The 57,377-nt window shown below is 62.8% G+C and carries 52 protein-coding genes and 2 pseudogenes (1 of these 54 running past the window's edge); 24 read left to right on the top strand and 30 right to left on the bottom strand.

Annotated features, from left to right (window positions below; genetic code table 11):
- The 7 genes and pseudogenes from FFS21_RS09750 to FFS21_RS09720 all read left to right on the top strand — a co-directional run.
- On the top strand, positions 1-199 hold the end of the coding sequence (locus FFS21_RS09750; protein WP_249359250.1) for a DNA polymerase family A protein. The gene continues 2,015 nt to the left of window position 1, outside the view; the window shows 199 of its 2,214 coding nt (coding positions 2,016-2,214); its start codon lies off the left edge, out of view; its stop codon occupies positions 197-199.
- A gap of 323 nt (positions 200-522) precedes the next feature.
- A complete protein-coding gene (locus tag FFS21_RS09745; RefSeq protein WP_137924626.1) occupies positions 523-777 on the top strand; it encodes a hypothetical protein in 255 nt (84 codons plus the stop codon).
- A gap of 10 nt (positions 778-787) precedes the next feature.
- The gene (locus FFS21_RS09740) at positions 788-1,066 is read left to right on the top strand and encodes a PDDEXK family nuclease (protein ID WP_137924625.1); all 279 of its coding nucleotides are present in this window, start codon (positions 788-790) and stop codon (positions 1,064-1,066) included.
- 201 nt (positions 1,067-1,267) lie between these two features.
- Positions 1,268-1,585: a hypothetical protein gene (locus FFS21_RS09735; RefSeq protein ID WP_137924624.1), complete on the top strand. Its 318-nt coding sequence runs from the start codon at positions 1,268-1,270 to the stop codon at positions 1,583-1,585.
- Positions 1,582-3,021, top strand: a complete 1,440-nt coding sequence (locus FFS21_RS09730) for an SNF2-related protein (protein WP_137924623.1) — start codon at positions 1,582-1,584, stop codon at positions 3,019-3,021. Before FFS21_RS09735 ends, FFS21_RS09730 begins: the two co-directional genes overlap by 4 nt.
- A 170-nt stretch (positions 3,022-3,191) precedes the next feature.
- Positions 3,192-3,485 (top strand): DUF3310 domain-containing protein, encoded by a 294-nt coding sequence (locus FFS21_RS09725; RefSeq protein ID WP_249359247.1) that lies wholly within the window; start codon positions 3,192-3,194, stop codon positions 3,483-3,485.
- Between the two features lie 4 nt (positions 3,486-3,489).
- Positions 3,490-3,735, top strand: a pseudogene (locus FFS21_RS09720) (helix-turn-helix transcriptional regulator); the annotation flags it as partial.
- Here FFS21_RS09720 and FFS21_RS09715 read toward each other — a convergent pair.
- From FFS21_RS09715 to guaB, 4 genes are all read right to left on the bottom strand, one after another.
- Positions 3,714-4,913: a tyrosine-type recombinase/integrase gene (locus tag FFS21_RS09715; RefSeq protein ID WP_137924621.1), complete on the bottom strand. Its 1,200-nt coding sequence runs from the start codon at positions 4,911-4,913 to the stop codon at positions 3,714-3,716. The pseudogene FFS21_RS09720 and the gene FFS21_RS09715 overlap by 22 nt on opposite strands.
- Positions 4,914-5,211: 298 nt before the next feature.
- Positions 5,212-6,831: a glutamine-hydrolyzing GMP synthase gene (gene guaA / locus FFS21_RS09710; protein WP_137924620.1), complete on the bottom strand. Its 1,620-nt coding sequence runs from the start codon at positions 6,829-6,831 to the stop codon at positions 5,212-5,214.
- On the bottom strand, positions 6,806-7,507 hold the full coding sequence (locus FFS21_RS09705; RefSeq protein WP_137924619.1) for a hypothetical protein: 702 nt from the start codon (positions 7,505-7,507) through the stop codon (positions 6,806-6,808). Before FFS21_RS09705 ends, guaA begins: the two co-directional genes overlap by 26 nt.
- 112 nt (positions 7,508-7,619) lie before the next feature.
- A complete protein-coding gene (gene guaB, locus FFS21_RS09700; RefSeq protein ID WP_137924618.1) occupies positions 7,620-9,083 on the bottom strand; it encodes an IMP dehydrogenase in 1,464 nt (487 codons plus the stop codon).
- A gap of 113 nt (positions 9,084-9,196) precedes the next feature.
- Here guaB and FFS21_RS09695 point away from each other — a divergent pair, with 113 nt between their 5' ends.
- Together FFS21_RS09695 and FFS21_RS09690 are read left to right on the top strand one after the other, a co-directional pair.
- Positions 9,197-10,156 (top strand): DMT family transporter, encoded by a 960-nt coding sequence (locus tag FFS21_RS09695; protein ID WP_137924617.1) that lies wholly within the window; start codon positions 9,197-9,199, stop codon positions 10,154-10,156.
- A gap of 109 nt (positions 10,157-10,265) precedes the next feature.
- The gene (locus FFS21_RS09690; protein WP_249359244.1) at positions 10,266-10,823 is read left to right on the top strand and encodes a DUF4124 domain-containing protein; all 558 of its coding nucleotides are present in this window, start codon (positions 10,266-10,268) and stop codon (positions 10,821-10,823) included.
- A gap of 13 nt (positions 10,824-10,836) precedes the next feature.
- On the opposite strand, the gene FFS21_RS09685 is transcribed toward FFS21_RS09690, so the two are convergent.
- On the bottom strand, positions 10,837-11,196 hold the full coding sequence (locus FFS21_RS09685; RefSeq protein ID WP_137924615.1) for an RnfH family protein: 360 nt from the start codon (positions 11,194-11,196) through the stop codon (positions 10,837-10,839).
- The gene (locus FFS21_RS09680; protein WP_137924614.1) at positions 11,180-11,620 is read right to left on the bottom strand and encodes a type II toxin-antitoxin system RatA family toxin; all 441 of its coding nucleotides are present in this window, start codon (positions 11,618-11,620) and stop codon (positions 11,180-11,182) included. The genes FFS21_RS09685 and FFS21_RS09680 overlap by 17 nt, the downstream gene beginning before the upstream one ends.
- Before the next feature lie 189 nt (positions 11,621-11,809).
- Between FFS21_RS09680 and smpB the strand changes: the two are divergent.
- A pseudogene (smpB, locus tag FFS21_RS09675) lies at positions 11,810-12,268 on the top strand (SsrA-binding protein SmpB); the annotation flags it as partial.
- A 62-nt stretch (positions 12,269-12,330) separates the two neighbouring features.
- Here smpB and FFS21_RS09670 read toward each other — a convergent pair.
- From FFS21_RS09670 to ppsA, 3 genes are all read right to left on the bottom strand, one after another.
- Entirely contained in the window at positions 12,331-13,266 is a 936-nt protein-coding gene (locus tag FFS21_RS09670; RefSeq protein ID WP_137924612.1) for an SPFH domain-containing protein, read from the bottom strand.
- Positions 13,267-13,315: 49 nt separating this feature from the next.
- Positions 13,316-13,741, bottom strand: a complete 426-nt coding sequence (locus FFS21_RS09665) for an NfeD family protein (protein WP_137924611.1) — start codon at positions 13,739-13,741, stop codon at positions 13,316-13,318.
- A 172-nt stretch (positions 13,742-13,913) separates the two neighbouring features.
- Positions 13,914-16,298, bottom strand: a complete 2,385-nt coding sequence (gene ppsA, locus FFS21_RS09660) for a phosphoenolpyruvate synthase (protein ID WP_137924610.1) — start codon at positions 16,296-16,298, stop codon at positions 13,914-13,916.
- A 259-nt stretch (positions 16,299-16,557) separates the two neighbouring features.
- Here ppsA and ppsR point away from each other — a divergent pair, with 259 nt between their 5' ends.
- Positions 16,558-17,487: a posphoenolpyruvate synthetase regulatory kinase/phosphorylase PpsR gene (ppsR, locus tag FFS21_RS09655; protein ID WP_137924675.1), complete on the top strand. Its 930-nt coding sequence runs from the start codon at positions 16,558-16,560 to the stop codon at positions 17,485-17,487.
- 89 nt (positions 17,488-17,576) lie between these two features.
- Here the strand turns inward: ppsR and FFS21_RS09650 are convergent, their stop codons facing one another.
- From FFS21_RS09650 to rpsB, 16 genes are all read right to left on the bottom strand, one after another.
- Positions 17,577-18,353 carry a TrmH family RNA methyltransferase gene (locus FFS21_RS09650; RefSeq protein WP_137924609.1) on the bottom strand — a complete coding sequence of 259 codons (777 nt, stop codon included), beginning with the start codon at positions 18,351-18,353 and terminating at the stop codon, positions 17,577-17,579.
- Between the two features lie 8 nt (positions 18,354-18,361).
- Positions 18,362-19,054, bottom strand: coding sequence for a ribonuclease HII (gene rnhB, locus FFS21_RS09645; protein WP_137924608.1), 693 nt, complete (start codon positions 19,052-19,054; stop codon positions 18,362-18,364).
- Complete coding sequence (lpxB, locus tag FFS21_RS09640) at positions 19,054-20,187, bottom strand: lipid-A-disaccharide synthase (protein ID WP_370459303.1); 1,134 nt, start codon at positions 20,185-20,187, stop codon at positions 19,054-19,056. Before lpxB ends, rnhB begins: the two co-directional genes overlap by 1 nt.
- An 87-nt stretch (positions 20,188-20,274) precedes the next feature.
- Complete coding sequence (gene lpxA / locus FFS21_RS09635) at positions 20,275-21,078, bottom strand: acyl-ACP--UDP-N-acetylglucosamine O-acyltransferase (protein WP_137924606.1); 804 nt, start codon at positions 21,076-21,078, stop codon at positions 20,275-20,277.
- A 43-nt stretch (positions 21,079-21,121) separates the two neighbouring features.
- Positions 21,122-21,574, bottom strand: coding sequence for a 3-hydroxyacyl-ACP dehydratase FabZ (gene fabZ / locus FFS21_RS09630; protein ID WP_137924605.1), 453 nt, complete (start codon positions 21,572-21,574; stop codon positions 21,122-21,124).
- A complete protein-coding gene (lpxD, locus tag FFS21_RS09625; protein ID WP_137924604.1) occupies positions 21,571-22,680 on the bottom strand; it encodes a UDP-3-O-(3-hydroxymyristoyl)glucosamine N-acyltransferase in 1,110 nt (369 codons plus the stop codon). Before lpxD ends, fabZ begins: the two co-directional genes overlap by 4 nt.
- Before the next feature lie 51 nt (positions 22,681-22,731).
- Entirely contained in the window at positions 22,732-23,259 is a 528-nt protein-coding gene (locus FFS21_RS09620; protein WP_137924603.1) for an OmpH/Skp family outer membrane protein, read from the bottom strand.
- 20 nt (positions 23,260-23,279) lie between these two features.
- Complete coding sequence (gene bamA / locus FFS21_RS09615) at positions 23,280-25,589, bottom strand: outer membrane protein assembly factor BamA (RefSeq protein WP_137924602.1); 2,310 nt, start codon at positions 25,587-25,589, stop codon at positions 23,280-23,282.
- A 173-nt stretch (positions 25,590-25,762) separates the two neighbouring features.
- Positions 25,763-27,160, bottom strand: a complete 1,398-nt coding sequence (gene rseP, locus FFS21_RS09610) for an RIP metalloprotease RseP (protein WP_137924601.1) — start codon at positions 27,158-27,160, stop codon at positions 25,763-25,765.
- A gap of 41 nt (positions 27,161-27,201) precedes the next feature.
- Positions 27,202-28,380, bottom strand: coding sequence for a 1-deoxy-D-xylulose-5-phosphate reductoisomerase (gene ispC, locus FFS21_RS09605; RefSeq protein WP_137924600.1), 1,179 nt, complete (start codon positions 28,378-28,380; stop codon positions 27,202-27,204).
- Positions 28,381-28,405: 25 nt separating this feature from the next.
- The gene (locus FFS21_RS09600; protein ID WP_137924599.1) at positions 28,406-29,227 is read right to left on the bottom strand and encodes a phosphatidate cytidylyltransferase; all 822 of its coding nucleotides are present in this window, start codon (positions 29,225-29,227) and stop codon (positions 28,406-28,408) included.
- A 45-nt stretch (positions 29,228-29,272) separates the two neighbouring features.
- The gene (gene uppS, locus FFS21_RS09595) at positions 29,273-30,043 is read right to left on the bottom strand and encodes an undecaprenyl pyrophosphate synthase (RefSeq protein ID WP_137924598.1); all 771 of its coding nucleotides are present in this window, start codon (positions 30,041-30,043) and stop codon (positions 29,273-29,275) included.
- Between the two features lie 51 nt (positions 30,044-30,094).
- Positions 30,095-30,655 (bottom strand): ribosome recycling factor, encoded by a 561-nt coding sequence (frr, locus tag FFS21_RS09590; protein WP_137924597.1) that lies wholly within the window; start codon positions 30,653-30,655, stop codon positions 30,095-30,097.
- A gap of 109 nt (positions 30,656-30,764) precedes the next feature.
- Entirely contained in the window at positions 30,765-31,475 is a 711-nt protein-coding gene (gene pyrH, locus FFS21_RS09585; protein WP_137924596.1) for a UMP kinase, read from the bottom strand.
- A gap of 305 nt (positions 31,476-31,780) precedes the next feature.
- Positions 31,781-32,659, bottom strand: coding sequence for a translation elongation factor Ts (gene tsf, locus FFS21_RS09580; RefSeq protein WP_137924595.1), 879 nt, complete (start codon positions 32,657-32,659; stop codon positions 31,781-31,783).
- A gap of 165 nt (positions 32,660-32,824) precedes the next feature.
- A complete protein-coding gene (gene rpsB / locus FFS21_RS09575) occupies positions 32,825-33,568 on the bottom strand; it encodes a 30S ribosomal protein S2 (RefSeq protein WP_137924594.1) in 744 nt (247 codons plus the stop codon).
- A 345-nt stretch (positions 33,569-33,913) separates the two neighbouring features.
- Between rpsB and map the strand changes: the two genes are divergently transcribed.
- The 3 genes from map to FFS21_RS09560 all read left to right on the top strand — a co-directional run bounded on the left by map (position 33,914) and on the right by FFS21_RS09560 (position 39,052).
- Positions 33,914-34,732: a type I methionyl aminopeptidase gene (gene map / locus FFS21_RS09570; RefSeq protein WP_137924593.1), complete on the top strand. Its 819-nt coding sequence runs from the start codon at positions 33,914-33,916 to the stop codon at positions 34,730-34,732.
- A gap of 78 nt (positions 34,733-34,810) precedes the next feature.
- Positions 34,811-37,384 carry a [protein-PII] uridylyltransferase gene (locus FFS21_RS09565; protein WP_137924592.1) on the top strand — a complete coding sequence of 858 codons (2,574 nt, stop codon included), beginning with the start codon at positions 34,811-34,813 and terminating at the stop codon, positions 37,382-37,384.
- Positions 37,385-37,420: 36 nt separating this feature from the next.
- A complete protein-coding gene (locus FFS21_RS09560; protein ID WP_137924591.1) occupies positions 37,421-39,052 on the top strand; it encodes a pseudouridine synthase in 1,632 nt (543 codons plus the stop codon).
- 177 nt (positions 39,053-39,229) lie between these two features.
- Here FFS21_RS09560 and def read toward each other — a convergent pair whose 3' ends face one another.
- Genes def through smc form a run of 4 tightly spaced genes read right to left on the bottom strand, consistent with a single transcriptional unit; the run spans position 39,230 to position 46,804 of the window.
- Positions 39,230-39,763, bottom strand: a complete 534-nt coding sequence (def, locus tag FFS21_RS09555) for a peptide deformylase (protein WP_137924590.1) — start codon at positions 39,761-39,763, stop codon at positions 39,230-39,232.
- Entirely contained in the window at positions 39,760-41,928 is a 2,169-nt protein-coding gene (gene ligA, locus FFS21_RS09550; protein WP_137924589.1) for an NAD-dependent DNA ligase LigA, read from the bottom strand. The genes def and ligA overlap by 4 nt, the downstream gene beginning before the upstream one ends.
- A gap of 12 nt (positions 41,929-41,940) precedes the next feature.
- Positions 41,941-43,287, bottom strand: coding sequence for a cell division protein ZipA C-terminal FtsZ-binding domain-containing protein (locus tag FFS21_RS09545; protein ID WP_137924588.1), 1,347 nt, complete (start codon positions 43,285-43,287; stop codon positions 41,941-41,943).
- A gap of 1 nt (position 43,288) precedes the next feature.
- Entirely contained in the window at positions 43,289-46,804 is a 3,516-nt protein-coding gene (gene smc / locus FFS21_RS09540) for a chromosome segregation protein SMC (protein ID WP_137924587.1), read from the bottom strand.
- Positions 46,805-47,243: 439 nt separating this feature from the next.
- Between smc and FFS21_RS09535 the strand changes: the two genes are divergently transcribed.
- The 7 genes from FFS21_RS09535 (at position 47,244) to prmB (ending at position 53,267) form a co-directional block, all read left to right on the top strand.
- Positions 47,244-48,083: a ferritin family protein gene (locus FFS21_RS09535; RefSeq protein WP_137924586.1), complete on the top strand. Its 840-nt coding sequence runs from the start codon at positions 47,244-47,246 to the stop codon at positions 48,081-48,083.
- Positions 48,084-48,205: 122 nt separating this feature from the next.
- Positions 48,206-49,405: a succinyldiaminopimelate transaminase gene (gene dapC / locus FFS21_RS09530; protein WP_137924585.1), complete on the top strand. Its 1,200-nt coding sequence runs from the start codon at positions 48,206-48,208 to the stop codon at positions 49,403-49,405.
- Between the two features lie 105 nt (positions 49,406-49,510).
- Positions 49,511-50,338: a 2,3,4,5-tetrahydropyridine-2,6-dicarboxylate N-succinyltransferase gene (dapD, locus tag FFS21_RS09525; protein WP_137924584.1), complete on the top strand. Its 828-nt coding sequence runs from the start codon at positions 49,511-49,513 to the stop codon at positions 50,336-50,338.
- Positions 50,339-50,441: 103 nt separating this feature from the next.
- Complete coding sequence (locus tag FFS21_RS09520; protein WP_237380107.1) at positions 50,442-50,810, top strand: hypothetical protein; 369 nt, start codon at positions 50,442-50,444, stop codon at positions 50,808-50,810.
- Positions 50,811-50,829: 19 nt separating this feature from the next.
- Positions 50,830-51,177, top strand: a complete 348-nt coding sequence (locus tag FFS21_RS09515; RefSeq protein WP_137924582.1) for an arsenate reductase — start codon at positions 50,830-50,832, stop codon at positions 51,175-51,177.
- Positions 51,178-51,194: 17 nt separating this feature from the next.
- Positions 51,195-52,346 (top strand): succinyl-diaminopimelate desuccinylase, encoded by a 1,152-nt coding sequence (gene dapE, locus FFS21_RS09510; RefSeq protein WP_137924581.1) that lies wholly within the window; start codon positions 51,195-51,197, stop codon positions 52,344-52,346.
- A 27-nt stretch (positions 52,347-52,373) separates the two neighbouring features.
- The gene (gene prmB, locus FFS21_RS09505) at positions 52,374-53,267 is read left to right on the top strand and encodes a 50S ribosomal protein L3 N(5)-glutamine methyltransferase (protein WP_137924580.1); all 894 of its coding nucleotides are present in this window, start codon (positions 52,374-52,376) and stop codon (positions 53,265-53,267) included.
- 111 nt (positions 53,268-53,378) lie between these two features.
- Here the strand turns inward: prmB and FFS21_RS32895 are convergent, their stop codons facing one another.
- Positions 53,379-53,879 (bottom strand): RcnB family protein, encoded by a 501-nt coding sequence (locus FFS21_RS32895; protein ID WP_237380109.1) that lies wholly within the window; start codon positions 53,877-53,879, stop codon positions 53,379-53,381.
- Between the two features lie 432 nt (positions 53,880-54,311).
- Here FFS21_RS32895 and FFS21_RS09495 point away from each other — a divergent pair, with 432 nt between their 5' ends.
- From FFS21_RS09495 to FFS21_RS09485, 3 genes are all read left to right on the top strand, one after another.
- Positions 54,312-55,616: an MFS transporter gene (locus FFS21_RS09495; RefSeq protein WP_137924579.1), complete on the top strand. Its 1,305-nt coding sequence runs from the start codon at positions 54,312-54,314 to the stop codon at positions 55,614-55,616.
- 4 nt (positions 55,617-55,620) lie between these two features.
- Complete coding sequence (locus FFS21_RS09490) at positions 55,621-56,847, top strand: metal-dependent hydrolase family protein (RefSeq protein WP_137924578.1); 1,227 nt, start codon at positions 55,621-55,623, stop codon at positions 56,845-56,847.
- Between the two features lie 162 nt (positions 56,848-57,009).
- Positions 57,010-57,377 (top strand): transposase (locus FFS21_RS09485; protein WP_171020361.1); only part of this gene is annotated, 368 nt, incomplete at its 3' end.

Raw genomic sequence — 57,377 nt, 5'->3', positions numbered from 1 at the left:
CTCGAGCATGCCCACCATCGAGCGGTCGGGGTACGAAATCGTGCTGACCGTCCACGACGAAGACATTACCGAGGCGCCGGACTCGCCGGAATACAACGCCGAGCACCTGGCGCAGCTCATGAGCACCAACCCCGTGTGGGCGCAGGGCCTGCCGCTGGCGGCGGCCGGCTTTGAATCGTACCGATATCGGAAGGAATAGCCCGATATCGGATTGACTGGGTCCGATATCGGAACAGTGGTTGCTAAACACATCGAAGATATCGTTGCTAACCACTCATTGAGTGCACTCAAAATGGATGGCTGGCGCTGGTTCGTGTTGTAGCAATCGCTTTATAGCGGCTTTGTGCGCTTTGATTTCCGTAATACGTAATCAAAGCGTCGCATACGATGTGATGTGAGGTCATATAGTGTGCAATGCGTCATTTGTCGAGGGACGGCAAAAAGATAGAAATGCTAATACCTGTTGACGCCACATTTGCGCTTTTGCTAAAGTCACTCGCACACCAAAGGAGGTACAGGGAAATGAATATCGAGGGGTTGTCAGCTGACGTACTCAGCACGCTGGGAAAGGCAGTGGATCAGGTCGAAGACTTGCATTGCGTTGTGGCCGCCGCGGCGGACATCCAGAAGTTGCCCGAGGCAGCGCGGGCAGAACAGGCGGTCAAGCTGGTCTGCGCCCTCGCGGCGCGCGCCACCGAAGCCGAAGGCACCACCGGCGCGCGCAAGGCGTTTGACGCCGTGCGCCGCCAGCAGCGCGCCCTGCGCCGTCACCGCTAAGGAGCCGGCCATGCTCGAGTCGAAGATCGAGGCCCATCTGGTCAAGCGCGTGAAGGAAATTGGCGGCACGGCCTACAAGTTCACCAGCCCGCAGCGCCGGTCGGTGCCCGATCGACTCGTGCTGCTGCCCGGTGGTCGCACCACGTTTATCGAGTGCAAGGCCACCGGCCAGACCCCCACGGAAGCCCAGGCGCGGGAGCACGCCCGCCTGTGGGCGCTGGGCTTCCCCGTTCTCGTCCTCGACAGCATCGAGGGTGTCGAGACTTTCATCGCAGGAGCACAACCGTGACCCAAGCCCTGTTCGCCGTGGCGTTCCTGCTCGGCCTGGCCGCCATCGTGGTCGGGGCGGTCGCCGCACAGAAACGATTCGAACGGATCATCGACGAGGAGGACCAGCGATGAACCATCCCCTCTACTGCACCATCTGTGGCGGCGCGAACCATCGCGCCTCGCATTGCCCGTGGGGCGTTCGTCTGGCGGGGCGCGGGTGATGCACGAATACCCGCCTGTCTTCGTCGCCAAGCCGGGGTCGTTCGTGTTTGCGGATGCGGATCACGTCACGATCACGGGCTGGGCATTCGACCTGCGCGGCCGCCCGCTCGCCCCGGGCGAGGACGCGTTCCAGAAATACCACACCGACATCACTATCGCCGCGTGGCATTACCTGAACGAACACCTCGAGCGCTCCCTCGGCGTCACGGTCTTCCGCACAGCTGCGCCCGACGATATCGATCTGGTGGATGCCTCCATCGAGATCGAGGCGCAACGGGAAACCGAGGCGCTGCTGGACAGGATCGCGCACCAATGACCCGCCAGCACTTCACCGCCCGCCCCTACGGTAAGCTGATCGAGAATCACATTCTCGATACGCAGCGTTGCGGCGTCTGGGCGGGCATGGGCATGGGCAAGACGGTGTCCACGCTCAACGCCCTGGATATCCTCGAGCTCGTCGAGCCCGGCCCGACGTTGGTCTGCGCGCCGCTGCGCGTGGCCCAGTCCACTTGGCCGGACGAGGCGAGGAAGTGGGCGCACCTGCGCAACGTCGACGTGGTGCCCATCATCGGCGACGCCAAGGCACGCGCCCGGGCGCTGGCCCGCGCCTACCTGCAGTCGGCCAGCATCTTCACGATCAACTACGAGAACCTGCCCTGGCTCGAGGAAACGCTCAAGCGCGAACGCATGCCGTGGCCGTTCCGCCGGATCGTGAGCGACGAGTCCACCAAGCTCAAGGGCTGGCGCGGTAGCCAGCAGACCAGCAAGACGGGCACGGAGTTCGTGCGCGGGGCTGGCGCCCAGCGGTCCCGCGTGCTGGCCCGCGTGGCGTTCACCCACGCCCATCGCTTTATCGAACTGACGGGCACCCCCTCGCCCAACGGGCTGCAGGACCTGTGGGGCCAGGCGTGGTTTCTCGACCAGGGCGCGCGGCTTGGCCGGACGTTCAAGGCGTTCAGCCAGCGGTGGTTCAGGAGCAAGGATAAGGGGTATGGCATCGAGCCGTACGACCACGCCCAGGCCGAGATCGAGAGCCGCATGCAGGACCTGTGCATGTCGCTGGACGCGCGCGACTGGTTCGACCTGCGCGAGCCCATCAAGAACCCGATCCGGGTAGACCTGCCCACCAAGGCGCGCGGGCTCTACCAGGACATGGAACGGAAGATGTTCATGCAGATCGGCGAGCACGAGGTCGAGGCGTTCAACGCGGCGGCCAAGACGATGAAGTGCCTGCAGCTGGCCAACGGCGCGGCCTACGTGGGCGAGGACGCCGAGCAGTGGGTCGACGTCCACGACGCCAAGCTGCAGGCGCTCGAGTCCGTGATCGAGGAAGCGGCCGGCATGCCGGTGCTGGTGGCCTACCACTTCCGGTCGGATCTGGCGCGGCTGCAGAAGGCGTTCCCCAAGGGGCGCCACCTGGACAAGGACCCGCAGACGATCCGCGACTGGAACGCTGGCAAGATCCCCGTGCTGTTTGCCCACCCTGCCAGCGCCGGCCACGGCCTGAGCCTGCAGGACGGCGGCAACATCCTGGTGTTTTTCAGCCTGAACTGGAACCTCGAGGAGCACCTGCAGATCATCGAGCGGATCGGCCCGACGCGCCAGATGCAGGCCGGGTACGACCGGCCGGTGTTCATCCACTACCTGATTGCCCGCGACACCATCGACGAATTGGTCATGGCGCGGATCGAAACCAAGCGCGAGGTGCAGGACCTGCTCCTCGAGGCCATGAAACGAAAGGGGTACAAATGAGCTGCCATTGCGACAACCCGGTGTGGAGGTGGGATGCCAAGGACATGTGGTGCTCCCAGTGCGGTGGCAGCGTCGGTCTGCACTCCAAGGACGTCCCTGCCGTCGCCGGCGTCACGTACCCACCTGTGACGTCGCCATCTGATGAGCTACAGGTACGGATGGCAAGGCGCTTGAGCTCCATCATCACTACACCGCCATGCGACGAGGCCGGGCTCCCGATGCTGGCCGAAGTCGCCGCTACACCGGCCAACCCGGTGGACGACCCCGTCCATCACCCCAAGCACTACACCAGCCATCCGAGCGGCATCGAGTGCATTCAGGTCACCGAACACATGGGGTTCAACCTTGGCAACGCCTTCAAATACATCTGGCGCGCCGATCTGAAACACGACGCAATCGAGGACCTGAAGAAAGCCCGGTGGTACCTCGAGCGCGAGATCGCGAAGCGGGAACAAGGAGCCTGACATGCAACGCACAATCCGCCGTGACGAGCTGCGCAAGATCGTGCCGCTGGCCGACTCCACCATCTACGAGATGGAGCGCCGCGGCGAATTCCCGAAGCGGTTCAACCTGACCGCGCGCTGCGTGGTGTGGGACCTGGCCGAGGTCGAGGCATGGATCCAGGCGCGCAAGCAGGCCAGCCTGCAGCCGGCGCCCGGCCCGGACGTGCGGCAGCGCCGCACGCGCCCGGTTCAGACCGTCGCGGCCACGTAGTCATCCACCATATCAGCCCACTGCTGAAGCATGTCGCGGCGCTGCTCGGCGTATTCCGCCTTGTTGTAGACCGCGCGCACCCCGCGCTGCTCGTGGGCCAGGCACTTCTCGATCCAGTCGGTGTTGAACCCCGCCTCGTGCAGGATCGTCGACGCCGTGCGCCGCATGTCATGCGGCCCGAAGTGCTCGAGCCCCAGCCCCTTCGACTGAGCCAGTTCCACCGTTACCGTGATCGACCGGTTTAGCGTCGCCTTCGACATCGGCTTGTCCGTGTCGTAGCGGTTCGACAACAGGTAGGGTGACGACCCGGCGCACGTCTTGAGCGCCACCAGAATATCGAGCGCCTGCTGCGACAGGTAGACGTTGTGCGGGCGGCGCCCCTTCATGCGTTCGGCCGGCACGGTCCAGACCGCATTGCGGAAATCCACCTCCTCCCACGTCGCGGCCTGCAGTTCGCCCTTGCGCAACATCGTCAGCAGGAGCAGGCGCAGCGCCAGCTTGATCGTGGGCAGCGTGCCGACGTGCTCGAGCTGCTTGAGGAACACCCCGATCTCCTCGGGTGACAGAGCTCGGTCCTTCGGCTTAAACGTGGCGATGGTCGACGCCCGCACCTCCGCTGCCGGATTGGTCGCCTTGAGCCCCTTACCGAGCGCGTAGCGGTAGACCTGGTTCACGATCTCACGGACGTGGACCGCTGTTGCAGGGGCACCACGCTCGTCGATGATCTTGTCGCACTGCTTGCGCAGGTCCTCGGGCGAGATCTCGGTCATGAGCCGGTTGCCCCATAGCGGCAGCGCGTCGCGGTTCAGCACGCTCTCGCGCATGTCCCGGGTGCTCTCAGCCATCTTGTGGTCCTTGAGCCAGCGCTTCGCCCACTCCCCGAACGTCTTGGCCTCGCGCACCTGCGAGCGCGCCCGCTGCTTTTCCTGCGCAGGCGACTTCCCCTCGGCAATCTGCTTCTTGGCGGCCAGGCACTTCTCGCGCGCCTCGGCCAGGCCGATGCCGGCCGGCCCGTACTTGCCGATGGTCAGCGTCTCGCGGCGCCCGTTCAGCCGATAGTCGAGCCGGAAGCTCACCACTCCCGTAGGGGTCACCGCCACATACAGGCCGTCCCGGTCGGCCACCTTGTACAGCTTGTCCGCGCCACGCAGGTTCTTGAGCTTTGTGTCGGTCAGCATCGTCAATCCGTCAGAACCGGGCCGCCGATACCGTCACGCTGGCGGTACCGCGAAATCGCCCGGAGAGCCTTATAGATATTGGGATTCCGCTTTGCCGATACCGTCACGCTCGGGCCTTGCCGCTGACGGTATCCGGTTGACGGAACGCGCAGCCCGAAGCATATACCGTCAAGGATACCGGCGCCAGAGTCCGGTTTCAGTCGATAGTCATCGATAGCCAAAAACACAAAACCCGCGACAGTGCGCGGGTTTCGGGATCATTCTCGATAGACTACAATAGCCAGCGGAGGATGTTCAATCACTCCCACTCGATCGTCGCAGGCGGCTTGCCCGATACGTCGTACACCACGCGATTCAGGCCACGCACCTCGTTGATGATGCGATTCGAGCAACGGCCCAGCAGCGCGTACGGCAGGTGTGCCCAGTGGGCGGTCATGAAGTCAGTGGTCTGCACGGCGCGCAGGGCCACCACGTAGTCGTACGTGCGGCCATCCCCCATCACGCCAACTGACTTCACCGGCAGGAACACCGCGAAAGCCTGGCTGGTCAGGTCATACCAGCTCTTGCCTACCTGGTTCGGCTCGCACATGCCCGCGGCGGCGTCCTGTTCCGTGGCGATGGTCTTGCGCAGTTCCTCGATGAAGATGGCATCGGCACGACGCAGAAGGTCGGCATAGTCGCGCTTGACTTCACCGAGGATACGCACGCCCAGGCCCGGACCCGGGAACGGATGGCGGTAGACCATCTCGGGCGGCAGGCCCAATGCCACGCCAAGTTCGCGGACTTCGTCCTTGAACAGGTCGCGCAACGGCTCCAGCAGCTTCAGGCCCAGCGTTTCCGGCAGGCCACCCACGTTGTGGTGGCTCTTGATCGTGGTGGCCTTCTTGGTCTTGGTGCCGCCCGATTCCACCACGTCCGGGTAGATCGTGCCCTGCGCCAGCCACTTGGCATTGCTCAGCTTCTTGGCCTCGGCCTGGAAAACTTCCACGAACTCGCGGCCGATGATCTTGCGCTTCTGCTCGGGATCGGTCACGCCGGTCAGATGACCGAGGAACTGCTCGGAGGCATCGACGTGAATCACCTTGGCGTGCAGGCGCCCGGCAAACATGTCCATCACCATCTTGCCTTCGTCCAGGCGCAGCAGGCCATGGTCGACGAACACGCAGGTCAGTTGATCGCCGATGGCGCGATGAATCAGCGCAGCGGCCACCGACGAATCCACGCCACCGGACAGGCCCAGGATCACCTCTTCGTCACCCACCTGCTCGCGAATCTTCTGCACAGCTTCCGTGATGTGATCGCGCATGACCCAGTCCGCCTTCGCGCCACTGACTTTGAGCACGAAGCGCTCGATCATCTCGCGGCCCTTCACGGTGTGCGTGACTTCCGGGTGGAACTGCACGCCGTAGTAGCCGCGCGCCTCGTCAGCCATGCCAGCAATCGGGCAGCTCGGCGTCGAGGCCATCAGCTTGAAGCCCTCGGGCAACGCCGTCACCTTGTCACCGTGGCTCATCCAGACCTTCAGCATGCCGTGGCCTTCCGGCGTGGCAAAGTCCTCGACCCCGTTCAACAGGTTCGTATGGCCATGGGCGCGCACCTCGGCGTAACCGAACTCGCGCGAATCGCTCCACTCCACCTTGCCGCCCAGTTGCACGGCCATGGTCTGCATGCCGTAGCAAATGCCCAGCACGGGCACGCCGAGATCCCAGACGGCTTGCGGTGCGCGCAGCTGATGGTCTTCGTACGTGCTGGCGTGGCTACCCGACAGAATGACGCCCTTTGGCGCGAATTCGCGGACAAACTCGTCGGTCACGTCGTTGGGATGAATTTCGCAATAGACATGCGCTTCGCGGACGCGGCGCGCGATCAGCTGCGTGACTTGCGAACCGAAATCAAGAATGAGGATTTTGTCGTGCATGATGTGCAGTTGGCGTTGCTTCCGGATCTTCGTCGGGCATCACTTCGGTGCCCGGACCGTAGCCGGGCGGCGGTGTGATGATCGGCTCGCGCCGGTATTCGGGGGATGCGGGGGACGTGGCCGCGCGTGTCGGACGCGGGGCGCCACGGTCGTACACGTCGGTCACGTCGCTTACGTCAGTCACGTCGCGGGCGTCGCGGACATCGGTGGCGTTGTTCGGATAATAAACCTCGGCGGGCCGCACTTCGCGCGCCGCCCTTGCCTGTTCGGCGAGTTCCCGCTCACGCAGCCGTACCTTCTTCGCAGCCGGGATCTGCACGATGGCGAAAAACAGCAGCATGGCGGCCATCGTCAGCAGCCATACCTTGCCCGCACCCTGTACGGGCATGTCCAGAAACAGCGTCCAGACCGCAATAAGGATCGCGCTGACCAGATTCACCCAGCCCACCGTACGCGCCACCGGCACCGTCAGATGACCGTTGATTGCGGCCGAGAACAGCAGCCAGGACATGCCGATCGTAGCAGCGCCCAGCAACTGGCCAAACAGCGCCGGCTCCGGCACAGGCAACTGCAAGGCGGCATAGAGCGTGGTGAACGGCGACATCAGCAACAGCATGCCGAGCAGCAGGTCGAGCAATGCGTCAAAAAACAGGACGGCTCGCAGCAATACCTTCATGAACAGGCGCTCCTTCTTGCGGCGCGGCCGCGTGGCCCCGTCAACATCGACGTAGCCAGCGCGGCCGTGGTGCCCCGGGGCCGGCATATCCGGCCAGGGGCTTGGGACTAGGTCAGTCGATACGGTAGTTCGGGGCTTCCTTGGTGATCTGCACATCGTGGACGTGCGACTCACGCATGCCCGCGGCGGTGATCTGGACGAACTCGGCGCTCTCGTGCCAATTCGGAATCGAGCTGGCTCCGCAATAGCCCATCGAGGCGCGGATACCACCAGTCAGTTGGTGGATGATCGCCTGCACCGGACCCTTGTAGGCCACGCGACCCTCGATGCCTTCCGGCACGAGCTTGTCGACGTTCGCAGTGTTGTCTTCCTGGAAGTAGCGGTCTGCCGCGCCATCCTTCATCGCACCCACCGAACCCATGCCGCGGTAGCTCTTGAACGAGCGCCCCTGGAACAGGAACTCCTCGCCCGGCGCTTCCTCGGTACCCGAGAACATGCCGCCCATCATCACGGTGTGTGCACCGGCTGCGAGCGCCTTGGCCACATCGCCCGAATAACGGATACCGCCGTCGGCGATCAGCGGCACGCCCGTGCCCTTGAGCGCTTCGGCAACGTTCGACACGGCGGTAATTTGCGGCACGCCCACACCGGCCACGATACGCGTGGTGCAGATCGACCCCGGGCCGATACCGACCTTTACGCCATCTGCACCATGCTCGACCAGCGCCAGCGCGGCTGCACCGGTGGCGATATTGCCGCCGACCACTTCAACTTGCGGGAAATTCTGCTTGACCCAGCGCACGCGATCCAGCACACCCTGGCTATGACCGTGCGCAGTATCTACGACGATGACATCGACGCCGGCCTTGACCAGCAGTTCCACGCGTTCGTCATTATCGGGACCCACGCCCACTGCGGCGCCTACGCGCAGTTGGCCATGCGCATCCTTGCTGGCCAGCGGGTTGTCCACGGCCTTCTGAATATCCTTCACCGTGATCAGGCCGCGCAGCTCGAATGCACCGTTGACGACCAGCACACGCTCCAGGCGGTGGCGGTTCATCAGACGCTTGGCTTCCTCGAGCGGTGCACCTTCGGCCACGGTCACGAGTTTCTCGCGCGGGGTCATCTTGGCGCGCACCGGGGCGTCGAGTTCTTCCTCGAAGCGCAGGTCGCGGTTGGTAATGATGCCGACTACGGTCTTGCCCTCGAGCACCGGGAAACCCGAAATGCCATGCTGCTGCGACAGTGCGATCACATCGCGCACCTTCATGTCGGGCGAAATGGTGATCGGATCACGCAGCACACCCGATTCGTAGCGCTTCACGCGCGCCACTTCACGAGCCTGGTCAGCGGGCTTCAGGTTCTTGTGGACGATACCGATACCGCCGGCCTGGGCCATGGCAATGGCGAGGCGAGCCTCCGTCACTGTATCCATGGCGGCGGACAGCAGCGGAATATTGAGTTCGATCGAACGGGTCAGTCGGGTGCGGAGGGAAACATCCCGGGGCAGGACGGCCGAATAGGCCGGGACGAGCAGCACGTCATCGAATGTGAGTGCTTTCTGGACAAGACGCATAGCGAATCCTCTAGGCGCAAAAGCAGATTATACAGGAATGCAGGATTTGCTGATGCGTTCCTGCAATGCGTTTGCTATTCTCGGCCTCCTTTTTCAACGGCGCATCGGAGACCATGGGAATCGGCGTATTGTGCGGCCTCCTGGCCGGGGCCTTCTGGGGCATGGTCTTCATTGCACCCAAGCTGCTGCCCGCATTCTCTCCATGGGAATTGGCAATCGGCCGCTATCTCGCTTACGGGATCGTGGCCTGCGTTGCCGCCCTACCGCTGATGCGTCGCATTGCCCGCAAGCTTACGCGCGCCGACTGCATCGCCCTGCTGCGTCAGGCGTTCACGGGCAATCTTCTCTACTACGTGCTGCTTGCGTTTGGCGTGCAACTGGCAGGCGTCGGCCCGACTTCACTGATCATCGGCATCCTGCCGATTTCGGTCACGCTCATGGGCCGGCGCGATCATGGCGCCGTGCCGCTTGGCAGACTGGCTCTTCCGTTATTGGTGGTGGCCGCAGGCATCGCCTGCATCAACATCGACCTCTTCGCTGGCGGCGACGGCGCGCAGGGTGCCGTGGCGGGTGCGCTGGCCCGTCCGGCCTGGCAGAAGCTGGCCGGCGTTGTCTGCGCGGCGGGGGCGTTGATCTGCTGGACGCTATACGCCGTGGACAACGCACGCTACTTGCAGCGCAATCCACAGTTCAGCGGAAATGAATGGTCCGCGCTGTATGGGTTGTCTACCGGACTTGTCTCATTGATTCTGGCTGTGGTGGGCTGGCTGGCCTTCGCCGACCATCTGACAGCGCCCGGCAGCGGTCGGGAATGGCAGTGGTTCTGGACGGTCAACGCTGCCGTTGCGCTTGGCGCGTCGCTTATTGGCAACAATCTCTGGAACATCTCGAGCCGCAGATTGCCATTGACGCTATCGGGTCAGATGATCGTATTCGAGACGCTTTTCGCGCTGGCGTACGGTTTTGTGTTCGATCACCGCTGGCCGCGACCACTGGAAATCGCCGCCATCGCTTTGCTGATGGTGGGTGTGGCATGGTCGGTCCGCTTGCACGCGACGGACAAGGCTCAGTAGACTAGCGCAATGCCGCACGGGTCACATCGCTGTCAACCCCACCGGCGCATGATGTCCATCACTCTTGCAACCTGCCTGACCTGCTCACGACTTCGCCATGAAACGATCCGTGCTGTATCCGCTGATTGCTGCAACGCTCGCTGCGCTTGTGCCGGGCACCGCCATCTCGCAATGGCAATGGACGGATGCCAACGGGCGCACCGTCTACAGCGACGTGCCGCCCCCGCTGTCTGTGCCGGCAAGCGCGATCAAGGCTGCGCCCGGGCGCTTTGCCGGGGCCTACCGGCCGGTCGAAGCCGACGGCTCTGCCACCGAGATCCAGAACGATGGCAGAACGGCAGCGAAAGCCGCGAAGCCCGGCGAGCCGCGTATGCAGTCCGTGAGCACCAAGAGCAAGGGCGAGAAATCGGGAGACGCTGACGAAGCGTTCCGCGAGCGTCGCGATGCGCGGATCAAGGCTGATTTGGAAGCTGCGACGAAGGAACGCCAGGATCTGGCACGTCAGGAGAAATGCCAGGAAATGCGCAACTATGCGACGGGCCTCAGCCAGGGCGTCCGCGTATCACGATCCGGTCCGGACGGTGCGCCACAGCGACTCAATGACGAGGAGCGCTCCGCCGAAATCGCCCGGATGAACGAATCGCTGAGCCAGCACTGCACGAGCTAGGCTCCCGGAAACATCAGTCGCCCGCCCCGCCGCGCAGCCATTTCTGGCCTTCCCGGATGCCAGTGGCTGTGGCACGGGTTTTCTGCACACGCTTGCGGCGCGCCTGCTTGGGATCAGCCGTCAAGGCACGATAGACTTCGACGCGATCTCCCTCGCGCACCGGGGTGTCAATGGTCTTGAGCTTGCCGAAAATGCCCACGCGCATCGTGGTGGGATCCACTTCCGGACACGTGGCGATCAGTCCGCTGGACTGAACGGCCTGCATGATCGTAGTGCCTGCGGGCACCGCCACGGATTCGAGGAATACCGTATCGGGCCGCGCGTAGCAGACCGAGAGACGTACGGTGCCGCCAGGCTCAGGACTTGTCGGCATACACTACCTCGGCACGCTTGACGAAGGCATCGACGAAGGTATTGGCGATGACGCTGAAGGCCGGCCCGATGATCTTTTCGAGCAGAACGCTCGAAAACTCATAGTGAAGGTGAAACTCGACCTTGCAGGCATCGGCTCGCAGGGGCGTAAATCGCCAGCAGCCATTAAAGGTCTTGAAAGGACCGTCTGCGAACGTCATATCGATACGCGTCGGCCGCTCCTGGGTATTGCGTGTATGGAAATACTGCTTGATGCCACTGAAATGGATGTTGATCTTGGCATCGAGCAAGGTCTCGGTCTGTTCGAAGACCTCCACTCCGCCACACCAGGGCAGGAATTTTGGATAATCTTCCACGCGCGTGACCAGGTCGTACATCTGTTCGGCGGAGAAACCGAGCAGTACGGATTTATGGACGTCTGCCATGTATTCGGATCGCAGGCCCCGCGAAACTGGGCTGGGGCCGGGTGGTTTGCTAGAATCCCGATTTTAGCCGACAGCCGCCAACACGGCACGCCCGGCTTGGCCTGCGCACCACACCGCTGGTTCGACAACCGGCCACACACCAGATAACCGGCCACCTGACAGACCAGGCGGCCCGCAAAGGATTCCACCACCCGCATGACGATCGCTGACAACAAGAAAGCCTTTTTCGACTACTTCATCGAAGAGCGCTATGAGGCCGGGATCGTGCTGGAAGGCTGGGAGGTCAAGGCAATCCGCGCAAACCGCGTCCAGATCAAGGAAGGTTACGTCGTAGTCCGCGACGCCGAAATGTTCCTGATTGGCGCCCACATCAGCCCGCTGCAGAGCGCCTCCACCCACGTCACGCCCGACCCCGTCCGGACGCGCAAGCTACTACTCAAGGCCGAAGAGATCAAGAAACTGATCGGCAAGGTGGAGCAACGCGGTTACACCCTTGTCCCGCTGAATCTCCATTACACGCGTGGCCGGGTGAAGTGCGAAATCGGCCTCGCCAAGGGCAAGAAACAGTTCGACAAGCGCGAAACCGAGAAGAATCGCGACTGGGAACGCGAAAAGGCCCGCATCATGAAGGGCGGCACCAATGAGTAGGTCCGCAGTTGCGGCAAAAAAAACGGAGGCCAAGGCCTCCGTTTTCTATGGTGCACAGGACTTCAGATCTTCGTCCCACCCTGCGACTTCACGATCTGCAATGCGGTCGCAACCATGCTGCTCATATCGCCCAGGTTACCGGGAACAATCAGCGTATTGCCCTGCTTGGCGAGGTTCGCGAAGGCTGCCACATATTCCTCGGCCACCTTCAGGTTCATGGCCTCCACCCCACCTTCGCTCCGAATGGCATGGCCGATCTTTGCAATCGCCTGAGCATTGGCCTCCGCCACTGCCAGAATGGCGTTCGCCTCGCCCTGCGCCTGGTTGATAGCAGCCTGCCTTTCCCCTTCGGACTTCTGAATGGCTGCCTCTCGGGCACCGGACGCCAGGTTGATCTGCTCCTGGCGCTTACCTTCCGATGCTGCGATCAACGCTCGCTTCTCGCGTTCAGCCGTGATCTGGGCCTGCATCGCATGCAGGATCTCCTTGGGCGGCGTCAGATCCTTGATCTCGTACCGCAGTACCTTCACCCCCCAGTTTGCTGCAGCCTCATCGAGCGCATTGACCACGCTGTGGTTGATGAAATCGCGCTCTTCGAACGTCTTGTCGAGTTCCAGCCGGCCAATCACGGAACGCAGCGTCGTCTGCGACAACTGCGTAATCGCCACCACAAAGTTGCTGGAACCGTACGACGCCTTCATCGGGTCCGTCACCTGGAAGTACAAGACCCCGTCGACTTGCAACTGCGTGTTGTCCTTGGTGATACACACCTGGCTCGGCACATCGAGCGGGATTTCCTTGAGGATGTGTTTGTAGGCAACGCGATCGACAAAAGGCACCACGATCGACAGGCCCGGCGTCAGGGTCGCATGGTAACGGCCCAGTCGTTCCAGTACCCAAGCGTGCTGCTGCGGCACGATCTTGATGGATTTTGCGATCAGCACGATCGCACCAACAAGCAGAATCAGCGGAAAAAGGCCAAGCTGGAAAGCAGACATCAACAAAACTCCCGTCAAAGAAAAAAGCCGGCACCCATGGCCGTGAGATCTACCGTGGCGACACGATCAACGTAGTGCCCCGTACTTCCACGATCCGATATCGTCCCGGCGTCGGAACACTCCCCGGCGCCAGTTCCACGGTCCAGTCAGCGCCGCGGTATGGCACCCGGGCTCGACCGAAGCCATCCCAGGCGCCTACATCCAGTTCCTGCCCAATATCCAGGTTGACGTTTGGATCGGTGCCCGGCTCCCTGCGCCGCAAGCGGCCATAGCGCGTACGTCGCAGCGCCGCTATCGCAATGACCGCAACGACGGCAGCCACTACGGTCTGCAGTGGCACGTCCAGGCCCAACATGGCAGCAACACCCCCTGCCACAACTCCGGAAGCAATCATCAGCAGATAGAACGTGCCTGTGGCCATTTCCGCGATGATCAGAATCACCGCAGCAGCAAACCAAACGTAATACGGCGTCATCCCGCTCCTTTCCATTTCACAAAACGCCAACCCGAAAAACAAAAACCCCCGCCAAACGCCTTCGGCGTCTGCGGGGGCAGTAGGAACACCTGCCGCAGGGCCGGTGCCGCACGACGCCGGTTCAGGACCGGCGCCAATTTGTTGTCATGTCGCTATTGTGACGTGTAATGCCTCACGAAGCCAGCTGCTTCCAGGTTTCGACCACAGAATCAGGATTCAGCGAGATGGACTTGATGCCTTCCTGGGCCAGCCATGCCGCGAAGTCCGGGTGATCCGAAGGACCCTGACCGCAAATACCGACATACTTGTCCAGGCGCAGCGCCGTGGAGATGGCGCGTTGCAGCATGAAGCGCACGGCCGGATCGCGTTCGTCGAAATCCTTGGCCAGCAATTCCATGCCCGAGTCGCGGTCCAGGCCCAGCGTGAGCTGCGTCAGGTCGTTCGAGCCAATCGAGAAACCATCGAAGAACTGCAGGAATTCCTCGGCAAGAATCGCGTTCGACGGCACCTCGCACATCATGATGATACGCAGGCCGTTCTCGCCGCGCTTGAGACCGTGCTTGGCGAGCAGGTTGATCACGCGCTCGGCCTGGCCCAGCGTGCGCACGAACGGCACCATGATCTCGACGTTGGTCAGACCCATTTCGTCGCGCACGCGCTTCATGGCCTTGCATTCCATCTCGAACGCTTCCGCGAAGTCTTCCGAGATGTAACGCGACGCGCCACGGAAACCCAACATCGGGTTCTCTTCATCCGGTTCGTAGCGCGACCCACCGATCAGCTTCTTGTACTCGTTCGACTTGAAGTCCGACAGACGCACGATCACAGGCTTCGGATAAAACGCTGCGCCGATCGTGGCCATGCCTTCGGCCAGCTTGTCGACGTAGAACGCGCGCGGACTCGCGTGGCCACGTGCCACCGACTCCACGGCCTTCTTCAGGTCGGCATCGACTTGCGGATAGTCGAGGATCGCCTTCGGATGGACGCCGATGTTGTTGTTGATGATGAATTCCAGGCGGGCCAGGCCCACACCTTCGTTCGGGATCTGTGCGAAATCGAAGGCCAACTGCGGGTTGCCGACGTTCATCATGATCTTGGTCGCGATTTGCGGCATCTCGCCGCGCTGGACCTCGGTCACCTCGGTTTCGAGCAGACCATCGTAGATCCGGCCTTCGTCGCCTTCTGCGCAGGAAACGGTCACGAGGGTGCCGTCCTTCAGCAGATCGGTCGCGTCGCCGCAACCCACCACGGCCGGAACGCCCAGTTCACGCGCGATGATCGCGGCATGGCACGTACGGCCGCCACGGTTCGTGACGATTGCCGCAGCGCGCTTCATCACCGGTTCCCAATTCGGGTCGGTCATGTCGGCCACCAGCACGTCGCCCGGCTGCACGCGTTCCATTTCGGACGGGTCGTTGATGACGCGCACCGGACCCGTGCCGATCTTCTGGCCAATCGCGCGACCGCTCGTCAGCACGGCGGACGTGCCCTTGAGCTTGAAGCGTTGCTCGGCCTTGCCAGCCGATTGGCTCTTCACCGTTTCCGGACGCGCCTGCAGGATGTAGATCTTGCCATCCTTGCCGTCCTTGCCCCACTCGATGTCCATCGGGCGGCCATAGTGCTTCTCGATGGTCATCGCGTAGCGCGCCAGCTCGCTGACATCTTCGTCGGTGATCGAGTAGCGGTTGCGCAGTTCGGGCGGTACGTCCACGGTCTTCACGCGGCCAGCTTCGCCGGGCTTCGTGAACTCCATCTTGATCAGCTTCGAGCCAATCGAGCGGCGGATGATCGGGTAGTGGCCGGCTTGCAAGGTCGGCTTGAAGACATAGAACTCGTCCGGATTCACGGCGCCCTGCACCACCGTTTCACCCAGGCCGTAGCTCGACGTGATAAAGACCACGTCCGGGAAACCGGATTCGGTGTCGATCGTGAACATCACGCCCGAGGCGGCCAGATCCGAGCGGACCATGCGCTGGATACCGGCCGACAGCGCCACGACGTCGTGGGCAAAGCCCTTGTGCACGCGGTAGGAGATCGCACGGTCGTTGTACAGCGACGCAAATACGTGCCTGACCTTGTCCAGCACGTCATCGATACCGCTGACGTTCAGGTACGACTCCTGCTGACCGGCAAACGATGCGTCGGGCAGGTCTTCGGCCGTGGCCGACGAGCGCACGGCGAACGACGCCTCGGCACCTTCGCGCGCCGATACGCGCGCGTAGTGCTCGCGGATCTCGGCGTCGAGACGGGGCTGGAACGGTGCAGATGCCACCCAGCCGCGGATTTCCGCGCCAGCTTCGGCCAGCGCCTTGACGTCATCGACGTCAAGCGTCTTCAGACGTTCCGAGATACGCGCGGTGAGATTGTTGTGTTCGAGAAAATCGCGAAAGGCCAGGGACGTGGTCGCGAAGCCGCCGGGTACGCGTACGCCGGCGTTGGCGAGTTGCGAGATCATTTCGCCGAGCGACGAATTCTTGCCGCCGACGATCTCGACATCCTGCATGCGCAGTTCTTCAAACGGCAGCACGTAGGCGCCGTTATCTACCTGGTTGGTCATAAAAGCCTCAAAACAAAGTAAGAAATCTTTTGCACCGACCGGTATGTTGTTGATGTTCTGTCCCCGGCGGATCGCTTGGCTGAGCAATTCCGGCTGCAATCGGCAACTTCCGATGCTGCACCGCACATTGTCGACAATCGGGCCCCGGATCGTTGCCTGATCGACGTTGGCGGAATTGCTTAGCCAAAAGATCGCCGCTATTCTACCGTGCCGCATCGCACTTTCGCGCGGCGGCCGTCTCAAAAATAATTGTCCAGACATGTCCCTGCCTGACGCGCCTGACGCATCGCAACCCGCCTCCGCCCCAGCCACTGACACCGCGCCGGCTGCCAGCGCTGTGCAGCCCGCAGCCCCCGCGACAGCGGATCGCCCTGCTGTACGTACGGTCTTTATCGTTTCCGATGGTACCGGCATTACGGCCGAAACGTTCAGCCACTCGATTCTCGCGCAGTTCGAGATGCGCTTCCGCAAGGTGCGGATGCCGTTTGTGGACACGCCGGAAAAGGCACATATCGCTGTCAGCAAGATCAACGAGGCCTTCTACAACGAGGGCGTACCGCCCATCGTCTTCACCACGCTGGTCAACTCCGACTCGAACAAGGCGATACGCCGCGCCAAGGGCATGATTCTTGACATGTTCCAGACCTTTATCGAGCCTCTCGAGAAGGAACTGGGGCTGAAATCCACCCACGCGATTGGCCGGTTCCATCAGAATGCCGACACCGAGGCCTACAAGAACCGCATCGAGGCGATCAATTTTTCGCTTGCCCATGACGACGGCCAGTCCCACAAGAACCTGGCAGAAGCTGATGTCATCCTGGTGGGCGTTTCCCGTAGCGGCAAGACCCCTACCAGCCTGTACCTGGCCATGCAATATGGCCTCAAGGCCGCGAACTACCCGCTGATTCCGGACGATTTCGAACGAGGCAGGCTTCCCTCCGCGCTCTATGCCTTCAAGGCCAAGATCTTCGGCTTGTCCATCGATCCACAGCGACTGACCGAAATTCGCAACGAACGGCGCCCGGGTAGCAAGTACGCGGCTGTGGAAAACTGCCGCTATGAAGTCAACGAGGCGGAAGCCATGATGCGCCGCGAGGGCATCAAATGGCTGTCGTCAACGCACAAGTCGATTGAAGAGATTGCGACAACGATTTTGCAGGAGATCAAAGTCGACCGCGATAACTACTGATTTGCGGGCATCTTTGAGAATCGTCCAATAGGCATACGGCAGTCATGAGCGCAGGATGAAGTCATCGTCCAAGCACAGCAAGTAGCAACTCAGCGCCGTTGCCGCACCGCTTCAAACAGGCATATTGCCGTGGCGGCAGCTACGTTCAGAGACTCCAGCCCCCCTGGCTGTGGAATACCGACCGTGCGGGTAACCCGCTCCATCCACTCCGCGCTCACTCCCGCCCCTTCATTGCCGACAATCCAGCCAACGGGTTGGCGCAGATCGGTATCGAAAACGGCAGCATCGGCGTGGGAAGACGTCGCGAACAGTGGGACTGACAAGCGGCTGGCAAGCATGTCCAGCGTGCAATGCTCGACGATATTGAGATGGAAGTTGGCACCCATCCCGGCTCGCAGCGTCTTGACGGACCAGGCAAAGGCACAGCCGGTCGTCAGGAATGCGTGGGGAATGCCCGCCGCTGCGGCGCTGCGCAGGATGGAGCCGACGTTGCCAGCATCCTGCACGCCATCGAGGATGATGCAATCGGTGTCGATCGTCGCGGGTAGATGGCCCGCCGGCGTTTCGATGACGAACAGCAGATCGATGCCGTTGACGACATTGCTGATCTGCGCAAACAACGCATCTGCAAGCACGACGACGCGCTCCGGCTCGATGCGCTCCAGCAGAGAGCGCACTTCGGAATGATCGTAGTGACGCTCGCTCACGACGCAACTGACCGGCTGCCCAAGCGCGGCGACATAGGCATCGGCCAGATGAACACCGTCCAGTACCGACTGGCCGGCCTTCCGGCGCTGATGCGTGGAGCCGACCAGGGCCTTCAGGTGCTTGAACAGCGCGTTATCGCGCGAAGTGACGTGCTTCAAGGAAAATCTCAGAAAGGCGGCGTTTCGTCGGTAACGGTATGGGCCACGGTGGCCGCCCGCTCACGTTCGAGTGCCTGCCGAACGGGCGCAAAGGAGCGCCGGTGATGAGGCGTTGCACCATGCTTGTCCAGCGCGGCAAAATGCTGTGGCGTCGGATAACCAAAATGGCTGTCGAATCCGTACTCCGGATACTTGGCGTGCAGTTCGAGCAGATTGCGATCGCGTGCCACTTTCGCCAGGATCGATGCAGCGGAAATCGCGCGAACCTTGGCGTCTCCCTTGACAATCGCCTCGACGGGGAACGGCACCTCGGGGCAACGATTTCCGTCGACCTGCACAAGATCGGGAATCACTCCGCTGGCGGCCAAGCCCTGCACGGCCCGTCGCATGGCGAGCATCGACGCGTGCAGGATGTTGATCGAGTCGATTTCCTCGACAGTGGCGAATGCGATATGCCAGCCCAGCGCATGCTCGCAAATCCGTTCGAAAAGCGATTCCCGCTTTGCTGCAGTCAGGATCTTGGAATCTGCCAGCCCACGAACCTGACGCGCGGGATTCAGGACAACCGCCGCAGCGTAGACCGGGCCCGCCAACGGGCCCCGACCAGCCTCGTCCACGCCACACAAACGCTGCACAACCGCTACCGTCTGTGTCAGATCCAGTCCGATTTGCGTGGAAGTGCCTGCCTTGGGCCGGGCCATCAGCGCACTCCCCGACTGTGCATCAGGTCGACTACCACTCCCGAAGCCAGATTCGCCGTGTCGCGCTTCAGCGTGTGATGCATTGCGGTGAAGTGTTCGCGCAGGAAGGCCACGTTGCCCTCGTCATTGAGTTGGAGCAGCGTTTCTCGTGCCAGCGCATCCGGCGTGGCATCGTCCTGCAACAGTTCGGGCACGACGAAACGTCCTGACAGAATATTAGGCAGTCCCACGTACGGCAGATAGCCTTGCCGTTTCATGATCTGCGCGGTCAGCCAGGGCACCTTGTAGGAGATAACCATCGGCTTCTTGTACAGGGCTGCTTCCAACGTGGCCGTGCCACTGGCCAGCAACACTACATCCGACGCCTCCATTGCCAGATGCGACTGACCATCCACAACTTGAATATCCAGCTCGGGATGCTGGTTGTGGAGACCTTCGATAATGTCCCGCAGTGCAGGACTGGCTGCCGGCACGACAAACGCCAGGTTACCGTCCATGCGATGCATCCGTGCCATGGCCTCGAAAAATGTCGCGCCAAGATTGCGGACTTCCGATTGGCGGCTGCCCGGCAGCACCGCGACGATGCGCTTGCCGGCCGGCAGGCCCAGCTTCTCGCGCGCGCCAGCCACATCCGGCACCATCGGGATGACGTCGGCAAGCGGATGGCCGACGTAAGTCGCCGGAATCCCCGCCTTGGCGTAAATCTCGGGCTCGAAAGGGAACAAGCAGAGGATGTGATCCACCGCGCGGGCGATAGTGCGGATACGACCGCCTCGCCACGCCCAGATCGAGGGACTTACGAAATGCACGACCGGAATGCCAGCGCGACGCAGTGGCACCTCGAGCCCGAAATTGAAATCGGGCGCATCCACACCGATAAAACACAGCGGGGGCTGGGCAATCAACTGTTCGCGAATCGCTCGACGCGTGGCAAGAATCTCTCGCAGCGAGCCCAGCACTTCCACGTAGCCGTTGACCGACAGCGTATCCATCGGCCAGTGCGAGACGAACCCTTGCGCCATCATGCGCCGCCCGCCGATGCCTGCATAGCTGACTGACTCGCCGAGCCGGGCTTGCAACCCCTCGAGCAACAGCGATGCGAGCAGATCGCCCGACGCCTCGCCGGCGACCATGGCAATCGTGCCTCGCTTGTTCCTATCCGCAGCCCCCTCGACGGGAAGCGCGGCCTGTACGGCAGCCTCGACCATGTGCAGCCGGAATCAGCGAACGATGCCGCGCTGGGTGGCGGCGAGGAACTCCACGAACGACTTCAGCGGCGCAGCGGTTGCGGCATCCGTTTGCCCGAGCATCGCGGTGATTTCATTACGCGCATCGTCGAAGCTCAGATCTGATTTGTACAGCAGCTTGTATGCCTGGCGCAGCGAGGCAATCTGTGCGGCGTCGAAACCACGACGACGCAAACCTTCCACGTTGACACCGTGCGGCGTGGCCTTGTTGCCGTTCTTGTCGCTGGCCGCGATCACGAACGGCGGCACGTCCTGAACGAGCGCCGAAGCGCCACCGAGCATGGCGTGCGCGCCGATGCGGACAAACTGGTGGACTCCGCTCATGCCGCCGAGAATTGCCCAGTCACCCACTTCCACGTGGCCGGCAATCTGGGCATTGCTCGAGAACACCGTATGGTTGCCCACACGGCAGTCATGCGCGATGTGGACATAGGCCATGATCCAGTTGTCATTGCCGAGGCTGGTCAAGCCACGATCCTGCACGGTTCCGGTATGGATCGTCGTGAATTCGCGGATGGTGTTGCGATCGCCGATATCGAGCCGGGTCGGCTCGTTGGCGTACTTCATGTCCTGCGGGACGCCGCCCACCGAGGCATACGGGCCGATGCGGTTGTCCGCGCCGATGGTCGTATGACCCTCGACCGTGGTGTGCGCGCCAACCCGTGTACCGCTGCCGATGCGTACATTCGGTCCGATGATGGAAAATGGGCCGACTTCGACATCGGCAGCCAGTTCAGCCTTCGGATCGACCAGTGCGGTAGGATGGATTTGCGTCATACGTCGTGTCCTGTTCTTGCGGTTGTGCCCGGAGTCGGGTCAATCAGGCGTCGGCCTGCTTGACCGTACACATCAGCTCGGCCTCGCAGGCAACTTCACCGTCCACAGTGGCGTTGGCCTTGAACTTCCAGATGCCGCGAATGTAGCGTTCCACGGTCACATTCAGGTGGAGTTGATCGCCGGGGTACACCACGCGCTTGAAGCGCGCGCCATCGATGCCGACGAAGTAGTACAGCGAACCTTCCTTGCGCTCCATGTCCGCGCCAAACGTCAGCAGCCCGGCCGACTGGGCCAGCGCCTCCAGGATCATGACCCCGGGCATGACCGGTTGTTCCGGGAAATGTCCCATGAAGTACGGCTCGTTGATCGTCACGTTCTTCAGGGTCTTGATGCGCTTCTGCGGCTCGAACTCGAGCACCCGGTCGACCAGCAGGATCGGGTAGCGATGCGGCAGCAGCTTCAGGATCTTGCGGATATCGATATCGGAGGCTGTCATGATGATCTCTCTTCGTCTTGTTTGTTGCTATTGGACCCGGCCGGCGTGCCGCGCAGGCGGCGTTCCAGCTGTACCACGCGTTCGCGCAGCTTCGACAAGCCGCGTACGATGGCGGCATTGCGTTCCCATTCACCATGCGAAGTAAACGGAAACACGCTGGTGAAATGCCCACCGGGTTTTGTAATCGATTTGGTAATCGAGGTGCCGCCGGACACGGTGGTCCGGTCAGCGATATTCAGATGGCCGGAAAAATTCGCTGCGCCGCCGATCACGCAGAACTTGCCGATCCGGGTGCTACCCGAAACGGCCGCCGTACCCGCAATCACGGTATGCGCGCCCACATGCACGTTGTGCGCGATCTGTACCTGATTATCGATCTTGCACCCGTCCTCGATCACCGTGTCGGCCATGGCGCCACGATCGACGCACGTATTTGCACCGATCTCAACGTCATTGCCCAGTATCGCGCGTCCAACCTGCGGAATCTTGACGTACTCCACTCCAGCCGGACCGATATCGGGCGCAAAGCCGAAACCATCCGCGCCAATGACCGCCCCGCTATGCAGGATATTGCGCGCGCCCACTACGCAACGATGATAGACAGAAACGTTGGCATAGATGAGCGTATCTTCGCCAATCTCGGCGCCTGCGCCGATAAAGGCATTTGCCAGGATACGCACCCGTTCGCCAAGTCGGGCACCAGCCTCGATCACGACATTCGGGCCGATAAAGCACGATGCCGGGACCACTGCGTCTGACGCCACCGTCGCGCGCGGATCGATACCCAATCGCGGGTCCGCATTGGCCGCACGGTCGAACCGTTGCGCAACGCGGGCGAAACAAACGTAGGGATTGCGTGCGACCAGCCAGTTACGGCCTTCGGCATGGCCTTCCGCATGGATGCGGTCCAGATCCGTCTGTGAAACGATCACGGCACCGGCCTTCGACGCGAGCGCCTGGGCCTGGTAAAGCGGATTGGACAGGAACGACAGGTCGCCGGAACCGGCCTGGTCGAGCGGCGCGAGACCGCTCACGGGCAGGTCGGGATCACCCACAACCTGCGCGCCGTATTCGGTGGCGAGCTGACCCAGTGTGGGTGTCTGCATGGCGGTACTTCCTTGAAAAACGAAAACGGTGATCGACGCGGGCGACGCTGCTTACTTCGCGCCGGCGTTCAGCGCCTTCATCACGTCATCCGTGATATCGATGCGAGGATTCACGTAGACCGCTTCCTGGACGATCAGGTCGTACTTGCGCTGCTCGGCCAGTGAACGAATCACGCGGTTCGCACGTTCCAGCACCTGCGCCAGTTCCTCGTTACGGCGCTGGTTCAGGTCTTCACGAAACTCGCGCTGCTTGCGCTGGAACTCGCGATCCAGATCGGCCACTTCGCGCTGACGACGCTGACGGTCTGCGTCTGCGAGTACGGCGGTGTCCTTGTCGAGCTTGTCGGCCATGCCCTTGATCTTCTGGGCCATGTCCTGCAGTTCGCGATCGCGCTTCGAGAATTCCTGCTCGAGCTTGACCTGTGCAACCTTTGCCGGCTGCGAATCACGCAGGATACGCTCGGAGTTCACCGCGGCAATGCGGGTTTCCTGCGCCATTGCCGGCGCCGCCGCGCAAAGGGCCACTGCGGCCAGAGCAGCCGCGCTCAGGGATTTCATCAGTGGAGTGTGGAGTTTCATCAAGCAAATCCTTCTGGGGATCAGAACGCGGTACCGATCTGGAACTGGAACCGCTGAACCTTGTCGGTCTCGTCCTTCTTCAGCGGGAAGCCCATGCTGACCTTGAGCGGACCAATCGGCGACAGCCAGGACAAACCAAAGCCGGTAGAGTACTTCAGGTCACTGAAGGTAATCGGGGCGCCTTCCTGATAGACGTTACCAAAGTCGAAGAACGTGAACAGCCGCAGCGTGCGGTCGACACCCGAACCGGGCAGCGGGAACACGAATTCCACGTTACCGATCAGCTTCGACGCACCACCCACCGGGTTGCCGTTCTGGTCCTTCGGACCCAGCGTGCTGGTCTGGTAACCACGCACCGAACCGATACCGCCAGCGTAAAAGTACTTGAACACCGGGAACGGCGTATCGCCGTAGCCGTGACCATAGGCCACTTCACCGTTGAAAGCCAGTGTGAATGCTTTCGACAGCGGGTAAAAATACTGCTGCTGGAAGCTGGCGCGATAGTACTGGGTATCGCCGCCCGGCACACCGACTTCGAGGTTGGCCTGGGTATAGGGTCCCTTCGTAGGGATCAGTGCGCTGTCGCGACGGTCGCGGGCCCAGCCAATCGTGAACGGGAAGTTATTGATCGGATCGCCGCTGTTCTTGCCGATCTTCTGCAGCCAGGCCGCATATTGGCTAGGCGTGTTCGACGACGTATAGACCTGGGTCCGCTCATAGCCGATACCGAAGAACACCGTATCGTTCTCGGAGAACGGCACGCCGAACTTGAAGCCACCACCGGCCGAGACGATCTTGTAGTCCTGGTCGCCCGTGTAGTACAGCGGACGCGACGTACGGTAGTAAATATCGGTCGAGCGGCTAATGCCGTCCACCGTGAAGTACGGGTCATACTGCGTCAGCGCGATCGTACGGAATGACTTCGCCGTGTTCACGTCGAGGCCAAGGCTGGTACCCGAACCGAACACGTTGTCCTGACGCAGGCCAGCTTGCAGCACGAGCTTGTCGGTCGACGAAAAACCCAGGCCCAGGCTGATCTGGCCAGTCGGCTTTTCGGTCACGTTCACGTTCACGTCGACCTGGTCGGGCGCACCCGCCACGTCTTCCGTGGTGATATTCGTGTCCGTGAAATAGCCGGTCCGGTTGATACGAGCCTGCGACTGCTGCAGCTTCTCGCTATCGAACCACGAGCTTTCCATCTGGCGCATTTCGCGACGCACCACCTCGTCCCGCGTCTTGCTGTTGCCCACCACGTTCACGCGGCGCACATAGACACGGCGGCCCGGGTCGACCATCAGGGTCAGCGCAACTTCACGCTTTTCCTTGTCGATCTGCGGCTGCGGGTTGATCGTCGTGAAGGCATAGCCATAGGTTCCCAGCAGGTCCGTGATGGCCTTCGTGCTGGCGGTCAGCTTCTCGGACGAGAAGATGTCGCCCTTCTTGAGCTTCAGCAGCTTCTCCATCTCGTCCTGCTTGCCGAGCAGTTCGCCAGCGAGACGGATATCGGAGACCTTGAACTGCTCCCCTTCGCTGATATTCAGCGTCAGGTAAATATCCTTCTTGTCCGGGGTAATCGACACCTGGGTCGATTCGATCTGGAATTCCAGATAACCGCGGTTCAGGTAGAAAGAGCGCAGCGCTTCCAGATCGGCCGTAAGCTTTTGCTTCGAGTACAGATCGTTCTTCGTGTACCACGACAGCCAGTTCGGCGTGGACAGCTGCATTTCATCGCGCAGCGTACCTTCCTTGAAAGCCTTGTTGCCGACGATATTGATCTGGCGGATCTTGGCGACCGGACCCTCTTCCACGTTGAACACCACGGACACGCGATTGCGGTCAACGGGGGTCACGGTGGTCTGAACGTCGGCAGCATAGTAGCCGCGCGCCACGTACTGGCGCTTCAGCTCCTGCTCGGCCTTGTCGATCAGCGCCTTGTCGTAGTAACGCGCTTCGGCCACGCCAACGGCACGCAACGAGCGGCGCAGCGTGTCCTTGTCGAATTCCTTGATGCCGACGAATTCAAGCTGGGAAATCGCCGGACGTTCCTCGACCTGCACGACCAGCACGCCGTCTTCGGCGCGGATCTGCACGTCCTTGAAGAAACCGGTATTGTAGAGCGCACGAATTGCGTCGGCGCCCTTGTCGTCGGTAAATGTTTCACCAACGCGGACAGGCAGATAGCCAAATACGGTACCCGGTTCCACGCGCTGCAAGCCTTCAACGCGGATATCCCTGACCACGAACGGATCTGCGGCCCAGCCCGCCGGGCTCCACGCAGCAATAATGGCACTCGTCAGCAAGCCCAGCGAGATGCGCTTATTTCTGATCAAAGTCGATCCCCTCTTCCTCATCGATTTCATGCAGGGTATTGGCTCCAGTGCCGGCTCCAGCGTTGTTGGTACACCAGTGCAACTACGCCGGCACAACTGATCCTCTCCGGTGGAGAAACTCCTCCCGGAAAAACGACCGCCCCCGGCCGACAGGCGTTTCCAGCTGCGCGAATCTAGCCGCGCGCGAGAAACAGTCGGCTGACGTCATTAAATAATGCGAGTGAAGTCAGGAGCAGGATGCACGCGATGCCAACCTTCTGCAGCATCGCTTGCCAGTGGTCTGGTACAGGCTTGCCAGTCAAAAATTCCACGCAATAATACAGCAAATGCCCCCCATCCAGCACCGGAATAGGTAACAAATTCAGTACACCAAGACTGACACTGACCAAGGCCAGAAAACTGACGAAAGGCTGCCAACCCATGTTCGCGGCCCGGCCGGCGTAGTCCGCAACCGTCAGCGGACCGCTCAGATTCTGCAACGACGCCTGCCCGACCAGCATCTTGCCGAGCAGCTTGAGCGACAGCGTACTGGTACTCCAGACCTGGTCTGCGGCGCGGGCAAGCGCCTGAGTGACCGGGTAACGCACCACCTCGGTCTGCACCGCCTGGTTCAACGCTGCACCGAGCTTGCCGACCATGGCTGCCGGCTGCCCGTCCGCAGCAGGCTTGCCCCCGGGCGCGGCATCCAGCTTCACGACCAGATCGGACCGCTGCCCGTTACGCTCGATACCCAGTGTCACGTCCTGCCCCGGGCGGGCGCGGACGCCACGAATCAGTTCGCCGGCCTGGGTCAATGGTTGGCCCTGCCACGTCGTGATCGTGTCGCCGGCCTGAAGGCCAGCCCGCTGGGCGGCTGAATCCGGCACAATTTCCGTAACCTTGACCGGTCCGCCCTTGAGCGCCAGTCCCAGCGTGGCCAGTGGATCCTGCTCCGGATTGCCACCCGTATCGGGTAGGCGCCCAAGCTGGATATCGCGCTCGGTGCCATCGGTGCCGCGTACATGCAATACCGCGCGGGCGTCACCGAAACCCTGGGAGAACACTGCCATGCGCAGGTCATTCCACGACTGCACGGTCTCGGTTGCGCCGTTCGCCGTCAACGACAGCACACGGTCGCCATCGCGCACGCCGGCCTGTGCGGCCACGGTGGCGTCGGCTGGCGCTGCCAGCACCGGCAACGGTTCGCGCATGCCGCCCGCGAACAGCACGACATACAGCGCGATAGCCAGCGCAAAGTTGGCCAGCGGCCCGGCGGCCACGATCACGAACCGCTTGCCTACCGACTGACGATTGAACGCACGCGACAACTCGGCGGCGTCGATGGGCGGATCGGTTTCCGGATCGCGCTCACGCTCGTCAAGCATCTTGACATAGCCGCCCAGCGGAATCATCGCCAGCGTCCACTCGGTCTTGTCCCGTCCCTTGCTGACCCAACGTGCCAGCGGCCGCCCGAAACCAATGGAGAAACGCAGGACCTTTACGCCGCAGGCACGCGCAGCCAGGTAGTGCCCCATCTCATGGACAAAGATCAGGACACAGAGGGCGACAACGAATGCGATGACGGTTTGCATGGTAAATCACCCTTTTTCAGATCCGGCTGCGCCGTGATCGATCAATGCGTGGCCAGTTGTGTGAGCAGTGCCGTCGCTGCCCGGCGCGCTTCGGCGTCGGCGGCGAGCACATCGTCCAGCCTGTCAGCGGAGCCTTGCACGGGCTGATCAAGCACCCCATCGACTACGCGAGCGATATCGGTAAAGCGGATATCTCCGGCCAGGAACGCGTCGACAGCGACCTCGTTCGCGGCGTTGAGCACTGCTGGCGCCAGGCCACCGGCGCGCAGTGCATCGAAGGCGAGGCCCAGACACGGAAAACGCTCGAGATCAGGCGTCTCGAAATGCAGTCCGCCGGCAAGCGTGAGGTCCAGTGGCGTGACACCCGAATCGATCCGCTCCGGATACGCCATGCCGTAGGCGATCGGCGTGCGCATGTCTGGATTACCCAACTGCGCGAGAACCGAACCATCCGCGTAGGCCACCATCGAATGCACGATGCTCTGCGGATGGATCAGTACCTCGATCTTGTCCGCAGGCGCACCGAACAACCAGTGCGCCTCAATGACTTCGAGGCCCTTGTTCATCATCGTGGCCGAATCGACCGAGATCTTGCGCCCCATCACCCACTTCGGATGCGCACAAGCCTGGTCGGGCGTGATGTCATGCAGCGTGGACGGGTCGCGCGTGCGGAACGGGCCACCCGAAGCCGTCAGCAAAACCTTGGACACGCCCATGCCATAACGGGGATCGCTCGTCGGCAGGCACTGGAAGATCGCGTTGTGTTCGCTGTCGATCGGCAGCAGCGTGGCGCCGTGTTCGCGCACGGCATCCATGAAGATGCTACCCGACATCACAAGCGATTCCTTGTTCGCCAGCAGCACGCGCTTGCCCGATCGGGCGGCAGCCAGCGAGGAGCGCAGCCCCGCCGCTCCCACGATTGCCGCCATCACGGCGTCGGTGCCGGCGTCGGAGGCAATCGATTCGAGCGCTTCGGGCCCGTGCTCGACCTGGGTATCGAGACCCGCGCTGCGCAACAGAGATTCCAGTTCGCGCGCCGCCTCGGGTGAACCCACTACCGCACGCGCCGGACGGAATTCCTTGCAGGCAGCGGCCAGCTTGTCCACCTGACGATGGGCGCTGAGCGCATGCACCGTGTACCGGTCCGGATGACGGCGCACGACATCGAGCGTGCTTTCGCCAATGGAACCCGTGGCGCCCAGAATCGTAATGCGTTGCATAGAACCCGTGAAACTCAAAGTTTGATCAGACCCACGATAGCAGCAGCGCCGCCAGCGGGAACACCGGAATCAGGGCGTCGATGCGATCCAGCACGCCCCCATGGCCGGGAAGCAGACGACTGCTATCTTTCATGCCCACCTGCCGCTTGAGCAGCGATTCGAATAGATCGCCGACCACACTGGCAGCAACAAGCAGCGTGGTCAGCACAGCCAGCAGACCCAGGCCACCCTTGTCGGCGATCGTCGAATACCAGGTCGGCGCAAACGCATGGCTAGCTGCCAGCCCCAGTGCCACGGCCATTGCCAACAACCAGCCGCCAATCGCTCCTTCCCAGGATTTGCCGGGACTGATGGTCGGTGCCAGCTTGCGACGGCCAATTGCCTTGCCCACGAAATATGCGCCGATATCTGCCGCCCAGACCAGCACGGCGGCCGTGAGCAACACGCCCACTCCGGCAAAGCGCAGCCCCATCGTCGCATGCCCGAAAGCCGGCAGCATGATCAGGCCGAGTACCGCACCCAGCACGGTGAATCCCGGAGAAGCCTTGCGCACGCCACGCGCCAGCAGCACCAGCGCAACGCCCCAGGCTACCAGCGACGCCTTGAGCAGCCACTCGACGGACCCTGTATCCGCGGTCAGGAAGGCGCCAAGCAGCACCGCCAGGCACGCCATCGCATACGCATACGGCCATGGCCCACGCAGCCCGATCAGCCGCCCGAACTCCCACCCGGCAAGCGCAACGATCACCACGACGAGCGCGCCGAGCGCAACGGGTGGCGCCAGGAACAGGATGGGCAGGATCAACAACAACAGGCATACGGCGGTGATGACGCGGGTAAGAAGCATGCGGCTGCGGTTTCCCGTTGTTGTGAAAGATGGTTCGGACCGGTATCAGGCCGTGCCGGACAGACCCGGCGCCACCAGCTGCGCGCTGGTCCTGCCGAAACGACGCTCGCGCTGACGGTACGAGGCAAAAGCCTTGTCGAGCTCGGCGGCGTCGAAATCTGGCCAGAAGGTATCGGTGAAGTACAGCTCGGAATACGCGAGCTGCCAAAGCAGGAAATTGCTGATGCGCTGCTCGCCACCGGTGCGAATGAACAGGTCCGGCTCCGGTGCATAGGCCATGGCCAGGTGCGGTGCCAGCACGGACTCGTCAATCGTTTCGGTATCGAGCATGGGCGAGCGTGCCAGCATCTTGCGCATTGCCTGGAGCAGATCCCAGCGTCCGCCGTAGTTGGCGGCGATGGTCACGGTCAGGCCGGTGTTAGATGCCGTGCGGGCTTCGGCGTCCTTGATAAGTTGCTGGATGCGCGGGCTGAACCGGTCCAGGTCACCCACGACCCGCAGGCGGATATTGTTGGCATGCATCTTGACCACTTCGCGGCGCAGAGCGGTCATGAACAAGCGCATCAGGAAGGACACCTCGTCGGCGGGACGGCGCCAGTTCTCTGAACTGAATGCAAACAGCGTCAGGAACTGCACACCACGCGAGGCACATGCCTGCACGATGTCGCGCACCGTATCCAGCCCGCGCGTATGGCCAGCCACGCGCGGCAGATGACGCTGCGTCGCCCAGCGACCGTTGCCATCCATGATGATGGCAACGTGGCGAGGCACATAAGTAGTATCGGGAACGCCGAGCGTCGAACTGATATGCTGCATGGATGCGTGGACGATGCGGAACGATCCCGGCGCCCAGGCGCCGGGACGGCCTTACACCGTCATGATTTCCTTCTCTTTCTCGGTCACGAGCTTGTCGATTTCGCCGACGTACCTGTCCGTCAGCTTCTGGACTTCTTCGGTGCCACGACGTTCGTCGTCTTCCGAAATCGTCTTGTCCTTGACGAGCTTCTTGAATTGCTCGTTGGCGTCGCGGCGCAGGTTGCGCACGGCCACCTTGGCGCCCTCGGCCTCGCTCTTCACCACCTTGATCAGTTCCTTCCGGCGCTCTTCGGTCAGGGCTGGCATCGGCACGCGAATCACGTCACCCATCGTGGCGGGGTTCAGGCCCAGGTCTGCATCGCGGATAGCCTTCTCGACGGCCTGGACCATCTTCTTTTCCCACGGCTGCACGGTAATGGTGCGCGCATCGCCCAGACCAACGTTGGCCACCTGGCTGATGGGCACGGGCGAGCCGTAGTAATCCACCTGCACGTGATCGAGCAGGCCGGTGTGCGCGCGGCCGGTGCGGATCTTCGCCAGATCGGTCCTGAAAGCTTCGATGGACTTCTGCATCTTCTGCTCGGCGCTCTTCTTTGTGTCGGCGACGGTCATGTTTACCTCCGGGAAACTACCAGACAGGATCCCGCCCAGGCGGGATCGAAAATGAAACATTCTACTCTGAGGTCGGGCCGAATCCGTATTCTGACGCGGCCCCGACTGCTCAAACGTGTACTAGCGTACCTTCGTCGTCACCCAGGATCACGCGCTTGAGCGCTCCCGGCTTGACGATCGAGAACACCTTGATGGGCAGCTTCTGGTCACGGCACAACGCGAAGGCGGTAGCGTCCATGACCTGCAGGTTGCGGGAGATGGCCTCATCGAACGTAATCGTGGCGTAGCGCGTGGCGCTCGGATCCTTCTTGGGGTCCGCCGTGTAGACGCCGTCCACCTTGGTGGCCTTCAGCACGATCTCGGCGCCGATTTCCGAGCCTCGCAGCGCTGCTGCCGTGTCAGTCGTGAAGAAGGGATTGCCCGTGCCAGCGGCAAAGATCACGACCTTGCCCTCTTCGAGCTGACGGATGGCGCGCGGACGGATGTACGGTTCGACCACCTGATCCATGCGCAGTGCGGACTGCACACGGCCTTCGATGTTGGCGTGGCGCATGGCATCCTGCAGCGCCAGCGCATTCATCATCGTGGCCAGCATGCCCATGTAGTCGGCCGTGGCCCGGTCCATGCCGGCTGCACCCCCGGCCACACCGCGGAAGATGTTGCCGCCGCCGATGACGACGGCGACCTGGACACCCAGCTTCACGATTTCGGCAATGTCATTGACCATGCCCTCGATGGTGGCACGGTTGATGCCGAATGCATCGTCGCCCATGAGGGCTTCGCCGGACAGTTTCAGAAGGACGCGCTTGTAGGCTGGCATGGTCACCCTCGGGCTGGTTCTTGATCGCTCGTTTGAACGGATGGATGGGCGCGGGCGGCACAAGGCTTCTGCGCACCGGCCGCGCATGAATTTGGAAAAACTGGACAACTGGATAGCCGGTTTTCGCGGTCATCTGCCGGCAACGTCCTTTAAAAAGACGCGCAGAGGCCGGTGACCGCGAAAACTGACTGTACGGCGCACATCGCGTGCCGTACTTGTGCAGAGGGGCACCTTGCGGCGCCCCTCTGCATTATACGGTGACCGGGCCAACCTCCCGGAGGAGAAACGGCTCGATCACCTGGACATCAACCCTTCTGGGCGGCAGCCACCTGGGCGGCCACTTCAGCAGCGAAGTCGTCCTGCTTCTTCTCGATGCCTTCACCCACCACGTACAGGGTGAAACCCTTTACGCTGGTGTTGTTGGCCTTCAGCATCTGTTCCACGGTCTGCTTGTCGTTCTTCACGAACGGCTGGTTCAGCAGCGAAACTTCCTTCAGGTACTTCTGAACCGAACCCTCGACCATCTTGGAGACGATCTCGGCCGGCTTGCCCGATTCGGCAGCCTTCTGCTCGGCGATGCTGCGCTCCTTGGCGATCAGCTCGGCGGGCACTTGCTCCGACGACAGCGAGACCGGCTTCATGGCGGCCACGTGCATGGCCACATCCTTGGCCGACACTTCGTCGCCGTCGAACTCGACCATCACGCCGATGCGCGTACCGTGCAGGTACGAAGCCAGCTTGCCGCCATTGGCGTAGCGCACGAAGCGACGGACCGTCATGTTCTCGCCGATCTTGCCGATCAGGGCGGCGCGCACGGCATCAACCGTCGAGCCGTCCATTTCCAGAGCCAGCAGGGCTGCCACGTCGGCCGGGTTCTGCTTGGCCACCAGTTCGGCAACCTTGGCACCGAAGCCCAGGAAGTCGTCGTTCTTCGACACGAAGTCGGTTTCGCAGTTCAGTTCGACCAGCGCACCCGTGGTGCCGTCGATAAAGGTCGTCACGATGCCTTCGGCGGTCACGCGCGAAGCAGCCTTGCTGGCCTTGTTGCCCAGCTTGACGCGCAGCAGCTCTTCAGCCTTGTCCAGGTCGCCGTCGGCTTCCGTCAGGGCCTTCTTGCATTCCATCATCGGCGCGTCGGTCTTTGCGCGCAGTTCTGCAACCATGCTTGCGGTAATAGCCGCCATTTGTCACTCCTTGATTGGTTGGCTTCATCCGGAGCGAATCGTATCCGCGGCGGATGACAACTGAAATCTGTTTGCAAAAAGGGGGCGCCCGAGTGCCCCCTTTTTTGTTGCCGCACAGCAGGCGCCGGTGGCCGGTGTATCCCGGCCTCAGGCGCGAGCGGGCAATCAGCCTTCCTGGACTTCGACGAATTCGTCGTCGCCGCGAGCGGCTTCCACCACTTCCTGAACCGCGTTGGCGCGGCCTTCCAGGATGGCGTCAGCCACGCCGCGCACGTACAGGGCCACAGCCTTGCTCGAGTCGTCGTTGCCCGGGATCACGTAGTCGATGCCTTCCGGCGTGTGGTTCGTGTCAACCACGCCGATCACGGGGATGCCCAGCTTGTTGGCTTCCGTCACGGCGATCTTGTGGTAGCCGACGTCGACCACGAAGATGGCGTCAGGCACGCCGCCCATGTCCTTGATGCCGCCGATGGACTTTTGCAGCTTGTCCATTTCGCGCTCGAACATCAGCGCTTCCTTCTTGCTCATGGTTTCCAGCGCGCCAGCTTCCTTGGCGGCTTCCATGTCCTTCAGGCGCTTGATCGAGATCTTGACGGTCTTGAAGTTCGTCATCATGCCGCCGAGCCAGCGGGCGTCGACGTAGGGCATGCCAGCGCGGCCAGCTTCTTCAGCCAGAATTTCGCGCGATTGACGCTTGGTACCCACGAAAAGCACGGTGCCGCGGTTTGCTGCCAGTTGGCGCACGTACTTCAGCGCGTCCTGGAACATCGGCAGGGTCTTTTCGAGGTTGATAATATGGATCTTGTTGCGGTGACCGAAGATATAGGGGGCCATCTTCGGGTTCCAGAAGCGGGTTTGGTGGCCAAAGTGGCAACCGGCTTCCAGCATTTCGCGCATGGTCACGGACATGTGAGGTACTCCAAAAGGGTTGGTTTCTGAAGTCCGCCCCGACATTCCTGAAAAGGAACACCCCGGATGGGCGGACCAGCGATTTACTAAAAGAATCTTTGCTACAAGAATTCCTGACCGGCAGACCGTTTCCGGTGACTCACCAAGTCAGCCCGCGATTGTAGCAACAAAGTGGCGATCCGCTCAAGCCCCCCAGGCATGACCGCAAAGCGCCCTCCACACCACGCCGCCACGGGAACACACCCACCAATTCCCTGCTTTCCGCGCACGAAGGTGAGATAATCCCGATTTGCGAACATTCCGACGCGGCCGGTGGCTGGGTCATCACATTTCAGGCGAAGCAGCATGAGTATCCATATCAACACCGCCGAAGACATCGCCCAGATGCGCGTGGCTTGCCGCCTTGCCTCCGAAGTCCTCGACTACATCACGCCCTTCGTGAAGCCCGGCGTCACGACCGGCGAAATCGACAAGCTCTGCCATGCATACATGCGTGACGTGCAGGGCACGGTGCCAGCGCCGTTGAACTACGCGCCCCCGGGCTATCCGCCTTTCCCGGGCGCGATCTGCACGTCGGTCAATGACGTGATCTGCCACGGCATCCCCGGTGACCGCGTGCTCAAGAGCGGCGACGCGGTGAACCTGGACATCACGGTCATCACGAAGGAAGGTTACTACGGCGACACGAGCCGCATGTTCGTGGTCGGCGAAGCATCTATCCTGGCGAAGCGGCTGGCCCAGATCACCTACGAATGCATGTGGAAGGGTATCCAGCAGGTACGCAATGGTGCGCGCCTTGGCGACATCGGCCATGCGATCCAGGTGCATGCCGAAGGGGCCGGCTACAGCGTCGTGCGCGAGTACTGCGGCCACGGCATTGGCAAGGTGTTCCACTCGGACCCGCAGATCCTGCACTATGGCCGTCCCGGTACGGGCATGGAGATCAAGACCGGCATGATCTTCACGATCGAGCCGATGATCAACGCCGGCAAGCGCGATATCCGCACGATGCCGGACCAGTGGACCGTCAAGACGCGCGACCGCAGTCTGTCTGCGCAATGGGAACATACGATCCTCGTCACGGAAACCGGCTACGAGGTGCTGACGAAATCCGAAGGCACGCCGCTGCCGCCCGCGTTCATCACGGAAACCGTCGCAGCCTGATCCGCAACAATCGCCAGGGCGCCCACCGAGGCGCCCTTTCTTCTTCCAGCCGTGCCCACGCCCCTCCTCCAACCTCCCATGGACACCACGCCGGAACTGCTGCTGTGCCAGCGCATTCGCGACCGCCTCAAGGCTGACAAGCAGGCATTGTTCGCGGAGTTCGACGCAAACAATCAGGTCGCGCCGCTGGTCACGCGACTGCGCCGTGCCGTCGATGCCGCGTTGATCGAAGCATGGACGGGTCTCGGGTTGCCTGACGATACCGCGCTGATCGCCGTGGGGGGCTATGGCCGCGGCGAGCTCTTCCCGCATTCGGATGTCGATGTCCTGCTGTTGCTGCGCGACGAGCCGGACTCCGACACGGCCACGCGGCTCGAGCGCTTTATCGGACTGTGCTGGGATCTTGGTCTCGAGATCGGCTCGGCGGTACGGACGGTCGACGATTGCATCCGTGAGTCGGAAGCCGACATCACCATCCGCACGTCGCTGCTCGAAGCTCGCCTGCTGACTGGCAACAAGGCGCTCTTCAGGGAAATGCAGGCGCGCTACCTGGCCGACATGGATGCGGGCGACTTCTTCCAGGCCAAGCTGCTGGAGCTGCGCCAGCGCCATGCCAAGTACCAGGACACGCCTTACGCCCTTGAGCCGAACTGCAAGGAAAGCCCAGGCGGCCTGCGCGACCTGCAGGTGATCCTGTGGATGACCAAGGCGGCTGGCCTGGGCGATAGCTGGAAGGAACTGTTCGAACGTGGCTTGTTGACCGAGCGCGAATCGCAGGAGCTGGCACGCAACGAACGTCTGCTCCGCACCATCCGCGCACGGCTGCACCTGCTGGCGGGACGACGCCAGGACGTGCTCGTCTTCGACCTGCAGACGGCACTGGCCGAATCGTTCGGCTATCGGCAGACCACCGCCAAGCGCGCCAGCGAGCAGTTGATGCGCCGCTATTACTGGGCAGCCAAGGCAGTGACGCAACTCAACAGCGTGCTGCTGCTGAATATCGAGGCCATGCTGTTCCCGAGCGAGTCGAAGGTCACGCGAGTGATCAACGATCGATTCGTGGAACGCCAGGGCATGCTGGAGATCACCAGCGACGATCTCTACGAGAAGAATCCGCACGCAATCCTGGAGACGTTCCTGCTGTACGAGCGCACGCCGGGCGTGAAGGGCCTGACGCCACGCACGCTGCGCGGGCTCTACAACGCGCGTACGGTCATGGATGCAAGCTGGCGCAATGATCCCGAGAACCGCCGGCTCTTTCTGGCCATCATCCAGGAGCCGCAGGGCATCACGCACGCACTGCGGCTGATGAACCAGACCAGCGTGCTGGGTCGCTACCTGATCAACTTCCGTCGCATCGTCGGACAGATGCAGCACGACCTGTTCCACGTCTACACGGTGGATCAGCACATCCTGATGGTCGTGCGCAACATGCGCCGGTTCGCCATCGTGGAGCACACGCACGAATTCCCCTTCTGCAGCCAGTTGATGGCGAGCTTCGATCGCCCATGGGTGCTGTGGACGGCCGCGCTGTTCCACGACATCGCCAAGGGACGCGGCGGCGATCACTCGAAGCTGGGCACGGTGGATGCGCGTCGCTTCTGCAAGCAGCACGGCATCTCGCGCGAGGACACGGACCTGATTGCGTGGCTGGTCGAACATCACCTGACGATGAGCCATGTGGCCCAGAAACAGGACCTGACCGACCCCGACGTGGTCAAGGCATTCGCCCAGGTGGTGGGCAACGAGCGCTACCTGACGGCGCTGTACCTGCTGACCGTGGCCGATATCCGCGGCACGAGCCCGAAGGTGTGGAATGCCTGGAAGGGCAAGCTGCTGGAAGACCTGTACCGCATCACGCTGCGCGTGCTCGGCGGCGCGCGGATCGATCCGCACTCGCTGTGGGCGCAGAAGCGCGACGACACGATCGCCCAGCTCCGGCTGAACGCGTTCGACCCGGAGCAGGCCAAGCCGCTCTGGGACAAGCTCGACATGTCGTTTTTCATGCGTCACGATGCGCGCGACATCGCCTGGCTCACGCGGCACCTGTACAACAAGGTGAACAGCCCCGACCCGGTGGTCAAGGCACGCATCTCGCCGGCCGGCGAGGGTCTGCAGGTGGTGGTCTACGTGAAGGACCAGCCCGATCTGTTCGCGCGCATCTGCGGATACTTCGAGCGCAAGGCATTCTCGATCCAGGATGCCAAGATCGAGACCACGCGCGACGGATATGCGCTGGACACGTTCCAGATCACGGACCCCGGTCTCGATGGCGACTACCGCGACATCCTCGCGCTGGTGGAGCACGAGCTTGCCGAGCGGGTGCGGCTGGAGTGCCCGCTGCCCGAAACCACCCAGGGACGTCTGTCGCGCCAGTCGCGCAGCTTTCCGATCAAGCCGCGCGTGGACCTGCGTCCCGACGAGCGCGGCCAGTACTACCTGCTGTCGGTGTCCGCCAACGACCGCACCGGCCTGTTGTACGCCCTGGCTGGCGTACTGGCCAAACATCGCGTGTCCGTGCATTCGGCACGCATCAATACGCTCGGCGAACGCGTGGAAGACGTGTTCCTGGTCGATGGCTCGCGCCTGACCGCCGACAACCGATTGCAGATTCAGCTTGAACAGGATTTGCTCGACGCACTGGACATCTGATCCTCCGATGTCCGGCGCGCGAGCGTTTGGAACGATATGACCGATAGCAACTCCCCTCCCCGCAAGACGCTGGGTATCAAGACCCCCTCCTCCACCTCGGACGCGCCGCGCAAGGCGACCCGTCCCGTGCGCGTGTCCGACCTGAACCGCAAGCGCGTGCAGGATGTGGTCACCGGCATCAAGCAGGCAAAGGAGCGCGCTTCCGAAAAGGGCAAGCGCAAGGCACCGGCCGAGGGCATGCAGCGCGCCGAACGCAGCGAGCGTCCGGCACGCCCTGCCCGGCCGCGCCCGGCCGATGGCGAACGCGCACCGCGCCGCTTCGGCGACGAGGATCGCGCGCAACGTCCGCGTCGTTTCGATGATGAAGGCCGTGCTGAACGTCCGCGCCGCTTTGAAGGCGAGAACCGCACCGAGCGTCCGCGACGCTTCGAAGGCGAGAATCGTCCGGAGCGTCCGCGTCGTTTTGAAGGCGAGAACCGCCCGGAGCGTCCGCGTCGTTTTGAAGGCGAGAATCGTCCGGAACGTCCGCGTCGCTTCGAAGGCGACAATCGCAGCGAGCGTCCGCGCCAGTTCAGCGATGACAACCGCTCCGAGCGCCCGCGCCGTTTCGAAGGCGAGAATCGCCCAGAGCGTCCGCGTCGTTTCGAGGGCGACAACCGCAGCGAGCGTCCGCGTCAGTTCAGCGATGACAACCGTGCCGAGCGCCCCCGTCGTTTTGGTGACGACACCCGTCCGCAGCGACCGCGTCGCGACGACGGCGCACCGCGTCAGGGCACCGCTCCGTCGCGGCGCTTCAGCGATAACTCGGATCGTGCGCGGCCGTTCCGTGCGGAACGCAGCGAACGTTCGGATCGCCCTGCGCCGCGTAGCGAAGCCGCGCCGGTGGAAGCGCGTGAAGACGGACTCGTCCGGCTGTCCAAGCGCATGTCAGAACTCGGCCTGTGCTCGCGCCGCGAAGCCGACGAGTGGATTCCGCTCGGCTGGGTGCTGGTCGATGGCAACCCGGTGACCGAACTCGGCACCCGCATCCGCCCGGATGCCGCGATTGAAATCAGGCAGGAAGCCCGTTCCGAACAAGGCGAACGTGTGACGGTGCTGCTGAACAAGCCGGTGGGCTATGTTTCCGGCCAGGCCGAAGATGGCTACGATCCGGCAGCCGTGCTGTTTGCCCCGGAAAACCAGTGGGAGAACGATCCCACGCGCAAGCGCTTTGCGCCGTGGCAACGCAAGAACCTGGCACCCGCTGGCCGCCTCGACATCGACTCCACCGGCCTGCTCGTGCTGACGCAGGATGGCCGCATTGCCCGCGCCCTGATCGGTGACGATTCGAATGTCGAAAAGGAATACCTGGTCCGCGTGGTGTGGGAATCGCCTGAGGGCCCGGTGGAGCGTGACATCAGCAAGGTGTTCCCGGAAGACATGCTTGAGCGCCTGCGTTTCGGCCTGTCACTGGACGGCGTGGTGCTAAAGCCAGCCAAGGTCAGTTGGCAGAACGAGGAACAGTTGCGCTTCGTGCTACGCGAAGGCCGCAAGCGCCAGATTCGCCGGATGTGCGAACAGGTGGGACTGCGGGTCGTGGGGCTGAAGCGCGTCCGCATGGGCCGCATCGCACTGGGCGATCTGCCGGTGGGGCAGTGGCGCTTCCTGGGGGCGTTCGAGAAGTTCTGAGGCTTCTCTCACTCACCTTGTTTTCTCCCCTCTCCCACTTGTGGGAGAGGGGCGGGGGTGAGGGCCAGCGGCTCAATCAACGACAAGTCGTAATTTGAACCTCGATGCCCTCACCCCCAACCCCTCTCCCGCCGTGCGGGAGAGGGGAGCAAAAACAGTGCAGAGGAAATACTCGACTCAATCGTCGTAATTCGCCGGCAACTCCGGAAACAGAATCTCCGTAAACCCAAACTTCGAAAAATCCTTGATGCGCATCGGGTACAGCGTACCGATCAGGTGATCGCATTCATGCTGGACGACGCGGGCATGGAAGTCTTCCGCCACGCGGTCAATCGGGTTGCCCTGCATGTCGAAGCCCGTATAGCGCAGTCGCACGTGGCGCGGCACCACGCCGCGCATGCCCGGGACGGACAGGCAACCCTCCCACCCATCCTCCATCTCGTCGGACAGCATCTCCAGCACCGGGTTGATCAGCACGGTCTTCGGCACCGTCGGCGCATCCGGATATCGCGGATTGCGGTCGAACCCGAAAATCACGACCTGCAGGTCCACGCCGATCTGCGGCGCGGCCAGGCCGGCGCCGTTGGCATTTTCCATCGTGTCGAACATGTCATCGATCAGCAGCCGCAGCTCCGGCGTATTGAATTGCGTCACGGGCCGCGCGTGTTGCAGCAGGCGTGCATCGCCCATCTTGAGGATTTCGCGAATCATTGTGCGTCTCCGCTGTTGTCGGCGTCAGATGCCGCTGCTCCGGCTTCGGCCAGCAGCTTGAGCATGCCGTCCTCGTCGAGCACCGGCACGTTCAGTGCCTGCGCTTTCTCGAGCTTGCTGCCCGCCTCGGCACCGGCCACCACGTAGTCGGTCTTCTTCGATACCGAGCCGGCCACCTTGGCGCCGGCGGCTTCGAGCCTTTCCTTTGCCTCCTCGCGCGAGAGCGTCGGCAGCGTACCTGTCAGCACGATGGTCTTGCCAGCCAATGGCAGCGGTGCCGCGCGGGCCGCTGGCTCCGATTCGACCCAGTGTACGCCCGCCGCACGCAGTTGCTCGATGACCTCGACATTGTGGTCTTCGGCCAGAAAGTTGGCGATGGATTGTGCGACAACGGGGCCCACGTCATTCACGTCGAGCAACGCGGCTTCATCGGCCGCCAGCAGGTTATCGAGCTTGCCGAAGTGCTTGGCCAGATCCTTCGCCGTCGCCTCACCTACGTGGCGGATGCCGAGCGCAAAGATGAAGCGGTTCAGCGTGGTTTCGCGCGACTTGTCGATGGCAGCGACGATATTCGAGGCCGACTTGTCGGCCATGCGGTCCAGCGCAGCGAGCTTGGCGACGCCGAGCTTGTACAGGTCCGCTGGCGTATGGACGATGCCGTTGTCGACCAGTTGCTCCACGACCTTGTCGCCGAGCCCTTCGATATCCATCGCGCGGCGCTGCGCAAAATGCAGCAGCGCCTGCTTGCGCTGCGCGGCGCAGATCAGGCCACCCGTGCAACGCGCGATGACTTCGCCTTCGAGTTTCTCCACATGCGAACCGCATACCGGGCAAGCCGTCGGCATGACGAACGCACGTGCATCGGCAGGACGGCGCTCCAGCACCACGGCCACGACTTCGGGAATGACATCCCCCGCGCGACGGACAATCACGGTATCGCCGATATGCACGTCCTTGCGGCGGATTTCGTCCTCGTTGTGCAACGTGGCATTGGTCACAGTCACACCGCCGACGAACACCGGTGCCAGTCGCGCCACGGGCGTGATCGCGCCCGTGCGGCCAACCTGCACTTCGATGTCTTCCACCGTGGTGGTCATCTCCTGCGCAGGAAACTTGTGCGCGAGCGCGAAGCGCGGTGCGCGCGAAACAAAACCAAGTTGCTCCTGCTCAGGGATGGCATTGACCTTGTAAACCACGCCGTCGATGTCATACGGCAACTGGTCACGGCGCTCGCCGATATCGCGATAGAAAGACAGCAAGCCCTCTGCCCCCCTCACTACGCGGTGCTCGCTGCAGACTGGCAGACCGAGATTGGCAAAACCCTCAAGCATCACGCTGTGCGTAGGCGGACGATCTGCACCTTGCAGTTCGCCCAGCCCGTAAGCGAAGAACGACAGCGGACGTTTTGCGGTAATGCGCGGATCAAGCTGTCGCAGGCTGCCTGCTGCTGCATTGCGCGGATTGACGAAAGTCTTCTCCTCGGCTTCAGCCTGTCGCGCGTTGAGCTTGTCGAAATCGGCGCGATACATGAAGACCTCGCCGCGCACTTCGAGCACGGCCGGTGCGTTGCCGCGCAGCTTTAACGGGATCGCCTTGATCGTCCGCACATTGGCCGTCACGTCCTCGCCGGTCTCGCCATCGCCACGCGTAGCGGCCTGTACGAGCTTGCCGTCCTCGTAGCGCAGTGACATCGCCAGTCCGTCGAACTTCAGTTCGCAGGAATATTCGACGGCGTTGTCTTCTGCGTCGGCCTTGCCGAACAGGTCATCGGCAGGCACGGTCACGGCCGTCTTGCCAAGGCCTTGCGCGCAACGGCGGTCGAAACTGACGACATCCTCGTCTTCGAAGCCGTTGTTCAGCGACAGCATCGGCACCCGATGGCGCACGGAATCGAATGCCGAGAGCGGCGCACCGCCCACGCGCTGGGTGGGCGAATCGTCCGTCAGCAGGTCGGGATGTTCGGTTTCAAGTGCCTGGAGTTCGCTGAACAGCGCGTCGTAATCCGCATCGGGAATCGTGGGCGCGTCGAGCACGTAATACTGGTAGCTATGACGATCCAGTTCGTCGCGCAGCCAATGCACGCGCTGAGCAGGTGTCGCATCGGCAGGCAATGCAGCAGCCGGCGCGGAGGCCGAAGCCTTCGCGCCCGGGGACGTGGCGGTCATTGTCGGCTCCGGTTACAGGCTGAACAGGCGCGTGGCCACGGGAGACCCGGCGGGCATGCCGCGCGCTTCGAGCTTCTCGTACAGCTTTTCGAGCTGATTGAAGATAGCCACGAACGATGCCTCGGTCAGCGGACGCATATTGTCGTCCACCAGTTGCGCGCCCATGCGCTGCGCGAGGCTATACCCATACTCGCAAACCGTCTTGAATGGCTTGATTGCATGGGATGCCTGCGGCACGTCGAGCAACAGCGTGATCTGGCGGCCCGCGTTCAGCGTCAGGTCGTCGCGCAGGAAGTTGGTCTCGCCAAACTGCAGCGTGAAGAGCGGCTTCTGCACGCCGTCCGCACCGGGCTCGTAGCGGATGAAGCGGGTGCCATCGCGCGACAGCACCAGGCCGTCCTGCGTGGCCACGCTCTGCACGTACGCGGCCGACCACGGCGCGCCATCGGAAATCACATTGACGCCCAACTGGACATCGGCACCGGCCGCAAACCCGTCGAGTTCGCGCGCGTTGGCAACAGTCTCGGTCATGTCCGGCAGATCGGCGGAAGCGTCGAGCGATTCGGCCAGCGCCTCCACGGCGTTCACGAATTCCGAGAATTCCAGCGCGTTGAGCGGGCCACTGCGGTTGGCCAGTTGCACGGCCACCTGCAGATCCTCGTACTGATGGCCGGCGGTCACCGGCTCCCAGGCATTGGCCTCGACGCGCAAGCCTTCGATATGGACCTGCTTGGTGCCTGCGCGACGCAGACGGCCCGTCAGCGGCAGGATACGGTCGCCGGATGCCTTGCGCTCCAGATGCATCGGCACGATGCAGTCCACCAGCGGATCGATCACGGCCGGCGTGGGCTGGCCGTCCATGACAGCCGGAGCGGGTTGCGCAGCCGCTGCGTGGGTTGCGGCAGGCTTCGTGCTGACTTCGGTCGCTGGCTCCCGTTCGTCCATCTCGGCCGCGTCAGTCACTTCCGCCGCATCGTGCACCGCCGACGGTGCAGCGGCCACGGCCACTTCATCGGCAACGATTTCGTCGGCATCGGCGGTACGTGCCGCAGACTGCGCGGCCGCCGTGGCAACGGCCACATCAGCCGGATCGTCGATTTCATCGCGCTGCGACGCCCCGCTTGCCTCGCCAAACGTCGGCTCGCGGCGCGCGATGTGCTCGGGCGCCGATTCCTTGAGCTTGGCCTGCGTCTCGGGATGCGTGGTCTTGCTGACGACCGGCTCGCGCATCGGCGGCAGATCGTCTTCGGGCATCAGCGGCCGGACACGGCGTGCCTTGTGGATCTGCCAGCGGTTATAGGCCACCAGCAGCAGGAGCAATACAACACCCGCAATGATCAGTGCGTTCTGCAGTTCCATCTTAAGCGGCCTCCGCCATCGATACGGCTGCATCCATATCCACTGCCACGATCCGCGAGACGCCTTGCTCCTGCATCGTCACGCCAATCAGTTGGTGGGCCATCTCCATCGCAATCTTGTTGTGGGAAATAAACACGAATTGAGTCTTGTCTGACATGCGCGCCACCATGTTGGCGTAGCGCTCGGTATTGGCATCGTCGAGCGGCGCGTCCACCTCGTCCAGCAGGCAGAACGGCGCCGGGTTCAGCTGGAACATCGCGAACACCAGTGCAATCGCGGTCAGCGCCTTTTCGCCACCGGACAGCAGGTGAATCGTCGAATTCTTCTTGCCCGGAGGCTGGGCCATCACCTGGACGCCGGCATCGAGGATTTCCTCGCCGGTCATGATCAGGCGCGCCTGGCCGCCACCGAACAGCGCCGGGAACAGTTCGCCGAAATGATGGTTGACCTGGTCGAACGTGCCTTGCAACAGCGCACGCGTTTCCTGGTCGATCTTGTTGATCGCGTCCTCGAGCGTCGTGATCGCGTCCAGCAAATCCGCCGATTGCGCATCGAGGAAGGTCTTGCGCTCGCGCGCGGCAGCCAGTTCATCGAGCGCGGCCATGTTGACCGGCCCAAGCCCGTTGATCAGGTTATTCAGCCGTGTGACTTCCCCTTGCAGGTACGACGGCTTCATGTCGCCGGTCAGCTTCTCGGCCAACGTGGTTTCATCCACTTCGGCCGTGGCCAGTTGCTCGGTGAACTGCTCCTGATTCAGGCGCGCGGCCTGCTCCTTGAGCTGGCATTCGGTGATGCGGTCGCGCAGCGGCTGCAAGCTGCGCTCGGCGGCCAGACGCTGCTCGTCGAACTGGCGCAACTGCGCAGACAGCGCATCGAGTTCGATACGCGCGGCCGACAGCTTCTGCTCCTTCTCGGAGCGGATTTCCAGCGCCTCGTGCAGGCCCGTGTTGGCGGTCTGCTCGTTGATCGTTTCGAGTTCGGCGCGCGCGTTCTCCAGGGATTCCGCAATGCGCTCGCTCTGGTCGGCCGCCATCTGGATATTGCGGCGCAGTTCGTCGATGCGGCCAGCCAGATTACGTTCGGCGAACGTGGCTTCCTGTGCGGCGCGTTCGAGATCGCGCAACTGCTGGCGGGCACCGGTCAGCTTGGCATCCAGCGCATCGAAGGCCATCTGCTGGTCTTCGTGCGAAGCCTGCAACTCGGCCAGTTGCGTGTCGTGTTGCTCGAAGCTCGCCTCGGACTCGGCGCGGATGGCACGTTGTTCCTCGATCTGCGCGTCGATTTCGTGCAGTTCCTCGCGGATCTGGTTGCTACGCGCCGAGAATCGCTCCATGGCCTGCGACAGCTTGAGCACATCCATCTGCAGTGCGTGCACGCGGCGCGTGGCCTGTTCGGCGCGCGCGCGGGCTTCGATCAGTTGCGTGCTGGCGTGCGTGTAAGCGGTTTCGGCGCGGACCGATTGAGACTTCGCTTCATCGGACAGCAGCATCTGGGCGCGCGACTGTTTCTGCAGGTTCTCGATTTCCTGCTCGCGGGCCAGCATGCCGGCCTGTTCCGAATCCGCCGCGTAGATCTGAATCGCATTGCGGCCGATCAGATGGCCTTCCGCCACCACGAACTGCGCGCCTTCCGGCAGCGAATTGCGCGCGGCGAGGGCCTGCGACATATCGGTGGCCGTGAACACATCGGCCAGCCAGTCCTGCATCACCGCACGAATGCCCGGCTCGGTGATCTGCACGAGCGCCATCAGCGGACGCAGCCCGGCAGGCGCTTCCACGGGACGCGCGGCGGCCGGCGGTGCGTAGAACGCGAGCTTGGCGGGCGGGGCATCACCAAGGAAACCCTTCACCCAGTCGAGATTCGAGACTTCGAGCGCGGCCAGCTTCTCGCGCAGCACCGATTCCAGCGCGTTTTCCCAGCCCGGCTCGATATGAACCTTCTTCCACAGACGCGGCAGTTCGGCCAGGCCATGGCGCTCCAGCCACGGCTGCACCTTGCCATCGGTCTGCACGTTCTCCTGAAGCTGGCGCAGCGCAGACAGCCGTGCGTCCAGCGAGGCAATCGCAGCGGCCTCGCTCTGCACACGCTCCTGCGCGGCACGGCGCTCGGCATCGAGGCGCGGCACGGATTCCTCGGCGTCACCGAGCGTGCCCTGTGCTTCCTCAAGCGTGGCTTCCTGCTCGGCCAGATCCATGCGCAACTCTTCGAGCCGCACTTCATCCGGGCGATCCAGGCCCTTTTCTTCGCCTTGCAACCGTTCGCGGCGTTGCTCCAGTTGCTGCAGCATCTGGTTGGCGTTGCGCTGGTGCGCGGCTTCGAGCTTCAACGCCTGCTCGGCCTGCATGATGCCGCTGCGCTGGTCGTTAAGCTTCTGCTGCGCATCGCGCCACTGGGCTTCGAGCGTCGGCAGCTCGTCGCTCTTTTGCGCAACGGTTTCCTGTGCCTCGATCGTGCGGGCCTCGGACAGCGCCAGGTCTTCCTCGGCCTGGGCGATGTCTTCACCGGCCTGGTCTGCCTTGCCCTGCCATTGTTCGCGCTGCGTACTCAGCGCGGCGATCTGCGCCTGCAGACGGTTGCGCGATTCCACGACATAGCGGATCTCGGCTTCGAGCTTGCTGACTTCGGCATTGGCTTCGTAGAGCGCGCCCTGTGCGACATGCATGCCATCCGACGCCGCGTAGTGGGCCGCGCGCATGGTTTCGAGTTCCGCCTCGACATGGCGCAGTTGTGCGGTCTGGGCTTCGAGATCGATCTGCGCCTGGTCGATGGCGCGGGCGTGGCGTTCCTGCTCGGCCTGTGCCTCGCGCTTGCGCAGCAGCCACAGCAGGTGCTGCTTCTCTTCGCCTTCGGATTGCAGTTGCTTGAAGCGCTGTGCCACTTCGGCCTGGCCTTCGAGCTTGTCGAGGTTGCTGCCCAGCTCGCGCAGGATGTCCTCGACGCGTGTCAGGTTCTCGCGCGTATCGCCAAGACGATTCTCGGTCTCGCGGCGGCGCTCCTTGTACTTGGATACGCCCGCGGCTTCCTCCAGGAAAATCCGCATGTCATCGGGCTTGGCCTCGATGATCCGCGAGATCATGCCCTGCCCGATGATCGCGTAGGCGCGTGGACCGAGGCCGGTGCCCAGGAAGATGTCCTGGATGTCCTTGCGTCGGACCGGCTGGTTGTTGATGTAGTAGGAAGACGTGCCATCGCGCGTCAGCACGCGCTTGACGGCCACTTCGGCATATTGGCTCCACTGGCCGGCAGCGCGGCCCTCGGCGTTGTCGAATACCAGTTCGACACTGGCGCGGCCCGCCTGCTTGCGCGCCGTGGAGCCGTTGAAGATCACGTCCTGCATGGATTCGCCACGCAGCTCCGATGCGCGTGATTCGCCGAGCACCCAGCGCACCGCATCGATGATATTGGATTTGCCGCAGCCGTTGGGACCTACGATGCCCACCAGCTGGCCAGGCACTTGGAAATTGGTGGGATCGACGAAGGACTTGAAGCCCGCCAGTTTTATCGAGGACAGTCGCACGGTTGTCGTGTGGTTTGGGCGATACGGAATGGAATGCCGGGCCAGTGCCAATGCCGCGGCGGAAGTAACGTCTTCACCGCAAATAGCCTGCTGCACCCGCTAGATTGGGGCTAATCATACCATCGCCAAACCGCTCGCCGGCCGCTTTATCGCCCGTTGCGCACACCCCTCAACATCGTCTTGACGAGACAGAAAACTGTTCTCTTTCCGTGACTTACCCACCATGTTGCAAGCTTTTTCGAGCCTTGCGACGGGATTCGCAGAAATGTCACAGTCCGATTGGCGACTGAAACTCCCTAGGGTTAATGCTAGTCTCCCGAAATGCCTGCGTGATCCCGGAGTCCTTCGGGTCGAGCGCATTTCCCGCCGCCCCCGGTTCCTGCCTGGCGCCGTGGCGGCTGCAGCTGAAGTCCATTGCAGCAGCCTGGAGGATTCGAGCATGACCGTACCGCAACCGGCGCCGCCGCCGGCTGAACTGTCCTGGTCTTTGGCCGACATCGACTACGCATCGATCGATATCGCCAGCGTGCGCGACAATCGCACATTGTTCTACCTGCTCACCGCCGCTTCCTTCATCGAAAGCGGGTCTGATACCTACGCCAGCAATCTCTCCACGTATTTCGCCGATGTGCCCGACGCCGCCGCGTGGCTGGCGCAACACTGGGAATCGGAGGAACTGCAGCATGGCCTGGCATTGCGCCGTTACGTGGCCCATGTCTGGCCCGAGTTCGACTGGCAGCGCGGCTATGACCGATTCTTCGCCGAATACAGCAAGACCTGCTCGATCGATAACTTCGAACCTTCGCAGGCATTGGAAATGGCCGCTCGCTGCGTGGTGGAAACCGGCACGGCCACGTACTATCGCGCCCTCGAACAGGCCAGCGCTGAGCCGGTGTTGCGCGACCTGAGCCGTCGCATCGCCAACGACGAAGTCCGGCACTACAAGTATTTCTTCCGCTATTTCAATACCTTGCGTGAACGGGAGCAACTCGGACGCCGCAAGGTGTTCGTCGCGTTGGCGCGCCGCCTTCTCGAAATCAAGAACGAGGATGCCGAGATCGCCCTGCGCAATGTACTGCGTATCGAACAAGGCCGCGAAGACGTGGCGGAGCGCGAGGTCCGCGCTCTTAACTCCCGCTGCAGCGCGGTGGTCCGCCGTCACCTGCCCATCGAGATGACCGTGCGCATGCTGTTGCGGCCGCTGCACCTGCACGCCCGCTTCGAGGATCTGGTCCGCCGTCCGATCGTGGCGATGGTGTCGCGGGTGATGCTGTATTGAGCAGCGCCATGCGGGCCGGCCAGGTCCGGCGAGGGCCCGACGCGTCACCGCCGGACGCCACTACGGCGGCGGGCGGCATTCCTTTATAATGCTGCGTTTCCACCGCCCCATCGCCTGCCACCGTGAATCCGCGCCTCGACCTGCTCCAGACCTATCCTTTCGAGAAATTGCGCGTGCTGGTGGCCGATGTGAAACCCGCCGACAAGCCGGCGATCAGTTTTGGCATTGGCGAACCCCGGCACCCGACGCCGCAGTTCATCAAGGACGCGATGACGGCCTCCCTGTCCGGTCTCGCCGTCTATCCGGCCACGGCAGGTACCGAAGCGCTGCGCAAGACCATCGCCGGCTGGCTGGAGCGCCGCTACGGGTTGCCGAAGGTCGATGCGGCCACCGAGGTGCTGCCGGTCAGCGGTTCGCGCGAAGCACTGTTTGCCTTCGCCCAGACCGTGATCGATGCCAGCCAACCCGATCCGCTGGTGGTGTGCCCGAACCCGTTCTATCAGATTTACGAAGGCGCGGCCCTGCTGGCCGGGGCGCGGCCGGTATTCGCCAACAGCGATCCGGCGCGCAACTTCGCGCCTGACTTCGACCAGGTCGATGCCGATGTCTGGCCGAAGGTGCAACTGCTGTACGTCTGCTCGCCCGGCAATCCCACGGGTGCCGTGCTGTCGCTCGATGACTGGAAGCGCCTGTTCGCCCTGTCCGATCAATATGGCTTCGTGATTGCCTCGGACGAGTGCTACTCCGAGATCTATTTCGACGAAGCCAACCCGCCGCTGGGCGCGCTGGAAGCTGCCCACAAGCTCGGACGCGGGTTCGAGCGGCTCGTGATGTTCTCGAGCCTGTCCAAGCGTTCGAACGTGCCGGGCCTGCGCTCTGGCTTCGTGGCCGGCGATGCTGCAATCCTCAAGAAATTCCTGCTGTACCGCACCTACCATGGCGCGGCGCTGAACCCCGCTGTACAGGCCGCCAGCGTGGCCGCATGGGATGACGAAGCGCATGTGCGCGAGAACCGCGCCGCTTACGTGAAGAAGTTTGCCGAAGTCACGCCGATGCTGGCCGAAGTGATGGACGTGGCCCTGCCGGATGCCGCGTTCTACCTGTGGGCCGATATCTCCCGCACTGGCCTCTCCGACACCGAGTTCGCGGTGCGCTTGCTGGCCGAGCAGAACGTGGCGGTCCTGCCCGGGAGCTATCTTGCCCGTGAGGCGCATGGTGTGAATCCGGGCCAGAACCGGGTGCGCATGGCGCTGGTTGCCACGCCTGACGAATGCGTCGAAGGTGCGCGCCGGATCGTTGAATTCTGCAAGTCGCTGGCCTGAGCCGGCGCAGTACGTTCTACCGCATCACCGATTGAACGCCCCGGCGCCGGGGCAAACGTTGCCGGCGCCGCATTCCTTTCACCTATCAAATCGAGAACACACATCATGACGCAAGCGCTGCAAGCCCTGATCGATCAAGCCTGGGAAGACCGCACCAGCCTGAGCCCGAAGTCCGCCCCGAACGATATCCGTGAAGGCGTGGCCAACGTGATTTCGCAACTGGACGCCGGCACGCTGCGCGTGGCCGAGAAGCAGGGTAGCGAATGGATCGTCAACCAGTGGGTCAAGAAGGCCGTACTGCTGTCGTTCCGTCTGGAAGACAACGCGCCGATGAGCGCTGGCGGCTTCGCCCAGTTCTACGACAAGGTGCCGACCAAGTTCGCCAACTGGTCGCAGGAAGACTTCGCCCGCGCCGGTTTCCGCGTGGTGCCGCCGGCCGTGGCCCGCCGTGGTTCGTTCATCGCCAAGAACGCCGTGCTGATGCCGTCGTACGTGAACATCGGCGCCTATGTGGATGAAGGCACGATGGTCGACACGTGGGCCACCGTCGGTTCGTGCGCCCAGATCGGCAAGAACGTTCACCTGTCGGGTGGCGTGGGCATCGGCGGCGTGCTGGAGCCGCTGCAGGCCAACCCGGTCATCATCGAGGACAACTGCTTCATCGGCGCGCGTTCGGAAGTGGTGGAAGGCGTGATCGTCGAAGAAAATTCGGTGATCTCGATGGGCGTGTACCTGGGCCAGTCGACCAAGATCTATGATCGTGAAACGGGCGAGATCCACTATGGCCGCGTGCCGGCCGGCTCGGTCGTGGTCGCTGGCAACCTGCCGTCGAAGGATGGCAAGTACAGCCTGTACTGCGCCGTGATCGTGAAGAAAGTGGACGCGCAAACCCGCGCAAAGACCAGCCTGAACGATCTGCTGCGCGGCGACTGATCGCCCCTCGCTGGTTACGCTGTTACGCCGTTTGTTGTCCGAGCCGCCGGCCCTGCCGGCGGCGATGCAAGCCCCGCCGATGCCATCCCTCCGCAAGCGACTCATGGCCCTCGACCCCGCCACCGTCAGCACCGTGCTCTCCCTGCTCCCCACCATTCTCGAACAGGCCAACAAGACCATCGACCGGTTCAAGAAAGGCAAGCGCAAGGAAGACGGCGCGCCATCTGAATCTGCCGAAGCTGCCGAGCCACGCGACGCCGCAGCCCGCATCGCCGAGCTGGAAGCCGTTGCCATGCAGCAGGCCGAGGCCGTCAAGATGCTGGCCGAGCAGCACGCCATCACCATCGAGGCCCTGCGGAAAGAGGCAGCGCGCCTGGATCGGCGCCTGCGCCTGATGACGGGCGTGGCCATGGCCGGCGTGGCGCTGGGCCTGGGCGGGCTCGTGATTGCCCTTAACCTGCTGTTCCGTTGATTTTCGGAGCCCCGACACCATGACCGTCCTGCTCTACGGCATTCCGAACTGCGACACCGTCAAGAAGGCCCGTACGTGGCTGGATGCGAACGGGGTCGATTTCACGTTCCACGATTTCAAGAAGCAAGGCATCGATGAAAAGATGCTGCGCGCCTGGCTCAAGCACGTGCCGCTGGCAACCTTGCTGAACAAGAAAGGCACGACGTATCGTGCGCTGTCCGATGCGGACAAGGCCAAGGCCGAGAGCGAAGCCGGCGCCATCGCACTGATGCAGGCCAGCCCCTCGCTGATCAAGCGCCCCGTACTGGATCGCGACGGCAAGGTCAGCGTGGGTTTCTCCGCTGACAATTACGCCTCGCTGTTCTGAAGTTTTCTGTAGACACCATGAATCCGACCCTTGCCCTGACCGAAGACCTGATGCGCCGCCGCTCGGTCACCCCCGCCGACGAAGGCTGCCAGGCTGTGCTCGAAACGCGCCTAAAGGCGATTGGCTTCACCTGCGAGAACCTCGTCAGCGGCCCCGACACGTTCCGCGTGACCAACCTCTGGGCGGTCAAGCGCGGCACGCAGGGCACAGCCGGAAAGCTGTTGGCCTTCGCCGGGCATACCGATGTGGTGCCTACGGGTCCGGTCGAGCAATGGTCCTCCGACCCGTTCGAGCCGACCCACCGCGACGGCAAGCTCTACGGCCGGGGTGCCGCCGACATGAAGACTTCAATCGCCGGCTTCGTGGTGGCCTGCGAGGAATTCATCGCAAAACATCCCGATCACGCAGGTTCCATCGCCTTCCTTATCACCAGCGACGAGGAAGGCCCGGCGCATGACGGCACCGTCAAGGTGGTGGAAGCGCTGAAGGCCCGTGGCGAGCGTCTCGACTATTGCGTGATCGGCGAGCCGACTTCGGTCGATACGCTCGGCGACATGGTGAAGAATGGCCGTCGCGGGTCGCTGTCGGGCAAGCTCACCATCCAGGGCGTGCAGGGCCATATCGCGTATCCGCACCTGGCACGCAACCCGATCCATCAGGCTGCGCCGGCACTGACCGCGCTGGTGGCCGAGACCTGGGACCAGGGCAACGAGTACTTCCCGCCGACCACGTGGCAGATGTCGAACATCCACGCCGGCACGGGCGCCACGAACGTGATTCCGGGCCATGTGACGATCGATTTCAATTTCCGTTTCTCGACGGCGAGCACGCCTGAGCAACTGAAATCCCGCGTGCACGCCATCCTCGATCAGCATGGGCTCGAATACACGCTGGACTGGACGCTGGGCGGCGAGCCGTTCCTGACGCCGCGTGGCGATCTGTCCGATGCGCTGTCGGCAGCGATCTCGGCCGAGATGGGCGTGACCACCGAACTGTCGACCACGGGCGGCACCTCGGACGGCCGCTTTATCGCGAAGATCTGCCCGCAGGTCATCGAGTTCGGGCCGCCGAATGCCAGCATCCACAAGATCGATGAACACGTGGAAGTGCGCTTTATCGAGCCGCTCAAGAACGTCTATCGCGGCGTGCTGGAACGCCTGATCGCCTGAGCCTCACCCATCATTACCGCTGACACCATGGCAACGACTTCTCCCCTGCAAACCGTGCGCGACCTGCTGCGCCTGGCCGTTTCGCGCTTCACGGCCGCCCGGCTGTCCTTCGGCCACGGCAGCGCCAACGCCTACGATGAAGCGGCCTATCTGGTGCTGCATACGCTGAACCTGCCGCTGGACACCCTCGATCCTTTCCTCGATGCACGCCTGCTGCCCGAGGAAGTGGATGCGGTGCTCAAGGTCATCGACCGCCGCGTGACCGAACGCGTTCCGGCCGCCTACATCACGCACGAAGCGTTCATGCACGGCCTGCGCTTCTACGTGGATTCCCGTGTGATCGTGCCGCGCAGCTTTGTCGGCGAACTGCTGCATGACGGGCTGGAGCCGTGGATCGGTGATATCGAAAAGATCGGCCCCGTGCTCGAACTCTGCACGGGTTCCGGCTGCCTGCCGATCATCGCTGCACACGTCTGGCCGAACGCGAAGATCGACGCGGTGGACATCTCTCCCGATGCGCTGGCAGTGGCCCGCCGCAATGTGTCCGACTACAAGATGGAAGGCCGCATCTCGCTGTACGAGGGCGATCTTTACGCGCCGCTGCCGTCGGGCGCCACCTATGACGTGATCCTGACCAACCCGCCTTACGTCAACGAACAGTCGATGCGCGAACTGCCTGCCGAATACCAGGCCGAACCGCGCATTGCGCTGGCCGGCGGCGACGACGGGATGGACATCGTGCGCCGCATCGTCGCGGGCGCCAAGAAGCGCCTTAACCCGGGCGGCGCGCTGGTAGTGGAAATTGGTAACGAACGCGCGTATGTCGAAGCGGCCTTCCCGGATCTGGAAATCGTCTGGCTGTCGGTCAGCGCGGGGGACGACCAGGTGTTCCTGGTGACTTACGAAGCGCTGCCTGATTGAAACTCCGCAGCAAACAATAAAAAAACGCGCCGTGACATCCACGGCGCGTTTTGACTTGGCGCCTCGAAAACGCGCCCGTCTCCCGGCGTCATCCGCATGGCGCAGGCCCTATCAATTCGGCCCCACCGAATAGATCGTCCCATTCGACGATACCTGGTAGTAATCCGCTCCCACGCCTACCCAGTGATGACCCTTTCTCGGCGCGGGCAGGTTGTAGTCCTTGTACTTGTCGATCACGTACTGACGATCCCGAAACTCGGTTGGCAGCTTGTCGCCCTTCTGCCAGGTCTTGGGGGTGTACGGCGACTGCGCGCCCATTGGCATGTTGCCGGAGGGCGGCGGCATGCCTTGCCGCATGCCGGGGTCCTGCATGCCCTGGCCCGGACCGCCGCGCATGCCTGGCGTCATGCCCGGGCTTCTTCCGCCGCTCGCGGGCGGCATTGGCTGTGCATTCGGCGGCATCGCGCCGGCCTGGCCCGGTGCGGGCATCGGTCGCGGACCGGACGGCTGGGGTTGTCCCGGCATCGGCTGCGGTTGCTGGGCTTGCGCGATGGGCGCCGCCAGCATGCCTAGCGCGATCAGGACAGCGGGAATCAACGTCTTCTTTTGCATCGTGATCTCCTCACAGATGGAAGATGGAACACGTCAGACTGCCCGCGAACCGGACAGTCCCAACCAAGCTTAGTAGCAAATGCGAGGCCCGCATAAGGCGGAGCCCATGCCCCTCATCGCTCGCATCGAAATTTGTCCCATATATTCAACAGGTTGGGAAATAAATAGGGTTCGGATCACTTGGCTTCGTGATCACTCGGTACCGCTATCAGGTGTAGTTTTGCCGGTAGATTTGATACCCGCGCCGGTAGCATCTGCAAAACGGAAACGCGGCCTCGCCTGCGGCGCGCGCAGGCCAGCCATGCGCTGGCGTCATGGCTGCATGCGCAGAATTCGTTTTTCGTGTCACGGTGCCGCCCCTAAGATCGCCCGAAGCCTGCCAGCCGTCCGATCCTGGTGCTGGACAGAGGGCTATCAAAGGAAGAGAGAGACATGCAAGCCAGCGCCCCCGCCTACGCGGACACGGGGCCCCAGGTCGGGGTCACGCAACGCCGCCGCGCCATCATCGCCACGGTGATCGGCAACGGACTCGAGTGGTTCGACTTCACGGTGTACAGCTTCTTCGCCGTGATCATCGCCAAACTGTTTTTTCCCACTGGTAACGACCTGTCGTCGCTGTTGCTGGCCGTGGCCACGTTCGGCGTGGGCTTCTTCATGCGTCCGGTGGGCGGCATCATCCTCGGTGTCTACGCAGACCGCGTGGGCCGCAAGGCAGCGTTGTCGCTGACCATCCTGCTGATGGCGGCTGGCACCACGCTGATCGGCATCGCGCCGACGTATGACCAGATCGGTGTGTTCGCGCCGATGCTGATCGTGATTGCGCGTCTGATGCAGGGGTTCTCTGCCGGTGGCGAGATGGGCGGCGCTACCGCATTCCTGACCGAATACGCGCCGGAGAAGCAGCGCGCCTACTACTCGAGCTGGATCCAGGCGAGCATCGGCGTGGCCGTGTTGCTGGGCGCTGCGGTGGGCACGTTCGTCACGTCCACGCTGAGTGCCGAAGCGCTGAATAGCTGGGGCTGGCGCCTGCCGTTCCTGATCGGCATGATCATCGGACCGGTTGGCTTCTATATCCGCCACAACCTCGACGAAACGCCGACGTTCCAGGCCACGACCGACAAGACCGATTCGCCGCTGACCGAAGTGCTGCGCGACTATCCGCGCCAGACCGCCGCCAGCTTCTCGATGGTGATCCTGTGGACGGTCTGCACCTACGTGCTGTTGTTCTACATGCCGACCTACTCGGTGAAGGTGCTGAAGGTGCCGCAGTCCACCGGCTTCATCGCCGGCATGGCGGGCGGCCTGGCCATCCTGGTGTTCGCGCCCATCGTGGGCATGCTGGCTGACCGCTATGGCCGTCGCCGCTTCCTGTCGGGCGCTGCCGCGCTGATCTTCGTACTGGCATGGCCGATGTTCGTCTACATCAACCAGGCACCGAGCCTTGCCACGTTGCTGGTGTTCCAGCTGGTCTTCGGCGTGCTGATTGCCGCGTACACCGGCCCGATCCTGGCCGCGTTCTCGGAAATGTTCCCGGCCAAGGTGCTGTCCACGGGTCTGTCGGTGTCGTACAACCTCGCCGTGACGATCTTCGGCGGCTTCGCGTCGTTCTTCATCACGTGGCTGATTGCCAGCACGGGCAGCACGATGGCCCCGGCGTTCTACGTGATGATCGCCGCTGCCATCAGTTTCTTCGGCACGCGTCTGGTGCGCGAGCCCGCCTATCTCCAGAACAAGTAACACCATGACCCAGATCCTGCTCAAGGGCGGCAACGTCCTCGATCCCGTGCGCGGCGCCCTGCTGCCGCGCCATGATGTGCTGATTGACGGCGAGCGCATCGTCGAAGTGTCCGCCTCGGCCATCCACGCGCCCAATGCCCGCGTGATCGACGTCACCGGCAAGACCGTGATGCCGGGCCTGATCGACCTGCACGTCCACGTGCTGGCCTCGCTGGCTAACCTCGGCCTGAACGCTGTGCAACCGAACGTGCTGGTGGCGTTCCGCGCCATGCCGATCATGCGCAGCATGCTCGAACGCGGATTCACGACCGTACGCGATGCGGGCGGCGCCGACTGGGGCCTGTCCCAGGCGGTAGCCACGGGGCTGATTCCCGGCCCGCGCATCTTCCCGTCGGGCAAGGCCCTGTCGCAGACCGGTGGCCACGGCGATTTCCGTCCGCGCTCCGATACGCTGGAGCCCTGCTCCTGCGCCTTCCGTGCCGGCGCGATTGCGCGCGTGGTGGATGGCGTGGACGCCGTGCGTCTGGCTGTGCGCGAGGAAATCCAGAAGGGCGCCACGCAGATCAAGATCATGGCCTCGGGCGGCGTGGCATCGCCGACCGATCCCATCGGCAATACGCAGTACAGCGAGGACGAGATCCGTGCGATCGTGGCCGAAGCCGAGGCTGCACAGACCTATGTCATGGCCCACGCCTACACGCCGCGCGCGATTACCCGCGCCGTGCGTTGCGGTGCGCGCACCATCGAGCACGGCAACCTCGTGGATGCCGCAGCGGCACGCGTGATGCGCGAGCATGGCGCTTTCGTAGTGCCGACGCTGATCACCTACGACGCCCTGGCGCGTGATGGTGCGCGTCTGGGCCTGCCGCCCGACTCCGTGGCCAAGATCGAAACCGTGCGTCAGGCCGGCCGCGACTCGCTGGCCATCTACGCCGAAGCCGGTGTGAAGATGGGCTACGGCTCCGACCTGCTGGGCGAGATGCATCAATACCAGTCCGAGGAATTCCTGATCCGCGCCGAACTGCTCGGCAATGCGGAAGCCGTGCGCTCGGCGACGTCGATTGCCGCGGAAATCCTGCAGCGTGAAGGCGAACTCGGCGTGATCCAGGCCGGCGCGATTGCCGACGTACTGGTGGTGGATGGCGATCCGCTGAAAGACATCGGCGTGCTGGCAGGTCCGCAGGCAAAGATCGAGGTGGTGATGCAGGCGGGGAAGGTTTACGCAGCTTGAACCAGTTTGCTCCCGGTGTTAACTCCCCTCTCCCGCATGCGGGAGAGGGGCGGGGGGTGAGGGCATGGCGGTTCTGCTTGCCGAACTTGGAAGTTTGAACCGCCGACCCGGGCCTGTCAGGAATTTTGTGTGTAGGGCATAACATGTCGTTAAGGAGCATGTATGCCACGCAAACCGAAAGCCCCATTGCGGGAATTGCCCGCCATCCCGAAGGAATTGATTGATCAGTTCGTCAAAGGCCCGATGACCGCCGAGGCGGTGCAGGATGCGGCCATGGCGTTCAAGAAGGCGCTGATCGAGCGTGCGCTGGGTGCCGAACTGGGCCATCACCTGGGCTATCCAGCCGGTACCGAGCGCCCGGCAGAGACAACCAATCAGCGCAACGGCAAGAGTGCCAAGACGGTGCTGACCGAGGATGGGCCGCTGCGCCTGGACATCCCGCGCGATCGGGATGGCAGCTTCGCTCCGATCTTGATCCCCAAGCACGAGCGGCGCTTCACGGGGTTCGATGACAAGATCATCGCCATGTA

It is taken from the genome of Cupriavidus sp. 2SB (genome assembly GCF_005503625.1).
Lineage (GTDB): Bacteria > Pseudomonadota > Gammaproteobacteria > Burkholderiales > Burkholderiaceae > Cupriavidus.
Note: the sequence above shows the minus strand (reverse complement) of the source record. Positions and strands in the feature narration are given on the sequence as shown.

What these genes read in the sequence shown, in the direction of transcription:
- guaB (WP_137924618.1), bottom strand. Translation starts at nt 9,083, where the DNA reads ATGCGTCTTGTCCAGAAAGCACTCACATTCGATGACGTGCTGCTCGTC.
- prmB (WP_137924580.1), top strand. Translation starts at nt 52,374, where the DNA reads ATGGCAACGACTTCTCCCCTGCAAACCGTGCGCGACCTGCTGCGCCTG.
- guaA (WP_137924620.1), bottom strand. Translation starts at nt 6,831, where the DNA reads ATGCACGACAAAATCCTCATTCTTGATTTCGGTTCGCAAGTCACGCAG.
- FFS21_RS09600 (WP_137924599.1), bottom strand. Translation starts at nt 29,227, where the DNA reads ATGCTTCTTACCCGCGTCATCACCGCCGTATGCCTGTTGTTGTTGATC.
- FFS21_RS09620 (WP_137924603.1), bottom strand. Translation starts at nt 23,259, where the DNA reads ATGAAACTCCACACTCCACTGATGAAATCCCTGAGCGCGGCTGCTCTG.
- FFS21_RS09495 (WP_137924579.1), top strand. Translation starts at nt 54,312, where the DNA reads ATGCAAGCCAGCGCCCCCGCCTACGCGGACACGGGGCCCCAGGTCGGG.
- FFS21_RS09490 (WP_137924578.1), top strand. Translation starts at nt 55,621, where the DNA reads ATGACCCAGATCCTGCTCAAGGGCGGCAACGTCCTCGATCCCGTGCGC.
- def (WP_137924590.1), bottom strand. Translation starts at nt 39,763, where the DNA reads ATGATTCGCGAAATCCTCAAGATGGGCGATGCACGCCTGCTGCAACAC.
- lpxA (WP_137924606.1), bottom strand. Translation starts at nt 21,078, where the DNA reads ATGACGCAAATCCATCCTACCGCACTGGTCGATCCGAAGGCTGAACTG.
- rpsB (WP_137924594.1), bottom strand. Translation starts at nt 33,568, where the DNA reads ATGTCCGTGACCATGCGCGAAATGCTGGAAGCCGGTTGCCACTTTGGC.
- lpxB (WP_370459303.1), bottom strand. Translation starts at nt 20,187, where the DNA reads ATGGTCGCCGGCGAGGCGTCGGGCGATCTGCTCGCATCGCTGTTGCTC.
- FFS21_RS09535 (WP_137924586.1), top strand. Translation starts at nt 47,244, where the DNA reads ATGACCGTACCGCAACCGGCGCCGCCGCCGGCTGAACTGTCCTGGTCT.
- FFS21_RS09670 (WP_137924612.1), bottom strand. Translation starts at nt 13,266, where the DNA reads ATGTCTGCTTTCCAGCTTGGCCTTTTTCCGCTGATTCTGCTTGTTGGT.
- FFS21_RS09745 (WP_137924626.1), top strand. Translation starts at nt 523, where the DNA reads ATGAATATCGAGGGGTTGTCAGCTGACGTACTCAGCACGCTGGGAAAG.
- FFS21_RS09715 (WP_137924621.1), bottom strand. Translation starts at nt 4,913, where the DNA reads ATGCTGACCGACACAAAGCTCAAGAACCTGCGTGGCGCGGACAAGCTG.
- FFS21_RS09730 (WP_137924623.1), top strand. Translation starts at nt 1,582, where the DNA reads ATGACCCGCCAGCACTTCACCGCCCGCCCCTACGGTAAGCTGATCGAG.
- fabZ (WP_137924605.1), bottom strand. Translation starts at nt 21,574, where the DNA reads ATGACAGCCTCCGATATCGATATCCGCAAGATCCTGAAGCTGCTGCCG.
- pyrH (WP_137924596.1), bottom strand. Translation starts at nt 31,475, where the DNA reads ATGCCAGCCTACAAGCGCGTCCTTCTGAAACTGTCCGGCGAAGCCCTC.
- uppS (WP_137924598.1), bottom strand. Translation starts at nt 30,043, where the DNA reads ATGCAGCATATCAGTTCGACGCTCGGCGTTCCCGATACTACTTATGTG.
- ispC (WP_137924600.1), bottom strand. Translation starts at nt 28,380, where the DNA reads ATGCAACGCATTACGATTCTGGGCGCCACGGGTTCCATTGGCGAAAGC.
- ligA (WP_137924589.1), bottom strand. Translation starts at nt 41,928, where the DNA reads ATGACCGCCACGTCCCCGGGCGCGAAGGCTTCGGCCTCCGCGCCGGCT.
- frr (WP_137924597.1), bottom strand. Translation starts at nt 30,655, where the DNA reads ATGACCGTCGCCGACACAAAGAAGAGCGCCGAGCAGAAGATGCAGAAG.
- FFS21_RS09545 (WP_137924588.1), bottom strand. Translation starts at nt 43,287, where the DNA reads ATGGAACTGCAGAACGCACTGATCATTGCGGGTGTTGTATTGCTCCTG.
- FFS21_RS32895 (WP_237380109.1), bottom strand. Translation starts at nt 53,879, where the DNA reads ATGCAAAAGAAGACGTTGATTCCCGCTGTCCTGATCGCGCTAGGCATG.
- rnhB (WP_137924608.1), bottom strand. Translation starts at nt 19,054, where the DNA reads ATGGCCCGGCCCAAGGCAGGCACTTCCACGCAAATCGGACTGGATCTG.
- FFS21_RS09560 (WP_137924591.1), top strand. Translation starts at nt 37,421, where the DNA reads ATGACCGATAGCAACTCCCCTCCCCGCAAGACGCTGGGTATCAAGACC.
- FFS21_RS09695 (WP_137924617.1), top strand. Translation starts at nt 9,197, where the DNA reads ATGGGAATCGGCGTATTGTGCGGCCTCCTGGCCGGGGCCTTCTGGGGC.
- ppsR (WP_137924675.1), top strand. Translation starts at nt 16,558, where the DNA reads ATGTCCCTGCCTGACGCGCCTGACGCATCGCAACCCGCCTCCGCCCCA.
- FFS21_RS09685 (WP_137924615.1), bottom strand. Translation starts at nt 11,196, where the DNA reads ATGCCGACAAGTCCTGAGCCTGGCGGCACCGTACGTCTCTCGGTCTGC.
- FFS21_RS09515 (WP_137924582.1), top strand. Translation starts at nt 50,830, where the DNA reads ATGACCGTCCTGCTCTACGGCATTCCGAACTGCGACACCGTCAAGAAG.
- tsf (WP_137924595.1), bottom strand. Translation starts at nt 32,659, where the DNA reads ATGGCGGCTATTACCGCAAGCATGGTTGCAGAACTGCGCGCAAAGACC.
- FFS21_RS09735 (WP_137924624.1), top strand. Translation starts at nt 1,268, where the DNA reads ATGCACGAATACCCGCCTGTCTTCGTCGCCAAGCCGGGGTCGTTCGTG.
- FFS21_RS09705 (WP_137924619.1), bottom strand. Translation starts at nt 7,507, where the DNA reads ATGAAGGTATTGCTGCGAGCCGTCCTGTTTTTTGACGCATTGCTCGAC.
- map (WP_137924593.1), top strand. Translation starts at nt 33,914, where the DNA reads ATGAGTATCCATATCAACACCGCCGAAGACATCGCCCAGATGCGCGTG.
- FFS21_RS09520 (WP_237380107.1), top strand. Translation starts at nt 50,442, where the DNA reads ATGGCCCTCGACCCCGCCACCGTCAGCACCGTGCTCTCCCTGCTCCCC.
- FFS21_RS09680 (WP_137924614.1), bottom strand. Translation starts at nt 11,620, where the DNA reads ATGGCAGACGTCCATAAATCCGTACTGCTCGGTTTCTCCGCCGAACAG.
- dapE (WP_137924581.1), top strand. Translation starts at nt 51,195, where the DNA reads ATGAATCCGACCCTTGCCCTGACCGAAGACCTGATGCGCCGCCGCTCG.
- FFS21_RS09740 (WP_137924625.1), top strand. Translation starts at nt 788, where the DNA reads ATGCTCGAGTCGAAGATCGAGGCCCATCTGGTCAAGCGCGTGAAGGAA.
- ppsA (WP_137924610.1), bottom strand. Translation starts at nt 16,298, where the DNA reads ATGACCAACCAGGTAGATAACGGCGCCTACGTGCTGCCGTTTGAAGAA.
- rseP (WP_137924601.1), bottom strand. Translation starts at nt 27,160, where the DNA reads ATGCAAACCGTCATCGCATTCGTTGTCGCCCTCTGTGTCCTGATCTTT.
- dapD (WP_137924584.1), top strand. Translation starts at nt 49,511, where the DNA reads ATGACGCAAGCGCTGCAAGCCCTGATCGATCAAGCCTGGGAAGACCGC.
- FFS21_RS09565 (WP_137924592.1), top strand. Translation starts at nt 34,811, where the DNA reads ATGGACACCACGCCGGAACTGCTGCTGTGCCAGCGCATTCGCGACCGC.
- FFS21_RS09665 (WP_137924611.1), bottom strand. Translation starts at nt 13,741, where the DNA reads ATGACGCCGTATTACGTTTGGTTTGCTGCTGCGGTGATTCTGATCATC.
- lpxD (WP_137924604.1), bottom strand. Translation starts at nt 22,680, where the DNA reads ATGCAGACACCCACACTGGGTCAGCTCGCCACCGAATACGGCGCGCAG.